The sequence below is a fragment of the Streptomyces sp. NPDC048441 genome (assembly GCF_043200235.1).
Classification (GTDB): domain Bacteria; phylum Actinomycetota; class Actinomycetes; order Streptomycetales; family Streptomycetaceae; genus Streptomyces.
Genome location: NZ_JBICXM010000022.1, coordinates 1 through 54,065, shown reverse-complemented (window position 1 = coordinate 54,065; position 54,065 = coordinate 1). Strand labels below are relative to the sequence as shown.

Genomic DNA, 54,065 nt, shown 5'->3' with positions numbered 1-54,065 from the left:
GCAAGAAGAACGAAGCCGGTCGCTGGATCTTCGACAGTCAGGGCGGCTTCGACAGCCGCGACGCGGCCATCGAATACGGCCTGGACCGCGAGTCGGACATCCGCAACGACCGGTACATCTCTAAGCGCGACGGCGCGGTCCTCATGCGGGACTACTGCCGAACGTGGCCTGACACTCAAGACGTTGGGCACCTTCGCAAGAAGGCCATCCGGTCGATGATCCGCCTGTACGTCGAGCCCCGCTGGGGAGACATCGCAGTCGGCGACATCAAGGCCTCGGCGTACCGGGCCTGGAAGATGTGGGTCGACGAGCAGCCGAACATCGGTGAAGGCTACGGGCGCGAGATCCTCGGCGTCTTCTCGATGATGATGGACGACGCGGTCGAGGACGGCATGCGCCAGGCCTCCCCCGTCCAGAAGAAGCGTCGGCGCGGGAAGTACGTCAAGAAGAAGAAGGAACGCAAGCGCGACATGCGCATCGAGGACGTGCATCAACTCGCGTGCAACGCCCTCACGTTCTGGGGCTTCCCCGGCTACGTCTTCGTCCTCACGATGCGTTCACCGGGATGCGTCCGGCCGAGCTGTACTCGCTACGCCACGAGTACTGCCACCCGAACTGGCCGACCGCCGATCCTCGCGTCGACCCGGACGAGGAGGAGCGGTACGAGGAGGACGTGGAGCGGTACGCGGGCGCGGACCCGATGCCCGCGATCCGGGTGGAGTACCAGCACCAGTGGAAGGACAGCGTGCTGTCGCTGCTGCCGCCGAAGTACGACTCCCACCGCACGCTCGTTGTCCCGGACTTCCTGGCGGAGCTGCTCGAGATGCTGCTCGGCAGCCACGAATCCGAGTGGGAGTGGGTGTTTCCGTCAGTTAATGGCGGCGAACTCGCCAAGGCCAATTTCACGTACTACTACTGGCGGAAGATCGCCGACGGGCAGAAGCCGCGGACACCACGGAGGAAGGGCGGCGGCCGGGGTGGGTCGTGGCGGGTGCTGCCGGGCTGGGAACCGGTGAAGAACTGGGTGGGAAAGCGTCTGTACCTGCTGCGTCATGGTCACAAGGAGTGGATCGACGAGGACGTACGGATCCGTATCGCTGTGGAATCGCGGATGGGGCACGAGGTCGCTGGCGTCGAGGGGCTCTACGCGAACGTGACAGTGCCGATGGAGCGGCTGATGATGGATACGCTCCAGGCTCGGTGGCTGCGCTTCATGGCGGCTCTCCCAGTCGATTGGGAGCCCCGTTCTCCCAGCCCTCTCCCTGTGGATCTTGCAGGGTGGGTGAAATTGCAGGTCAAGGCCGGTAAAGCTCAGGCGTCCTGATCTGGTTCATGAAGTTCGTTACGACCAAGAGCTTCATGCCGTTCGTGTACTACCGGATCCTGCTCGGCATCGTCCTGTTCATCCTCGTGGGCGCGGGCGCGCTCAGCCCGCACGCGGGTGAGTCCGCGGGCTGAGGCGCCGCCGCGACCCGGGCGCCTGTGACCAATGGCATGACAAAAGACCCTCTTCAAGGGGGTTTGGTCGGCCTACCGTGAGGGAATGTCGCCCCTCGCCCGCATCAGCGCCTCGTACACCCCGCGCTTCGCCGAGTTCGCCTTCGAACCCGGGTTCACGGCCGCCGTGGACCAGCATGTCGCGGAGCTGCGTGATCGGCTCGAGATGCGTGGGGCCGGGCTCGTGCCGCCGGCGCCGGACCCGGAGATCCTCGCCGACTACGCCCTGGGGTTCCTCGACGCGCTGACCGAGAACGGCTGGCGGGAGCCGGTCGGCCATGACTACGCGGTGTGCCGCCTCACCGCCATCTCCTGGCTGGTGAGGCGGCACGACCTCGTACCGGAGTCCTCCGGGTCGTGAGACGCCCTGAGGTGTCCTGAGACCCGACCCGGTCAGATGTCGTCGCGCATATCGCGCACGTCCCGCATACCGGTGCCCTCGCGCTCCTGCGCCGGCTGGTTGGTCATCGCGTCCTCACGACCCGCCTGGTAGGCGCTGACGCTGCTACGAGCCTTGGCCGTCTCCTGCTCCGCGGTGTCCAGCCACCGCTCCCAGCGCTGCCGCATCGGGCCGATGAGCCCACCGCCCACGCCGACGATCAGGATTCCGGCACCGGCCGCGAGCGCCGCGTACAGGACGGGCTGGGTGACCGACGTGGCGATGCCCGCCTGACCCAGGGCCGCGATCACACCGAGGGCGACGATGCAGGCCCAGACGATCGTGCCGACGGTCTTCCCGTACGACATCGAGGACAGGGCACTGGTGACGATGTCGCGTACGACGTTGGCCACCGCCATGGCGACGACCGCCAGAACGATGGCGACGACGGCGCGCGGAATCCAGGAGACGATGCCGTCGAGCATGTTGGAGACCGGATTGCTGCCGAAGACGCCGAAGCCGAGCTGGAGGGTGATCAGGAGCAGGGCGTAATACACGACCTTGCAGACGATCGCCGTCAAGTCGTACTTGGAGTTCGCCAGCATCCGGTCCGCGCCCGCCCGTTGGGCGAGCTTCTCGGAGCCGACCTTGCGCAGGACCCGGTCGAGGACCTTGGCGATCAGCTTGGACACGAACCAGCCGATGGCCATGACGACCAGGAAGCCGATCAGCTTCGGCACGAACTGGGCGACCTTCGACCAGGCGTCGTTCAGCCCTTGGGTGAAGTCCACTGACAAGCTGAGGTACTGGGACATGAGTGGTCCTCCACTCGGTGAGCCCGGACGCCGGGGCGTCTGGGCGGTGAACCCCCACTGCACGCGGCTTCAGGCGCGTCGTTCTCCCTGGATATCAGGGGTCCAGGGGCCGGACCGTGCGGGGATGAGCCGTACGGGTGACGGGGCGGGGAGCCGCGAGTCGGCTCCGCGGCGGCTGTGCCGCCCATCACTTGGAGGATCTGCCCAGTAGCGGACAGTTCCGATTGTCGTACCTATCCCCTACGCTTGACTCATGCCCTTAAGCCCTCACTCCCCTGGTTCCGTGCGGCCTTCCGTACGGTCCTCCGTGGAATTGAACGAGCGGATCCGCGGCCTGTGGCTGCGCACCGGTGGCCGCCTCTCGGTCGAACAGCGCCGGGAGTACGAACAGTTGGTGACGGAATGGGCTGCCGCCGTGCGCCAAGAGGTCGTGAAGGCGGCCTAGTTGACGGCCCGGCCAGAGTGTTCGTTCACACCGTTCCTGCACGCCTCTTGGCTGGGCACCCCCGGTGCCCAACACTGAGCCGATGACGCAGCGCGTGGAACTCGCCGCCGTGATGGACCGGTTGGCCATCGACTCCCTCATCACCGAGTACGCGGTGACCGTCGACGACGGTGACTGGAACGCCTACCAGCAATTGTTCACCCCGGACGGGCGCGCCGACTACAGCTCGGCGGGCGGCATCGACGCGAGCGCCCCCGAGGTGGCCCGCTGGCTGGCCGGGACGATGGAGCTCTTCCCGATGCGCCAGCACCTGATCGTCAACAGGAAGCTGCGCTTCGGAACGCTCGACCAGGACATCGGCGACACCGCGCACGTCCAGGCCGACTACGTGAACCCGATGCGCTACACACCGCGCCAGGGAGACAGTGACGGCGGCACGGAATCGACCGCCCCGGACTTCATCTTCGGCGGCCGCTACGCCTTCACGGCGCTCCGCACACACGATGGGTGGCGGCTGCGCCAGGTGACCGTGCGGGAGAAGTGGCGCAGCCTGAGCAAGCCCCGGGAAGCCTGAGGGAGCTGAAGGGGTGGGTACGCCTGTCCCGAGTCGCCGATCCTGAAGTGCCGGTCCTGAAGCGCCGATCCTGAAGTGCCGGTCCCGGAAGGCAAGGCCCACTGTTCTAGATCGTCCGGGGCGCGCACACTGGAGGGCACTACCGGGCGTCGGGGGCCGAGGGAGGCGCTGCATGGAGTCACTCAGCGACGGCCGGGAACGGTGGCGGACACGGCCACGGCTCTCGGCGGACACCGCGGCGGGGCTGCTCGCCTCGGCCCGGTGGCGTGGTGTCCTCGCCGTCGTCCTCGGTGCCCTGCCCGCGCTCGCCTTCCCCGCCCCGTCGCTGTGGTGGTTCGCCTATGTCGCGCTCGTGCCCTGGATCCTGCTCGCGCGCTCGGCACCCACCGGCCGCAGGGCCGCGATCGACGGATGGCTCGGCGGCCTCGGGTTCATGGTGGCCGTGCACCACTGGCTGCTGCCGAGCCTGCATGTCTTCACGCTCCTCATCGCCGCGCTGCTCGGCCTGCTCTGGGCGCCGTGGGGCTGGCTCGTGCGGCACCTCCTGGGCGGGGTCGCGTCACCCTGGCGGACGGCCGCCGCGCTCGTCGTGCTGCCGTCCGGCTGGCTGATGGTCGAACTGGCCAGGTCCTGGGAGGGGTTGGGCGGCCCCTGGGGGCTGCTCGGCTCCAGCCAGTGGGAGGTGGGGCCCGCCCTGCGCCTCGCGTCGGTGGGCGGGGTGTGGCTGATCAGCGCCCTGGTCGTCACCGTCAACACCTGCGTCGCGGTGCTCGTCGTGGCCTGGGCCGCGCGGACACCGGGGACGTCACGATCGGCCGCCGCAAGGACCATCCCGGCCGCCGCGGGACTCGTGGCCGTGGCCACCGTGACGACATCGGCCTGGGCCTGGGCGCCGCACCCCGAACCCGCGGGCAAGATACGCGTCGCCGTCGTCCAGCCCGGCGTCATCGACGGATCAGGCAGCGCCGACAAGCGGTTCGCGCGCGAGGAGGCGCTGACCCGTGACCTGGCGGGCCGGGATCTCGACCTCGTCGTCTGGGGCGAGAGCAGCGTCGGCTACGACCTCGCGGAGCGCCCCGACGTCGCGCGGCGGATAGCCGTCCTTTCCCAGGAGGTCGGTGCCGACATCCTGGTGAACGTGGACGCGCGCCGCTCCGACCAGCAAGGCATCTTCAAGAGCTCCGTCCTCGTGGGCCCAAACGGCCCGACCGGTGACCGCTACGACAAGATGCGCCTCGTGCCCTTCGGCGAGTACGTCCCCGCGCGCTCGCTCCTCGGCTGGGCGACGTCCGTGGGCAAGGCGGCGGGCGAGGACCGCAGGCGCGGTGAGCGTCCCGTGGTGATGGACGTCGGGGACGGCCTGAAGGTCGGGCCTCTGGTGTGCTTCGAATCGGCGTTCCCCGACATGAGCCGTCATCTGACGAACGAGGGTGCCCAGTTGCTGCTCGCGCAGTCGTCCACGTCGTCGTTCCAGTCCAGCTGGGCGCCCGAGCAGCACGCCTCGCTCGCCGCGCTGCGGGCCGCCGAGACCGGCCGCCCCATGGTGCACGCCACGCTCACGGGCGTCTCCGCCGTGTACGGCGCGGACGGCGAGCGGGTCGGCGCCCCGCTCGGCACATCGGCGAGCACCACGGCGACGTACGACATTCCGCTCGCGAAGGGCGTCACACCGTACGTCAGGCTGGGCGACTGGCCCGTGCACGCGGCCCTCGCCGTGCTCGCGGTGCTGTGCGCGGCAGAGGGCGTACGTTCGCTGCGAGGGCCCGCGAAGGGACGGTTCAGGCGGCCTGCTCCTGAGCCGCAAGGACCACACGCTCGCACAGCTCATGGGTCGCAAGCGCATCCCTGGCACTGAGCACCTTGCCCGCGCGGACGGCGTCGAGGAAGGCGAGCACCACCTGCTCGATGCCGCGCTGGCGGGCCACCGGCACCCAGTCGCCGCGCCGCCGCACGCTGGGCTGGCCCTTGTGGTCGATGATCTCGGCGAGGTTGAGCACCTGCCGCTTGGTGTCCTGTCCGGAGACCTCGAGGATCTCCTCGGTGGATCCGCTCATCCGGTTCATCATGCCGATCGCGGTGAACCCGTCCCCGGCGAGCTGCAGCACGATGTGCTCCAGGAGCCCGTCCTGGACGCGGGCGCGCACGCCGACGAGCTCTATGGGCCCCGGCGCCAGGAATCGCAGCGTGTCCACGACGTGGATGAAGTCGTCGAGGACGAGCGTGCGCGCGTCCTCGGGCAGCCCGACGCGGTTCTTCTGCATCAGGATCAGCTCGCGCGGGTGCTCGGCGCACTGCGCGTAGCCCGGCGCGAAACGGCGGTTGAAGCCGACGGCGAGGCTCGTCGCACGCTCCTCGGCGAGGCGCACGAGCCGATCGGAGTCGGCGAGTTCGTACGCGAGGGGCTTGTCCACATAGGTGGCCACACCGGCTTCGAGCAGCCGCGTCACGATCTCCGGGTGGGCGGAGGTCGACGCGTGCACGAAGGCGGCGTCGATGCCCTGGGCGAGGAGCGCGTCCAGGTCCGTGTGGCAGCGCTCTTCGGGGATGTGGTGGACGCCCGCGATGCGGGCGAGGGTCGCGGGCGTGCGCGTCTGCAGGTGCAGCTCGACCCCCGGCAGGGTGGTGAGCACAGGCAGGTACGCCTTCTGTGCGATGTCACCAAGTCCGATACAGCCGACCTTCACCACTGTCCCCTGTCTCCTCTGCCGCTGCTCAACGCTGTCTTACCGCTGTGCGAGTTCTGTTCCCGCAGCATACGGCTGCTGCGGCGGGCGCCAGTCGGCGATCGAGGCGAAGCCGCGCAGGATCAGGTTGGGGCCGAGGCGCGCCGCCCCGGCGATGAGCCTGTTGCGTACGGCGATGAGCGGGGCGCTCGCCAGGTGGTTCAGGCGGGCGGCGCGCGCCGCCTGCCGGACGATGGCCGTGGTGCGCGGCACCCGCACCGCGCTGTAGCCCGCGAGGCCCGCGGCGAGGTCGCCGCCGGGGGCCACGTGGTGGGCCAGGACGACGCCGTCCTCGATCGCCTGGTTGCCGCCCTGGGCCAGGGTGGGCGCCATGGCGTGCGCGGCGTCGCCGATGAGGGCGACCCGGCCCCGGTGGTACCGCGTGAGGGGGGTGCTCATGTGGCGCACGTCGTTGCGCAGGATGTCCTCGGGGCGTGCGGAGGCGATGATCTCGGGGATCGGGTCGTGCCAGTCGGCGAAGCGGCGCACGAGCTCGGCCTTCTCGCCGTCGGGGCTGTGGCCGCCTTCGGGGACGGTGGCGGTGGCGTACGCGTAGATCCTGCCGTCCTTGAGCGGATGGGTGCCCCAGACACCGCCACGCCCCCAGGTCTCGTGCGGTTCGAAGGGGCGGTCGGGGGCAGGGACGATGAGGCGCCAGGCGGTGAATCCGGTGTACGTCGGCTGCGGGTGCCCGGGGAAAAGGGCCGAGCGCACGGCCGAGTTGATGCCGTCGGCACCGACCACGAGGTCCGCCTCGATGTCCGCCTCGATGTCCCCGTCGTCGGTCCTGACGACGGCCTTCCGGTCGGCCGCTCCCGGATCGACGAGCTCGGCCCACACCCCGGTGCGCAGGGCTTCGGCCGGCAGCGCGGAGGCGAGCAGGTCGACCAGGGTCGCGCGGTGCACGAGCACGACGGAGCCGCCGAATTCCGCCGTGGCCGCCGATGCGCTCAGCCGGACGAGCCAGCGTCCGTTCTGCGCGCGCATCCCGCCGTCGCCTTCCCAGGCAGCGAACTCGCGGACCCGGTCGCCGAGGCCCAGGACGTCCAGGGCTCGCTGGGAGTTGGGCGCGAGCCCGATGCCGGAACCGACGGGCTCCAGGGTGGCGGCCCGCTCCAGGACCGTGACGCGCCAGCCCGACTGGTGCAGGGCGATGGCGGCGGTGAGGCCTCCGATACCGCCGCCGATGACGACGGCGTACGGCTTGTGGCCCTCCCTGGTGCGCTGAGGCTGTGCCATGACTCCTCCTCGAATACCGATATCGGCATTACTACCGGGACTACACCCGTAGTGCTCGACGCGCCGACCGTACTACACCTGTAGTGATCGGCGGTAGGGTGCACTCCATGTCCGTACGCAGCACGGGGTCTCCCCGCACCGAACTGATCGCCGACACAGCCCTCGCCCTGCTCACCGAGCGCGGTATGCGCGGGCTCACGCACCGGGCCGTGGACGAGGCGGCGGGGCTCCCGCAGGGCTCGACGTCGAACTACGCGCGCACCCGGCTCGCGCTCCTGGAAGCGGTGGTCCGCAGGCAGGCGGAACGGGAGGCCGCGGTGCTCGCCCCGGGTGAACTGCTCGACCCCACGGGCGACCGCGAGCCGTTCATCGCGTCCCTCGCCCTGGCCCTGCACCGCTACCTCACCGGCGACCACCGCCAGTTGCTCGTCTCCCGCTACGAGCTGGCCCTGGAGGCGACCCGCAGGCCGGAGCTGCGGGCCTACTACGACGCGGCGGGCGCGCAGTTCAGGAAGCCGCTGACGGCCATGCTGCGGGCCGCGGGTTCACCGGACCCCGAGCGGCACACGCTCGCCCTGGTGGCATGGTGTGACGGCCTGATGTTCTCGTGCGTGGCGGGCTCGTACCACTCGACCGTGCCCACAGAGGAAGATCTGCGCTCCGGCTTCCGGGAGCTGCTGCGGGGGATGCTGGGCGAGTGAGGCTGCCGGGCGAGCCAGACTGCTGGGCGAGTCAGGCTGCCGGGCAAGGGACTCAGCCCCGCCACGGCCACGGGGTCCGGAGCCACCAACCCGGCGGACGCGCCCCATCACCCGTGCGGGCCAACTTCCCCCCTTTCGCTCACCGAACGCACTCCCCGCACCCCAGAGTTGCGCGAATGCATCGCACCACGACCGCCGCCACGCTCCTGGTCTCCCTGGCGGTCACCGCCGTCTCCGGATGTATGAGCGTCGAGCGGCATCCCGCGCCAGGCCCGTCCGCCGCGAGTGCACCGCCCCCGGCGCCACGCCCGGACGGCAGCACACGTCCACACGTCGTGGAGGCCCCCGCCCACGAGGCACTGGAGCTCATCGGACCGCCCCGGAGCCCGACCCCCCGCGCCACCGGCACCGCCACGGCCGCCCCCGCCGGATCACCCCGCAGCGCCCGCCCCGAGCAGCGCGAACGCCCCGGCCCGCCCCCGCACCGCCACGGCCGCCGCCCCGAGGCCCTCGACCCGCCCGCCGTCCCCACCGGCGTGCCCACGAACGCGGACATCTGCGCCCTCGGCAAGCAGTACGGCGGCTGGCATCCGGACAGCCCCGAGTCCGCCATCTGCCAGGACACCTACGGGCGTTGACCGCCCACGCCGCAACGCCTTCCTACTCCACCTCGCTCCCCTCCCCCAGCTGCAGCTCCAGCCTGCCGATGGCCGCCCGGATCCCGTCCCCGTACCCGTCGTCCCCCAGCGCACCGACCACGCCCCGCGCCCGCCGGATGTGGTTGCGCGCCGCTTCGGGGCGGCCCAGCTTGGCGTAGTCCGCTGCGAGGTTGAGGTGGAGGGAGGGGTAGAAGCCTCGTACGGCGATGGAGTCGTGGTGTGCGTGCAGGCGCTCGTCCGTGAGCTCGTCGGCCGCCGACAACGCCCGCAGGTCCCAGGCCAGTTCGTCCGTCGCGTCCTCCTGCGTGTCCGCCATGTAGTGCGCGAGTGTGCAGCGGTGCAGTGGGTCGCCCTCCTCCCCGATCTCCGACCACAGACCGAGGAAGCGGCCCTGCGCCTCCTCCCGGTCGCCCCCGTGGTGCAGCATGACCGCCTGCCCGATCCGGGTCATCATGGCGTCTTCCGCCGCCTGCTCCTGCTGCTCCGCCACCGGGTCCTCCACATTCGTACGCCCATCGTGCAAACCGATCACGACGCTAGCCGCACCCACTGACAATCACCGTCAGGCGCGATCAGGGGCGGGGCGCTCACGCATACCGCTGGGCCAGGCCGGTGACCGTCGCCACCAGCTCGGCGCGGAGTTCGGGCGGGCCGAGCACCTCGGCTTCGAGGCCGAGCCTGAGCAGGTCGCTCACGGCGACGGGCAGCGTCTCCACCTCCAGGTCGACCACCCGTCGGCCGTCTCCGTCAGGCGCCTGGGCCGCCTCCACGGCCCGCGCCCCCGCCGCCCCGAACAGCGCGGGCAGCAGCCGAAGCCCCGCCGGGGTGAGCCGCACGCGCGCTGTGCCCCGCAGCACACGTGCCTGCAGATCACGGGAGGCCTCGGCCCAGTAGGCAGCCAGGTCGAACCCGGCGGGGCGCGCGGCGGGCTCGTCGGTCGCCTCCACCTCCAGGAACCGCGAGACCCGATACGTGCGTACGGTGCCTACGGAGCCGGCCCCTTCGGCCGCCGCCACCAGATACCAGTTGCCCGCCTTGAGCACGAGGCCCAAAGCGTGCAGTTCGCGCCGTACCTCACCGCCCCAGCGCCGGTAGTGGGCCCGCAGCACGCGCTGCCGCCAGACCGCGTCCGCCACGACCGGGAGCAGCGGCGCGGGATCGGCCGCGCGGAACCAGCCCTCCGCGTCCAGGTGGAAGCGCTCCTGGATCCGCCGGGACCGCTCACCGAGCCCGGCGGGCATTGCTGCCCCCAACTTGAGCTGGGCGGTGACCAGTTCGGCACCCAGGCCGAGGTCGGCCGCGGCCGCCGGCATCCCCGCCAGGGCGAGGGAGTCGGCCTCGTCGTCCGTGAGACCGGTCAGGCGGGTGCGGTAGCCGTCCATGAGCCGGAAGCCGCCCACCGGTCCACGCTCGGCGTACACGGGCACCCCGGAAGCGGCGAGGGCCTCCGCGTCGCGGTACACGGTCCGTACGGAGACCTCGAGTTCCCCGGCGAGTTCGGGCGCGGTCATGCGCCCGCGGTTCTGGAGCAGCAGGAGGAGGGCGAGAAGCCGGTCGGCACGCATGGAGCAAGTCTGCACCGGTACCTGACAGAAGGTGTCAGGTACCGGTGTGAAGCTCTTCTCAGCAGCCACCGCAGAGCCATCCGAGAAGGGCGACACATGACCACGAACACCACAGGCACCAGCACGGACACCGTCACCGCGACCGGCACCTTCACCTTCTCCCACTGGGACGAGAAGCCCGTCGCGGGGGCGGACGGCGGCGCCCGCATCGCGCACGCCGCCGTCACGAACGACTTCACCGGCGCCATCGAGGCCACCGGCACCTCCTGCGAGTACACGCTCGCGTACATCGACGAGACCACCGGAGCCTTCGTCGGCTACGAGTTCATCGACGGGACCCTCGACGGCCGCAGGGGCTCATTCGTCCTGGAGCAGCGCGGCTCCTTCGGCGCCGACGGCACGATCACCTGCGCCCTCACCGTGCAACCCGGTTCGGGAGCGGGCGAGTTGACGGGCCTCGGCGGCACCGGCGCGTTCACCGCACGGCACGGCGAGACCACTGTGCCGTACACCATCGCGTACGCCATCGGCTGAGCTCAGCCGAGGTCGGGGACGCGCCAGTCGATCGGCTCGTGCCCCTGCGCCGCCACCGCCTCGTCGATCTGTGTGAAGGGGTGCGAGCCGAAGAACTTCTTCGCGGAGAGCGGCGAGGGGTGCGCGCCCTTCACGACCACGTGCCGCTCCTCGTCGATGAGCGGGAGCTTCTTCTGGGCGTAGTTGCCCCACAGGACGAAGACGGCGGGGTCGGGGCGGTCGGCCACCGCGCGGATCACCGCGTCCGTGAACTTCTCCCAGCCCTTGCCCTTGTGGGAGTTGGCCTCGCCCGCGCGGACCGTGAGCACCGCGTTCAGGAGCAGGACGCCCTGCTGGGCCCACGGCATCAGATAGCCGTTGTCCGGGACAGGGTGGCCGAGCTCTTCCTTCATCTCCTTGTAGATGTTCCGCAGCGAGGGCGGGGTCTTCACACCGGGCCGCACCGAGAAACAGAGGCCGTGCCCCTGCCCCTCGCCGTGGTACGGATCCTGACCGAGGACGAGCACCTTGACCCGGTCGTACGGAGTCGCGTCGAGGGCGGCGAACACCTCGTCACGCGGAGGGTAGACGGGGCCCTTCTCCCGCTCCTCTTCGACGAACTCGGTGAGCTCCTTGAAGTAGGGCTTCTGCAGCTCCTCGCCGAGGACTCCGCGCCAGGACGCGGGCAGCATGGCGATGTCGGTCACGTCAACAACCTCCGGTGTGCGGTCACTTCTCACCACAGAACCTACCGGCGACCACTGACAATCGGCCCGAACCCCCCGCTGCCCGCGGGCTCCCGCTGTCCCGCTGTCCCGCTACCAGCTGGTCTTGCGCTGCAGTTCCCACATCATCATGATCGCCGAGGGGTCCAGGGCGCGTTCGCCGCCCGCGATCTCCTCGCTCGCCATGATGTACTGCTTGCCCTGCCAGAGCGGCAGCAGCCGCGCGTCGTCGACGAGCAGCTGCTGGGCCCGCTCGAAATCGTCCGTCAGCGCGCCCCGGTCGGCCTCACGGCGCGAGCGCGGCAGCACCTCGTCGGTGATCTCCTTTGACGGATACGGCGTGTTGAGCACGTTCTTCTCGCCGACGAACGGCGCGATGAAGTTCTCCGCGTCAGGGAAGTCGGGGAACCAGCCACGGCCGAAGACCGGGTATTCGCCCTTCTTGGTGCCCGCGTCGAACTCGGTCCAGGGGCGGCTCTTGAGCGTGATCTTGAAGAGGCCCGACGCCTCGAGCTGCTTCTTGATCTCGGCGAACTCCCCGGCGGTCGCGGAGCCGTAGCGGTCGGTCGTGTACCAGAGGGTGAGCGGCACGGGCTCGTGGATGCCCGCTTCATTAAGGATGTTCGCGGCCTTGGCCTTGCTGGGGTCTCCGTAGTCGTCGAAGAAGCCCGTGCCATGCCCGGTGAGACCCTGGGGAACCATCGAGTACAGCGGCTCGACAGTGTCCTGATAGATCTTGTGGGCGATGGCCCCGCGGTCGATGACCTGGGCGAAGGCCCGGCGGACCGCCTTCTTCCTGGCCCAGGGGTCATCTGGGTTGAACACCAGGTAGCGGATCTCGGTGCCCGCGCCCTCGACGAGCTGGATGCCGTCGGTCTGGTGCTTGCCCTGCATCTCGACGATGTCCTTCGACGCGAGACCACGGAAGGTCACGTCGATCTGCTTGTCCCTCAGGGCATCGACCATGGCCGACGACTTCTTGAAGTAGCGGATCGTCACGGCGTCGTTCTTCCGGTCCGCCGAACCCTTGTAGTTGCCGTTCTTGACCAGCTCGGCCCGCTCACCGGGCTTGTACGACTTCAGGGCGTACGGCCCCGAGCCCGCGATCGAGTCGCCTTCGCGGAGCTTGTCGGCCGGGTACTCACTGGGGTCGACGATCGACATGGCGGGTGTCGAGAGCACGAACGGGAAGGTCGCGTCCGGCTTCTTGAGACGGAACGTGACCGTTCGGTCACCTTCCGTGTCGATCGACTTGAGCGATCCGAGCAGACCCGTCGGCCCGCCCTTCACATCGATGCGGCGCATACGGTCGAAGGTGTACTTGACCGCCTTCGCGTCGAGCTCGTGGCCGTCGGAGAACTTCTGCCCCTCGCGCAGCTCACAGGTGAACACCATGTTGCTCTCGTCGGTGAACTTGCAGGACTGAGCCGCGTCGGGCTCGGGCTCGGCCGCCCCCGTGGGGAAGCTAAGGAGCGTCTGGAAGACGTTTCTGTACAGCTCCCAGGAGCTGTCCCAGGCAGCCGCCGGGTCGAGGGTGCTCGGAGCACTCATCGTGCCGACGGTGATCTGCTGCTCCTCGTCGGACTCGTCCGAGGAGATCACTCCACACCCCGTGAGCAGGGATACGGACACCAGCGCCGCGGCCGGCCGCAGGCCCCGGCGGGACTGCCCGGCCAGGCCACGGAGACCCGCCGCCGCCACCAGGCGAACTTCACTGAACACGCGCACGCTCCTCGATCGGCCATGCCATGGGTCGGCAGACAATATCGCAATGCCCCGCCGGGCCAACTTGCGGCGCCGACAGGGCACTTGATGCGCGTGTACGTCCCTTTTGAGGGGCGTACCTGGTGATTGTGCGGCCTTCGTCAGCTGACGCCCGCATTGAGGAAGATGCCGCCATCGACCACGAGTGTCTGCCCCGTGATCCAGTCGGACTGGCCGGACGTGAGGAACGCGGCGGCGCCCCCGATGTCCTCGGGCACACCGAGCCGCCCAAGGGGGTACGCGGCGGCGGCCTCCTCCTCACGGCCCTCGTACAGCGCCTGGGCGAACTTGGTCTTGACCACGGCGGGCGCGATCGAGTTGACCCGTACCTTCGGCGCGAACTCGTGCGCCAGCTGCAGGGTGAGGTTGACCATCGCGGCCTTGCTCATCCCGTACGCGCCGATGAACGGCGAGGGGGAGACGCCCGCGACGGAGGCGATGTTCACGATCGCGCCGCCGTTCTCGCTCTGCCAGGCCTTCCAGGTCTGCTGGGCGAAGCCGAGCGCCGAGATCACGTTGGTCTCGAAGACCTTGCGCGCCACATTGAGGTCGAGGTCCGCCATCGGCCCGAACACCGGGTTCGTACCGGCGTTGTTGATCAAGAAGTCGACCCGCCCGAAGGCCTCCATGGCGCGCTCGACGGCGACCGCCTGGTGGGCCTCGTCGTGGGCCTTGCCCGCGACGCCGATGACGCGGTCGGCGCCGAGCTTCTCGACGGCCTCCTTGAGCGCGTCCTCATTGCGTCCTGTGATGCACACGCGGTCACCGCGGGCGACGAGCGCCTCCGCGATGCCGTAGCCGATCCCGCGGCTCGCGCCCGTGATGAGCGCTGCCTTTCCGCTGTCCTGCACTGTCATCTCCGCATCCCTCCGGAACAGAACTACCGGGCCAGAACTAGTTGAGCGGCCCGCCGGCCACGTACATGACCTGGCCCGAGACGAAGCCCGCGGCGTCGCCCGTGAAGAAGGCGATGGCGTTGGCGATGTCATCGGGGCGGCCGACGCGCTGTACCGGGATCTGCGTGGCCGCGGCGGCCTGGAAGTCCTCGAAGCCCATGCCCACACGGTCGGCGGTGGACTTGGTCATCTCGGTGACGATGAAGCCGGGGGCGACGGAGTTGGCGGTGACGCCGAACTTGCCGAGCTCCTTGGCGAGGGTCTTGGTGAAGCCCTGGAGGCCGGCCTTGGCCGCCGCGTAGTTCACCTGGCCGCGGTTGCCGAGCGCGGAGGACGAGGAGAGGTTCACGATCCGGCCGAACTTGGCGTCCACCATGTGCTTCTGGATCGCGCGGGACATCAGGAACGCACCGCGCAGGTGCACGTTCATGACCATGTCCCAGTCGTTCGCGCTCATCTTGAAGAGGAGGTTGTCGCGGAGCACACCGGCGTTGTTCACGAGAATCGTGGGCGCGCCGAGCTCATCGGCGATCCGGGCGATGGCCGCCTCGACCTGAGCCTCGTCGGACACGTCGCAGCCGACCGCGATCGCCTTGCCACCGGCAGCGGTGATCTGCGTGACGGTGTCCTTGCAGGCGGCCTCGTCGAGGTCGATCACCGCGACGGCACGGCCTTCGGCGGCCAGACGCACGGCGGTCGCCGCGCCGATGCCTCGCGCTGCTCCGGTCACGACCGCGACGCGCTGCTCAGTGGTGGACATGCTGGTTCTCCTCGCCCTTGGGATGCGGCTCTACGGTACGCCCCGATGGTGAGCGACCGCTTAGTACCTTCAGCTGAACGAGACGCTAGAAGCCCTGGCACCCGGTGTCAACGGCACAAGGGTGCGTGTGATTCTTACTTGACCAGGAGGTCAAGGAGTCGGTCCACCTCTGCGGCAGGATCCGCCGTGAGCCCCGAGTGCACAGGACCCGGCTGTACGACGGTCGAGCGCGGCGCGATCAGCCACCGAAAGCGCCGCCCCGCATCATCGCGCTCGGCCTGACCCGCGGCTTCGCCGCCCTCGCAGATCCGCTCGACGGCACGCAGCGCGGCCCTGATGCCGAGCAGGTCGGCCGCCGGGTCGAGGGCCCGCAGCTTGTTCTCGTCCAGATGCATGCGGGCGGCCACGAAGGACGTGGCGCGGGAGTAGACAACGACGCCCACGTTGAACTGCTCACCGCGCTCCACACGCGGCACGACACGCACCAGCGCGTACTCGAAGACGTTCCGCTGGGTCGACGGCTGCTCGGTCACTGGGTCGCGCCCTTCCGCTGCGGCTCGGGCAGCTTGATCCGTTCGTGAATGGTCCCGGCACGCGGCAGCAGGGCGGCCACGTAGGCGCGGCGTACGGCATCGGGGCTTTCGAAGCCCGGTTCGTCCACCAGCCACGCGTCGGGCACGTCGGCCGCCGCACCGGCGAGCAGCTCCTCGGTGACGAGCGGGGCGAGCTCGGCGGCGGCCCCCGCGACGTCGGGTCCGAACGGGGCGAGGGCGTGGTCGGACGCGTCGTACGGCTTGGCGGCCGCGGCCTCGGCGGCACGCCAGTTGTGGTGCCAGATCATGCTCGCGCCGTGATCGATGAGCCAGAGATCGCCGTGCCAGAGGAGCATGTTCGGGTTGCGCCAGGAGCGGTCCACGTTGTTGATGAGCGCGTCGAACCACACGACGCGGCCCGCCTCCGCGGGATCGATGGCGTACGCGAGCGAGTCGAAGCCGAGCGCGCCCGACAGGAAGTCCATCCCGAGGTTGAGGCCGCCGCTCGACTTGAGCAGCTCCTGCACCTGCTGGTCCGCCTCGCCGAGGCCGATCACCGGGTCGAGCCGGATCTGCGTCAGGCGCGGCACCCGCAGCCCGAGGCCGCGCGCCAGCTGCCCGCAGATCACTTCGGCCACGAGCGTCTTACGGCCCTGTCCGGCCCCGGTGAACTTCATGACGTACGTCGCGTACGTTCCCTGACTGTCGGCGGCCTCGACAAGCCCCGGGAGCGATCCGCCCTCCCGGAGGGGCGTCGCGTAACGGACCGCGGTGACTTCGGTGAGCATTGCCCCAGGTTAATGCCGGTCCGAACTCGGTTCGCGCAATAAATGCTTGAGCGTTTGAACACGGCGAGGTGCGGGCTCGTACCACCGGACATGACTGTTTCCAGGGAACCACTGCCCGCCCTCTCACGCCGCTCCGTCGTCGCCGCGGCCGGCGTCGTCAGCCTGGCCGCCGCGCTCGCCGCCTGCGGCGAAAGTGACGACGGCTACGGCGATGGCGACTCCACGCAGGCCGGGGCGAAGGCGCCGGACGGCGCCCAGAAGTCCACCGGCGCCGCAGGGGCCGTACTCGCCAAGACCTCGGAGATCCCGGTCGGCGGCGGCAAGATCTTCAAGGACGAGGGCGTGGTCGTCACCCAGCCGACGGAGGGCGAGTTCAAGGCGTTCTCGAACCGTTGCACCCACAAGCAGTGCCCGGTGACCAGCGTCGAGGGCGGCACCATCAACTGCCCGTGCCACGGCAGCAAGTTCAGCATCGCGGACGGCAGCGTGAAGGCCACGCCCGCGCCGAAGCCGCTACCGACCGCCGAGATCAGCGTGGACGGGGACGCGATCAAGCTGGCCTAGGAGACCTAGGTGGCCTGGGGGCGGTCCGGACCTGGCCGCTTCCAACTGCCGAGGACGTCCTCGGTGGTGGCGATCGTGGCGACGAGGGCGAGCGTGTTCCGGATCATCGCGGGTGCGTAGTCGGAGGGGACTCCCGCGATGGCGTCCGAGGGCACGACGGCGGTGTAGCCGAGGTTCACGGCGTCGAAGACCGCGTTCGGTATCGCCACGTTCGCCGAGACCCCGGTCACCAGGAGCGTGCGGCACCCCAGATTGCGGAGCAGCGGATCGACGTCCGTGCCCGCGAGCGGCGAGAGGCCGTGCAGCCGCCGTACGACGAAGTCCTCGTCGGCCACCTCGATGGGCGGCGCGACGCGCACGGCCCTCGTCCCCGCGAGCTGCTGCACGGGCAGCCGCCCCGCGGCACGGAAGAGGCGGGCGTTGCGATTGGCGCCCCGCCCGTCCGGGCGGCGTTCGGCGACGGCGTGCAGGACCTGGACCCCGGCCAGGTGAGCGGCGGAGACGAGCCGCGCGACGTTGGCGAGGCAGCCCGACGAGCGTGCTTCGGCGGCGAGTTCGGGCAGCGCGCTCTCCGTGCCCACGACGCCCTGCTGGCATTCGACGGTCATCAGGACGGTGGTGGCGGGGTCGAGGAGTTCCCTGAGCTGTTCGTGCGACGGCATGGCTCCCCCTGTCCGGGACGTTCGGGACTGCCGGGACTGGCCGGGACATCCGGCGCCCGGGATGCGCGGAGGCTAGCGGCCATTGCGTCCGGGCGGAAGAGACCGCATCCTTTTCTGACGCAGCATCAGTTGCAGATCTGAGACGGATCTACGGAGGACGCATGGCCGTCACACAGCGCCGGGGCCGCAAGATCATGATGTCGCCGGGCGAGCTCGACGAGTTCCTCGCCACGGAGCGCACCTGCCGGGTCGCGACGGTGTCCCGCGACGGCGCCCCGCACGTCAGCGCGCTCTGGTTCGCCTGGGACGGCACGTCCTTGTGGCTGTTCTCGCTCACGCGCAGCAAGCGCTGGGCGGACCTGCGGGGCGATCAGCGGGTCGCCGTGGTGATCGACTCGGGCGAGGAGTACGGAGAACTGCGGGGCGCGGAGCTCACCGGGACGGTGGACTTCGTCGCCGAGTCGCCGCGCATGGGCGAGCCGTGCCCCGAACTCGACGCTCCTGAGCGACTGTTCAACCAGAAGTACTTCGGTCTCGACACGATGCCGTACGACGGGAGGCACGCGTGGATCCGCCTCACGCCGGACGCGATCGCCTCCTGGGACTTCCGCAAGTTGGCGGATCTGTAGCCCCCGCCCGCCGCCTGCCCTCCCCCGTCACCGCCGAACGCGCTCAGCAGGTCCGGCGAAGTCCGCTGCGGTTCGGGAGTGCCCTGAAGGGGCGCGGGGAACTGCGCGACCAGCCACGACGGCGCCGCAGATGATCGACAGCACCTCGCGGTACTTCCAGCAGAGCGCTTAGCGCAGCCCCGCCCCCGCCACCTGAAGCGCCTCCACGGCAGCCCTGATCGACGGCCGCCGGTCCGCGTCCGCCCGCCACACCACGTACACATGACGCCGCACCCGATGCCGCACCGGGACCGTCCTGACCCCGGCCGGCATCGGGTCACGCCCCAACTGGGGTGCCACGCACACGCCGAGCCCCGCGGCCACCAGCGCGAGCTGGGTGTGGTGCTCCTCAGCGCGGTGTGCGATCCGCGGCTCGATGCCCTTGGCGCGCAGCGTGAACATCAGCCACTCATGGCAGAACTCCCCCTCGGCCCAGGTGATCCACTCATCGTCCGCGAACTCGTCCAGATCCACTTCGGCGCGGTCGGCGAGGGGGTGCGCCGCGGGCATCGCGACATCGGCGGGATCGTCGAGGAGGGACGCCTTGACCAGGCCTTCGGGCATCGGCAGCGGTTTGTTGTACCAGTCGAGGACGACCGCCATGTCGATGTCGCCGCGCACCACGGTGGCCACTCCCGGCTGCGGCTCCATCTCCTGGGAGCGGACGCGAAGCCCGGGGTGCCCGGCCCGCAGGGCGGCGAGCGTGGCGGGCAGCAGGCCGCGCATCGCCGTGGGGAAAGCGGAGATCCGCAGCTCGCCGACGGCCTTGCCGCGCTGCTCCTCCAGGTCGGCCTTGGCGAGTTCCACCTGGGAGAGGATGCGCGCGGCGTGCTCGGCGAGCAGCCGCCCGGCGTCGGTGAGGCGCACCCCGCGGCCGTTCTTGGCGAGGAGCTGCTGGCCCACCTCGCGCTCCAGCTTGGTCATCTGCTGGGAGACGGCCGACGTCGTGACGTGCAGCCCGGCCGCGGCTCCGCTGACCGAGCCGTGCCGGGCCAGCGCGTCGAGCGTGCGCAGGCGCTCCAGGTTCAACATGTAAGTGATGCTACGTGATACCGGACAATTAATTTCGCTTGTTCTAAGAGGTCAACCCCCTCAGGCTGATGCACATGAGCGTCACCACCACTCCGGTCACCCCCGCCCCCTCCGTCACACCCAAGTCCCGCCGCGCCCTCGGCTGGCACCTCCGCTTCGGCATCCTCTCGCTGATCTGGGGCTTCAGCTTCCTGCTGATCAAGGTCGGCACCGATGGCTACGCGCCGTTCCAAGTCACCCTGGGGAGACTCGCGTTCGGCACCGTCGTCATCGCGGCCGTCCTCGTGGTGAAGCGCGAGCGGCTGCCGCGCGGGGCCCGGACGTGGGGGCATCTCGTGGTCGCCGCGTTCCTGCTCAACGCCCTGCCGTTCTCGCTCTTCGCGTACGCGGAGCTGACGATCCCGTCCACCCTCGCGGGGATCTGCAACGCGGCGTCACCCCTGTGGGGCATGGCGCTCTCGCTGGTCGCGCTCTCCGAGGACCGCCCGACGCGGCGCCGGGTCGCGGGTCTCGGGCTCGGCTTCTTCGGTGTCCTCACGGTGCTCGGCGCCTGGCAGGGCTTCAGCGGCCTTGACTTCGGCGGCACGGCGATGGCCCTGCTCGCCTCACTGAGCTATCCGATCGGCTGGATCTACGTGCGCCGCACACTGGCCGGATCCGGGCACTCCAACCTCTCGCTCTCCGGCGCGCAGCTGCTTGTCGCGACTGTCGAACTGGCCGTGGTGACACCACTGTTCACGTCCTTCCCCACGCACTTCCCCGTCGTGCCGCTCCTCGCGATCGTGGCACTGGGTGCCCTCGGCACCGGACTCGCCTTCCTGATCCAGTACGGCCTGGTGGCCGAGGTCGGCCCCACGACGGCTCAGATGGTCACGTACTTCGTCCCGGTCATCGCCACCGCAGCGGGTGTCGCCGTCCTCGGTGAGTCCCTGAGCTGGTCGACACCGGTCGGCGCGGTGATCATCCTGGCGGGCGCGGCGCTCACCCAGTCCAAGCCGCGCACCGCGTCCCGGGCCGTCCGCTCGTCATCCCGAGCCGTCCGCTCGTCATCCCGAGCCGTCCGTTCGTCAACCCGGGCCGTCCGTTCGTCAACCCGCCCGCCCCGCACCGATCACTCGTAACGCCGCGCGGGAGCGGGCCCGGTGGCGGAGGCGACCGCGTCCGCCACCGGCTCGATGTCCTCGTCCCCGAGCGTCGACACCGTGATCCGCACGCCGGGCCGTGCGTTCATCCGGAACCGCGCCCCCGGAGCGACGGCCCACCCCGCGTGCAGCAGCCTGGCGACCGCGCCGGTCTCGTCGGGCACCGGCACCCATACGTTCATGCCGCTGCGCCCATAGGCGGCGACGCCCCGCTCGGCGAGCGCTGCGACCAGGGCGTCACGGCGCTTCCCGTAGGACGCCGCCACCTCGGCCGCGTCCACCGCTCCGTCCGCCCACAGGTGCAGCACGGCACGCTGCGACACATGGCTCACCCACCCCGGTCCGAGCCGCTGCCGCCCTTGTACGCGATCGACGGTGACGGCGTCCCCGGTGAGCAGGGCGAGACGCAGGTCCGGTCCGTACGCCTTGGCGGTCGAGCGGACGAAGGCCCAGCTGCGGGTCACACCGGCCAGCGGGTGCAGCGGCAGGTCGACGATGCTGTGGCCGTGATCGTCCTCGATGAGCAGCACCTCCTTGTGCGCGGCGAGCACTTTTCGTAGCGCACGCGCGCGTGGAGCGCTGATCGCGGCACCGGTCGGATTCTGGGCGCGGTCGGTGACGATGAGCGCCCGGACGCCGCCGCGCAGCGCCTCTTCCACGTCGGCGGGCAGCGGTCCGTCGTCGTCGACGCCCACGGGGACCGTACGCAGCCCGAGCACCGGCATCAGATCGAGCAGGCTGCCCCAGCCGGGGTCCTCGACCGCCACCGCGTCACCGGGCTTGAGATGGGCTGCGAGCACGCGCTCGATGGCGTCGAGGGATCCCGAGGTGACGGCGACGGGGCCGTCGGGCATGCCGTCCTTGTCGAGGGCCACGCGCGCGTGGCGGGTCATTTCGGGGTCCACGGCCGCCTCCCCGTACAGCACGGGACGCCGGTCGCCCTCGGCCGCGGCAGCCGCGAAGGCGGGAGCGAGCGGGGGAAGCAGCGCCGTGTCCGGATTGCCGTTGGACACGTCCCGCACACCGGGCGGCACGTCCACGCGGATCAGCTCGCGCACCGTCGTCGCGGGCTTGGGACGTACGCGACTGCCGCGCCGCCCCGCCGTCTCGATGACGCCGCGTTCGCGCAGCGTGCGGTAGGCGGCGGCCACCGTATTGGGATTCACCCCGAGCCGCTCCGCCAACTCCCGCATCGGCGGCAGAAGTTGACCTGGCTCCAGGCCTCCCCCACCCACCGCACGCTCCACGCTGGCAGCGATCTCAGCTGCGCGTCGGCCTTCGATCCGATACTCTCCTAGCACAAACCACATTATGCACTAGTGCAATGGAGAAGGCAATGAGCGTCGCATCCGAGTCCGGCATCGAGACCGCCACCGACACCGCCTCGTACGCGCCGACCGAGCTCACCGTGCCCACGCGCGGCCGGGACCGCGCCGCGTACGACAAGGAGTTGGTGCACTCGATACTCGACGAGGCCTATGTCTGCCACCTCGGTTTCGTGCGCGACGGCGCCCCCGTCGTCCTGCCGACGCTGTACGGCCGGGTGGGCGAACGGCTGTACGTCCACGGTTCGACGGGTTCCCGCCCCCTGCGGATGGCGACCGACAGCCGGCAGGAGCCGGACCCCGGCCTCGCGGTGTGCCTGACCGTCACCCACGTCGACGGCCTCGTCCTCGCCCGGTCGGCCTTCCACCACTCGATCAACTACCGCTCCGTGGTGATCCACGGCACCGCCCACCAGGTCACGGACCCCGAAGAGAAGCGCTCCGCGCTCGACTCCCTCGTCGACCACGTCGTGCCGAACCGCTCCGCCGACTCCCGCCCCGCCAACGCGAAGGAGCTCGCGGCGACGGCCGTGCTCAGCCTCGACCTCGCCACGGTCTCCGCCAAGGTGCGCACGGGCGGCCCGAACGACGACCCCGAGGACCTCGACCTCCCGTACTGGGCAGGCGTAGTCCCGCTGAGCAAGGGCCACGGCCCCCTGATCCCTTCGGCGGACCTGGCCCCCGGCATCGAAGCCCCCGACTACCTGATCGCCCCGTAAGGGGCGCGGGGAGCTGCGCGCCAAGACTTCACGGGCCCGCGGGCTTGGAACCAACGCTCGCGGGGTGCGGCCACCCCCGGCCGCACCGCGCGAGCCCCCTCACACCAGCACCGCCCCCCGCCGCGCGGCAACCGCCCCGCGCGTCTCCGCCACAGCAAGCCCCGTCACAGCAGCCAGCATCAGCAACATGCCGACCACCGTCGAAACAGTCAGCTCCTCACCGAGCAGCACAACCGCGATGACCGCCGCGCTCAACGGCTCAAGGAGCGTGATGACCGAGACGGTGGCGGACCGGATGACGGCGGCACCCGCGAAGTACAGGGCGTAGGCGACCGCGGTCGGGATCACGACGATGTACAGCAGATAGAGCCCCATGCGTGCAGGGTCGGCCGAGTGCGGAACCAACCCCTCCACCGCGGCGAGCGGCAGCAGGCAGACCGACACCACGGCGAACGACCAGACCGTCGTGTCGGAGGCGTCGGCGCCCCCGTCGCGCCCCCACCACCGCGTGAGCAGCGTCATCGCGGCGTACGCGGCCGCCGAGAGCAGCCCCCACATCACGCCGAGCGGCCGCACACTCGCCCCGCCACCACCGAGCACGAGCACCACGAGACCCGCCAGCGCCCCGACCACGGCGACGGCCCCGCCGCGCCCCAGCCGCTCACCCATCGTGAGCCGCGCCCCCAGCGCGATGAGCACGGGCCCCGACCCCATCGTGACCACCGTGCCGACCGCGAGCCCCGTCGACTCGACGGAGGCGAAGTAGGCGGTCTGGAACACGGCGAGGGCCACGCCGGTCGCCACGATCCGCGGCAGCCTGCGGCGCAGCGGCACGCTCACGGCGGCGTACGAGGAGGAACGTCGGCACGACCCCAACGACCGCACCAGACGCACGGCGAACAGCAGCACGAAGCCGCCCGCGCAGCGCCAGAAGGACAGGCTGACCGGTCCCATGTCACTGGCGCCGAAGACCAGCGCGGCGGCGGCACCCGCGGTGCCCCAGGCCGTACCGGCGACGATCAGATAGAAGAGGCCTCGCCCGACGGACAGGCCGGAGGCAGCAGTCGACACATTCGACGCATTCAACACGTGAGTTCTCCGCAGAAAGGAAAAGAAGGTCCCTGGCTCCGTCTGCGGGCAGCGTCGCTCCACCCGGCCACCGGCCGGGTGTGATCCTGAAGGCGCCCGCGCCTAAGCGGCCGGGGGCGGAAGAACGAGCGCGCGTGAATGCATGATCAACACCCTAAGCCGTGCTACTGGTCGACGACAACTGCTCTTTCGGCTCTGGCAAGCCACCGGCGACAGGCCCTTCCGGGGGCTTCGCGGGCGCGGACGACTGCGCGATGAACGCCCCCGCGAGCACGACCGCGCCACCGATGATCTGCGGCGCCGAAAGGTGCTCGCCCAGCAGGATCCAGGCGAGGACGGTCGCGATGACCGCTTCCAGGCAGGCCACGACACCCGCCACCTGCGGGGAGAGCCTGCGCACCGAGAGCACGCCGGTGACGTAGGCGACGACGGTCGCGATGAGCACGAACCAGCCGATGAGGACCCACGCGGGAACGGTCGTGCCGTTCATGTCCGCGCTGCCCGCGAGCACCGACCAGTCCATGCCCCAGGGGCGTGCCACGACCGTCAGCACGACGGCACCGATCAGCAGTCCGTACGCGATGACGCCGAGCGGATCGGGAGCGTCGTCCCCGGCGTCGCTGCCCTGGTCGGACAGGACGAAGTAGCCGACCTGGCAACAGGCGGCGCCCAGCGCGAGCAGCAGACCCACGACGTCGAAGCTGAGACCGGACCACACCTCGACCACGCAGGCGAGCCCGCCGACGGCGAGCACCACGCCCACCGCCGCCGCGCGCGTCACGGGCCGCCGCTGTACGAAACGCACCCAGCCGAGGACGAGCGCGGGCGCGAGGTATTCGACAAGGAGCGCGACGCCGACGGGGATGCGGGATATCGCCGCGAAATAGAAGGCCTGGACCCCGGCCACGGCGAGGAGGCCGAAGCCGATGAGGAGCGCGGGCCTGCGGAGCAGAAGCCCGCGGTGGCGCCAGGCGACCGGCAGCATCACCAGGGCGGCACCCGCCACCCTTAGCCAGACGACGTGCAGCGGGTCGAGGCCCGCCTCGATCAGCGGCTTAGCCGCGACGCCCGATCCGCCGAAGGCGACCGCCGATCCCAGAGCGAGCCCCAGGCCGACGCCTCTCCCCCGGCTCAGCCGTGAGGCTGTCTGATTCCCCTGAGACGCTTGCACCGGCACATCATGACAGGGCGCGTCATGAGCGTCACCCCCGATAGAACCTGTCTCAATCGGCGGACGTCTCGGCGTACGGAGTCAGCGGGTCCTCCTCGATCCGCCGGAGTATCGCCCCGGCGTCCGCCCCGGCCCGCCCCAGGACCTCGACCGCGCGGCAGTCGGCGTCGGCGACGAGTGCCGCCAGGAGGTCGATGCCGAGGGCCCGTGGTTCGCCGCGCAGTTCGGCCCGCTCGAGAGCCGCCTTCATGGCGACGGTCGCGGACGGCGACCAGCCCGTCTCCTTCGTGGCGGTGGACCTGGGGGCGGGTATGGGAGCGGAGTCGCCGGAGCGCACCATCGGCACCGCTCCGGAGTCCTCGACCGTCCCCTGCCACTGAAGGCCGTAGCCGATGCTGCGCTGGACGAGATAGCCGAACAGCCGCACCACCTGCGTCTCGTCGTCGAGGGCGGCTCGCACGTCGGGGTCGGTCTCCAGGAGGGAGTGCAGCAGATGCGCGGTATCGATCTGCCGGTCCCCGTCGCGCACGGCACGCCTGCGCGCGCCGGCCAGCACCGACGCGAGCGCGGCGCTGAGTCGGGGGTCGGTCTCTGCTCGGGTCGGGCCGGGCTCGGCGCCCCGCGGAGTACGGCTTTGCACATCTCCCACCCCATCAGCCCCCAGAGGCGGAGTCATCGGCGCCGGGAAGCATCTTTGCGTCCGACACAGGTTGGGTACTCGTGCGTGGGTTCTCCTCCTTACGGATGAGATCTCACCGTTCTTCCCCGAGGGGCGCGCGCCGCCTTGATTCACGCCCGGCACGCAACCACGGCCCACCGGCCACTCGTCTTTCAGGCATGGAGCGCGGGTGATGGAGCGCAGGTGCTGGATGGTCGCGCTTTCGGCCATCGACGGCAGGCAGTACGTGTATCGGGTGTACGCACCCGATGACGCACTGCCCGCCGACCTGTTCTGGGACGCCTGGCACTGCCACGACGAGGGCCCCTTCCCCCGGGCCTGCGACCTGTTCGACGCGGCGGAGATAAGCAGGGTCGGCTGACTCCCGGCTCCTCGGCCCCCGTACGGGACCTACGCGGGCCGTGTCCCGATGACGATCGTCGCGTACATCTCCTCGTCGCTCACCGACCGCGGCACGAGGCCGCCGTCCACGACCGCTTCCAGCGCGTACGGCACCTGCCGCTCGCTCGTCTCGAACAGCAGCCGTCCGCCGGGTGCCAGCCAGCGTGCCGCGTCCGCGGTCACGCGCCGCAGGACGTCGAGGCCGTCCGCGCCGCCGTCGAGTGCCACCCGCGCCTCATGGATGCGGGCTTCCGGCGGCAGGAGGCCGACCTCTTCGGTGGGTACGTAGGGGACGTTCGCAAGGAGTACGTCGACGCGGCCATGGAGTGTGGAAGGCAGCGGTTCGTAGAGATCACCCTCGTACACCCGCCCTCCCACGTCGGCGACGTTGCGCCGTGCGCACGTCACCGCGGCCGGGTCGATGTCGGCGGCGTGCAGTTCGACCCGGTCGACGGCGGCGCCGAGAGCCGCCCCCAGCGCACCTGAGCCGCAGCACAGATCGACGACGACCGCGCCGGGTCCTGCCAGGGCTGCGGCCTCCTGAACGAGGAACTCGGTGCGCCGCCGCGGCACGAAGACCCCGGCGTCCACGGCGATCCGCAGACCGCGGAACTCCGCCCAGCCCAGGACGTGTTCGAGCGGATGGCCGATGACGCGCCGCTCCACCATGGCGGCGAGTTCGGCGGGGTCACGTGCGGTGGAGACGAGCAACTCCGCCTCGTCCTCGGCGAAGACACAGCCGGCGGTGCGCAGTCCGACGACGATGTCAGCAAACCGAAGGGAATCTATCGAGGATGACGCGGGTGAGGAAGATGAGACCGACATGAGGAGAAGAGGAACCTTTCGGGATGCCGATGGGGCTCCCTCGGTCACCTATGCCGGGTGAACCGTGCGGTCGCGAGAAGGGAGCGCCCGACTTACTGCTGCGGTAATCGGTCTCACCTCCCTGCTCCGTCTCCCCGCGTCCGTCGCAGGGGAGGGCAACAGTACCTGACCTGGCGCTGGGCGGCGCCGTGGAAGTGTCCACAACATCTGACGGTTCATCAGTATTGAATGTTCCGGGCCCTGCGGCTACGTTCCGCGACACCGCAGCTGCGCCCCGCCGCAGCGCCCAACGAAGAGGGGTCGTCGCATGGCCGAAGTCAGCGCGGAAGCACGGATCGAGGCGCCCGCCGAGAAGGTCTGGGCCCAACTCACCGACTTCTCCTCGTACGGCGAGTGGAACTCCACGCACACGAGCTTCCCGAAGGGCGGCCCCACCACCCTGGAGGTGGGCGGCACGTTCGTCGAGAACATGAAGCTGATGGGTTTCCCCGCCGAGGTCAACTGGACGATCGAGGATCTGCAGAGCGCGCGCACCCTGGCGATCAGGGGCAAGGGCCCGATGGGCGTGACGGTCGGCACCCGCTACACACTCGCCCCCGAAGGGGAGGCGACGAACGTACGCATAGACGGGGAGTTCACCGGCGCGGCGGTCTCCTTGATGGCGGGCAAGCTGAAGGATTCGGCGACGGCGGCGCTGAATGAGTCGCTGCGCAAACTGGCGGGCCTGGTGGCTTAGGAACCGCCCCCGACACAGAGAGGCGCCCCACACATCACACGTGCGGGGCGCCTCACTTGCACTGGGGGTCATCGACCCCGAGCACCTCAGTCCTCATCGGCGAGGATCAGGTACAGCTTCTTACGGGCGTCGTTGATGACCGTGAGCGCCTTCTCGCGCTGGTCCTTGCTGCCGGTCTTCCAGACCTGGCCGAACGCCTCCATCAGACCGAAACCGGCCTGCCGGATCTCGTTCAGCGTCTCCCAGTCGACCCCGCGCCCGGCCTCTTCCCAAGGCGCGTCGGGACCTTCACCGGCCGCGGTGACGCCGGCCTCGGTGAGCGAGAAGAGCTTCTTGCCGCCCTCGCTCGCGCTGCTGATCAGGCCCTCGTCCTCCAGGAGCTGGAGGGTCGGGTAGACCGAACCGGGGCTGGGCTTCCACGCCCCGCCGCTGCGCTCGGCGATCTCCTGGATCATTTCGTAGCCGTGCATGGGCCGGTCCTTCAGGAGGGCCAGGATCGACGCGCGTACGTCACCGCGCCTCGCCCTGCCTCGCGGACCGCCTCGGCCACCGCGCCCGCCGCCCCAAGGGCCGCCGGGTCCACCGGGACCGCCGAAGCCGGGCCCGAAGGGACCGAACGCAGCGCGCCGCCCTTCGAAACCGCCCCGGCCTTCATGACCGGGGCCACACTTTCCACGTCCGTGCTCGTGTTCATAACCGTGGGAACGCATAGCAATCACTCCTTCTGGTGCTTCATCTTGCAGGTGATCTATCGCGCCATCGTTGATCTGTCGCGATGCGTCAACGATATATCGCTACTGTTCACCTGGCAAGCCCCCTCCGAGAAGAAGCCCGTGTGTCCTGTGACAGCGATCCTTGATCGATTGCCCCGTCTTGACTGATCCGGTTCGAAGTCGGACCGCTGACGTGCGGCGACCAGTTCAGCTGAGACGCACAACCCCTGGAAATCTCAGGTGATGTGGCCCCGGGCGGGTGAATGTAGGCCGCTGTCTCAGCTGATCTGGCCCGCCGTCGCTGTTTCGATGTTCGAACCCTTCGGCAGATCGGAACGTCTGCGAACGTCGCGCGCCAGCCGTGTAACCGGCTACCTGGCAGTGGCGATCGTGTAGGCGCCGAGCACGGAGGCTCCGGTCGTTCCGAGAACCACAACAAGGCGGGCAGTCCAGTTGTCCTTCTCGATTGCCAGCTGGACCGTCCGCCAGAACTCGCTTCCCATACCGTCTCCTTGGCATCGCACGGGTACTGACGGTCGACCAGTCGGCCCACTAAGCACTGCTTCAGGGCAGCCGAAAGCGTCACACCCCGAAGCGGAAACATCACACCCGATGAGTCACGGCTACTGAGACGAAGGAGGCGCCGACAGCTGGTGTGACCGCGAGCAGTTAGGGCTCCCCGCGCGGTACACAGTACGGAAGTCGGTCTCGCCCTCGTCCTGCGTCGCACGCACCGCGGCTGTCAGTTCCGGCGCGTGAAGGTAGGTCCTGGCGGAGGGGCATCACCGGTCCGGGTCTTTTCAAGCGCGTCGATGAACCAGATCACCTGAGACCACAAGGGAAGCGGACCAGATCACCTGAGACGGGGACCAGATCCTTGGAGACGGGACATCGATTGCCAGTCAGCGAAGGTTGACCACCGGGTCCCTTGTGTCCGTGAAGGTTGACCGCCCAGCGCCGCAAACGCTCTATCGAGACTGAGACGCCTTGCGTTGGCGGAGCCGGTAGGAGGTCTGTCGGCAGACTGACGAACAGGTGGTGCGGCGTTGTCCGGACCGAAGCTCCATCAGCGCGCCGCAGACGCGGCAAGGCACCGGCTCCGGTGGGCGACGACGCGGAATGCGTCTGCGGCGGGCCCTTTCCTTGCAGGCTGGGGAGCAGAAGCTCCGCGGGACACCTCGAACCGCATCCGCGTGAAACGGAGTGCGGCACTCCGCGCATAGCCCTGTGGTGAGCGTGCGCTGTAGCCCATCGGGGTCACGGCCAGTGACAGCCGCGACGCGGGGCCAGCTGGGAGCCCCGCGGTGCAGTGGTGGCTCGCAGAGGAATTTTCGCAAGTAGGCGGGCGGGAGATGGTTGGCATGGGCCGGCCGCCTGATGAAGGGTCGCACCCCTTCCCCGGCTCTTGGGCGAACCTGAAAGGGAAGTCGGGCGATCGACGTCTCTCCCTGGAGGGTGAGGTTCACTGATCTTCGCGCGGCGCCGAAGAGCTGCCGGGTCGCTTGCGGCGGAAGGCGATGTCTAGGTCGACGGCCAGCAGGCCCGCTTTTGCGATCTTTTCGTTGCCGGTGAGGATCACCAGGAAGAGCCTCCAGGCCATCCCGCTCGACCACACCGCCCACACCACGACGTCGCTGGCCTCGAAAGCCGCGACGTCCCGATGAACAGCGAACTACCGCCCCGGTTCGCCCCACTACCGGTCCGACTCCGCCCCTGCCTCGGAGAATCCGCCAACTCCTACATCCGGCGCCTGGCTCGCGCCAACCATCTCAAGCCCAGCTTCCTGCACTGCTATCTCTGCGGCCCACCGCAGTGGTTTGCCAAGCCGCTCCTCGAGACCTCGCCATGGTCGCAGGTCACTCGCCCGAAGCACTCGAACGTGCCCTCGCTGACGCCAACGCCCTGGGCGGCACGAACAGACCACGCCGACGCCTCCCCAAGAAGAACCCCTTCGCCTGGCGCCAGAGCCTGGCCCACGGCATCACCCAAGAGGCCCTCAAAGGCACACAAATCCGCACGCTCGCAAAGCGCTACAACCTCCGCTGCTGGGACGTCCGCCTCGCCCTGAAGACCCCGCGCCTGACCACTGCCGAGACGGGACCGCTGACCGACCCCATCACCGGCGATCTCGCCGACCTGATCGAAAGCATGATCAGTAGAAAGCTCTGCGGAGGCAGATCTGGACAGAACTCCTTGACCACCACGACTACTTGGTCACCTACCACAGCATCCGCCATTACATGAGATACACACGACCCCGAACGGCGTCAGCACGTGTTTGAGATCCGCACAGGTCCAGGTCGCGGCGACGCTGCGAGGGGCGGAACGCGGGTATCCGTCGCTGCTCGGTGGGCGTGTCACGGTGCCAGTTGGTGTCGTGATCTCGCACACCGAAGGTCGAGCGTTCTCACCAACCTTGGTGGACGGGCTCCCCGTCACCGAAGGTTGAGCGCGCTGGCCGGAGCGAGGTCCTCGGATGGGTGCAGTGGCCAGCGCGTGCAGAGCAAACATGTCGCTGATCTCCGAGGCAGCCGCATCCCGCATGCGGAGCGCTCAACCTTCGGTGACCGCTTGCACACGGCGGCCCGGAACGCTTGCCGACTTGTTCAGCTGTGTTCGGGTTCCACCGGGAGCCACAGTTCGGCGTCAGCCTCGGCCTTCTCCGGCGACAGGCGGGTACGCAGGATCTCAGGGCCGGTGCGGGTTCGGTACGGGTTCGACGGGAACCACTCGGTGAACACGGCCCGCCACAGCTCCTGGATGGCCTGCGGCGCAGGACCGGAGGTGGTGAAAACCGCCCACGTGCCGGCCGGAACGGACAACGTGGTTGTGCCCTCCGGAGCGGCCGCGGAGGTGATCACGCCGTGGTGGTAGTCGAGTTCGGTGCCCTCGGCTCGGCTGGGGTCCAGGTCGTCGCAGACCGCGACGACGCCGTGCGGCTCCTGGTCCGACAGCTTATCCAGGGCCTCCAGGGTCTGCGGGTCGATCCCGCGGACGAAGCCCATGATCGCCGGGTTCGGCCCCGCATGCACCAGCGGTACCCGGGCCCTGAGCCCGACGACGGTGAAGCCCGCCTTGTCCACAACGCGATATCGCATAGTGCTGCTGCCTTCGACGGTGAGGTGGAAAGTCATCCGCGACTGGGAGCTGAGCGCGGCACCGGTGCGCCGGGCCTCGCCTGGTCCGATGCCGTGCATGGCACGGAACGCCCGCGCGAAGCCCTCGCCTGAGCTGTAGCCATAGCGCACCGCGATCTCCAGCAGCGTCCCCCGTCCCGCGAGCACTTCGGCTCCCGCGAGGGTGAGCCGACGGCGCCGGATGTACTCCGACAGCGGTATGCCCGCGAGCGCGGAGAACATCCGACGCAGATGGTATTCCGAGGTCGCCGCGATGCGTGCCAGCTCCTCCACCTCGACGGCCTGGTCGAGATGGCGCTCGACGTGCCCCATAGCCTGGTTCAGCCGCTCCAGCACGCCCGGTCTCCTTCCTCTTAACGACCACCACGCCAGGCAACGTCCATGTCTACCCGGCGCTGCAGTCAGTGCCTTCCCTGTCCGGACCGGGCGTGTCCTGTCCCAGGCCCCGACGGATCGCGATCTCCACAGGAGAGTACGCACCGTCGGCCCGCTCCAGTTCATACGGTGCGGCCGACATCAGCGGCGGCTGGGCCATGAAGCGCGGCCGCGCCCCATGGTGTGGTTGCGCCGCGTGCACCAGGAACGGATGACACAGGAAGACGTCGCCCGGGGACCCGGTGGCAAGGGCGAGTGGCCGGTGGTCGGACGCCGCCACCAGATCGGGCGCAAGGGCAAGCCCACTCGCCCCGTCCTCCCCGTACTTCTCCAACACCTTCGGCACGTCGAGGTGTGAACCGACCCGGATCCGGGTCGGGGCGTCCTGTTCACCGACCTCGCTGAATAGGAACAGCATCAGCAACGCCCGGCCCCGGGAGCGCAGATTCGTGAAGTACCAGCTCTCGCCCTCGGGCAGATAGCTCCCCTCGATGTGCCAGCCCGCGTCGTCCGGCTCCTCCGCGTGTGGGAAGCGCAACGGGAACGTGCCCAGCGAGTAGCGCGGCTCCCAGCATCCCGCGCCGACAAGAAGGTCGTAGGCGTGCTGCAGAGACGGCGAGTTGGGTGCGGCGGCGAACGGCCCCTGCGCCATGCCGGCCACCCAGTGCACGGGCTGCGTCCATGTCGCTGGGTCCTCCGGGTCGAAGCCCGTTTCTCGCCACAGCAGCCGCGCGCAGTCCGCGGCCACGCGTGGCGCGACGGCGCCCTCCAACTTCACGAAGCCGTCGCGGAGGAAGCGGGATACCAAGATCGTGTCATCCATGCCCCCATCGTGCGGCGACACCAGCCCCGATCACCCGACATTTTCCGCACCACCTTTGTTGGGTGATCATCGAGCACTTCGACTCTGGCATGGACTACAGCCGGTCCGAGCCGCTCGGCCCCACTTCGGCCAATGCCCCCGGACCACTCAGCGCGAGCACACTCGTTGACATCCAACCTAGTCGGCCCAGGTCAGCTGACTGCACACGACTAACTTGGCTGTCGAAGGACACCCACACGGCACACGGCACAGGGCCGCCCGGACGCCGACATCGGCGGCTTGCCCCACCGGCCCCACTGGCCCTACCGGCCCCACCTCACGAAATGCGGCTCGCACCGCCAGCCTGGTGCAGGGCGGTCAAAACGCGCCGCAGATGCCGCTCTGCGCGACCTCGGGCCACCCACCCCCGATTGGCCTTGGCCAGCCCCCGCGTCGGCCCGCTAGCGTCGTCGACATGCCGCCTTCCCACCGCATCCGCATCGTCGACGCCTTCACCGACCGCCCCTTCTCGGGCAACCCCGCAGGCGTACTCCTCCTCGACGCCTTCCCGGAGGACACCTGGCTCCGGCACGTGGCCGCGGAGGTCAACCACGCCGAGACCGCCTTCGCCCACCGCCTCCCCGAGGGCGGCGAAGCCGACTGGGCGCTGCGATGGTTCACGCCGACCACCGAGGTCGAACTCTGCGGCCACGCCACCCTCGCCACCGCCCACGTCCTGAAGACCACCGGCGCCGCCGAAGGGCCCGTGCGGTTCACCACCCGCAGCGGCATCCTCACCACGACCGCGCACACCGACGGCACCATCACCATGGACTTCCCGACCGCCCCGCTCACCCCGGCCGAGGTCCCCGCGGGCGTCGCGGAAGCACTCGGCGCCGAGCCGCTCGTGGCGTACGACACCGGGGCGAACCTCGGCGACCTGCTGGTCGAGCTCGCGGACGAGAAGACGGTGCGCGCGCTCACCCCGGACCACAGGGCCCTCATCCAGCACTCCGAGCGCGGCATCATCGCCACCGCACGCGCCGAGGACCCCACCCGCGGGTACGACTTCGTCTCCCGGGGCTTCTTCCCGCGCGTCGGCATCGACGAGGACCCGGTGACCGGCAGCGCCCACACGGCGCTCGCCCCCTTCTGGTCCCAGCGCCTTGGCCGCAAGGAGCTGACCGGCCTCCAGGGCTCGGCCCGCACCGGCTTCGTCCACACGGAACTGCGCGGCGACCGCACCCTGCTGACGGGCCGCGCGGTCACGGTCATCGAGGGCGACCTGTACGCCTGACATCACTGTGGGGACGTACGACCGCGTCGTACGTCCCCGCAGAACCCAGAACCCAGAACCCCAAACCCCAAAGACCCGCCCCGCCCGCCGCTCAAGGCGTAGGCAGCCACCCCACCTTCCCCGCAAGCAGCGCGTACCCCACGAACGCCCCGATATCCAGCAGCGAATGGGCCACCACCAGCGGCCCGACCCGCCCCCACCTGCGGTAGAGCAGCACGAAGACCACGCCCATCGCCATGTTTCCGATGAACCCGCCGATGCCCTGGTAGAGGTGGTACGAGCCGCGCAGCACCGAGCTGCCGATCAGCGCGGCCATCGGCGTCCACCCCAACTGCCCCATCCTGCGCAGCAGATAGCCGACGACGATCACTTCCTCGAGCACCGCGTTCTGCACCGCGGACAGCACGAGGACCGGGTACTTCCACCACACGCCCGGCAGATCCTCAGGCACCACCGTCAGGTTGAACCCGAGCCCGCGAGCCGCCAGATAGAAGGCGATCCCGGTGCTGCCGATCACCGCGGCGATCGCCGCCCCGCGCCCCAGGTCCGGCCACGGACGGCTGCGGTCGAAGCCGATCGAGCGCAGTCCCGCGCCCTCCCGGATCAGGAAGTGCGCGACCAGCGCCACCGGCACCAACGCCGTCGTAATTCCGAACAATTGCCACGCGAGATCAAGCCATGGCCGCCCCGGAGCGGCCGACGCGTTCATGGTCGCCGCCTGATCCTTCAGACCACCCGGTTTGGTGACTGATCCGACAAAGCTGATCAGCGCGGACACACCGCTCGCGCCGAGCGAGAGCGCCAGGACCAGCAGTGTCTCGTTCCGGAAAATTCGTCGCGAGGGCCCCTCCGCCCGAAAAGAACCGGCCAACGGCTCGGGCTCCGCTTGCACTCCGCCTCCAGTTGAGTAATCCCGCCTCATCCACATCTCCGCCCCGCTAGGGTCTCGAAAGAAGGTACGAAGATCCTGCGCGACAGGCCGAGGGGGACGGGCGCCGATTGCGGGCGTGCACCCCCTCTTTCCTTGCTACATCACTCAAGGAGGGGCACCACCGCCATGGGACGTCACAGCTTGCCCGATGAGGACGGAGCGGTCGCACTCGACCCACGGCCGCGCACACGCGGTCGCGCCGTGGCCATCGCGACGGCCCTCGTCCTGGCGGTCGCGGGAGGCACGGCGTACGCCGTCCGCAGCGACCTGCTCTCCTTCGGCGGTTCATGCCGCGACGACTCGGTACGCCTCGATGTCGTCGCCGCCCCCGACATCACACCCGCCCTGCGTGCGGCCGCCGACGACGCGCGCGAGAAGGAAGTCACGTCCGACGGATCGTGCATCGACGTCCGGGTCACCGCCCGCGACTCGTACAAGGTCGCCGACGAACTACGGTCCGGCAAGGGCGGTCACGACTACCAGGTGTGGGTGCCGGACTCCGACCTGTGGGTCCAGCGCGTCGGCCTCGGCGGCAAGCAGACCAAGGTGACGGCCGCAGGCAACATAGCCTCGTCGCCGGTCGGGATGGCCATGGTGCCCACCGCCGCCGAATCCCTCGGCTGGCCCAAGAAGACGTACAAATGGCCGGAGTTGACCGGCGCGGCGATGAAGGGGGACAAGCTGCGGCTCGGCGCCGCCGATCCCGCGCGCAGCGCGACCGGCCTGCTCGCCCTGGCCAAGCTGAGCGCGTCGGCGAAGGAGTCGGGCGGCAAGGACGGCGACACCCAGGCCGCTGGAGTGGCCAAGGCGCTGTCCGCGCGCACCTCCGACAGCGACGGCCAGCTCCTGGAAACCCTGGCCAGGGACTCCTCCGGCACAGAACAGGGCAACCCGCGCCGCAATCAGGCACTGATCCTCTCCGAGCAGGCGGCGTTCGAGCACAACGCGTCGGCGGGCGAGGAGAACAGCCTCGACATGTTCTATCCGAAGGACGGCTCACCGCGCCTCGACTACCCGTACACGCTGGTCGACGAGGACAAGCTGTCCACGGACCAGAGCCGGGCCGCCCTGCGCTTCATGACCCTGTTCAGCGATGACGCCGGGCACGGCATCCTGGAGAAGCACGGCTTCAGGACCGGCGCCGACGACAGCCCTTCGGAGCAGGTCGTCACGGCTGCCGGCGGCCGTACGCCGCAGCCCTACGAGGACGAGGCGAGCGAGCCCCCTTCCGACAAGGAGCTCCAGGAGACGCTCGGCATGTGGACGATCACCGTCCAGAGCGCCCGGATCAGCACGGTCGTCGACGTCTCGGACTCCATGGGCGAGTTCGTCCCCGACCGGGGCCAGACCCGGATGGAAGTCACCAAGTCCTCGCTCCTGCAAGCCCTCGCGGGCTTCACCGACGAGGACGAGATCGGCCTCTGGGAGTTCGCCACCCTCCTGGACGGCAAGCGCGACTACCGCAAGCTCGTGCCGACGGAACGGCTCGGCGACCGCAAGGGCGGCGGAACCCAGCGGGACAAGGTCTCGGAGGCCTTCAGCGGCCTTTCGCCCATTCCGGGCGGCGCGACCGGTCTGTACGACACCACGCTCGCGGCGTACAAGGAAGCCACGTCCAGCTACGCGAGCGGCAAGTTCAACGCGCTCGTCGTCCTCACCGACGGCGCCAACCAGGACCCCGGCTCCCTCTCCCGCAGCAATCTCATCTCACAGCTGGAGGATCTCTCCGATCCCAAGCGCCCGGTGCCGCTCATCGCGATCGCGGTCGGCCCGAACGCGGACAAGGAGGAGGTCGAGCAGATCGCGGAGGCGACCGGCGGCTCTGGTCACCAGGTCGACGACCCGGCGCAGATCCACGCGGTCATCCTCAAGGCCATCATGGAGGCGGGCAGCAGCCAGGGCTGAGCCGCCACCGCGAACCGTTCAGCTCGGCACCGCCGGTTCAGCTCAGCACCGCCGGTTCGGGCAGACCCACCGGCCAGGTGTGCACCGGCTCCCCCGCGTGCATCAGCTCGGCGTAGCGCCGGGTGGTCGCGGCGAGCGCCTCCTCGCGTTCGAGGCCGGTCTCCAGGGCCTGGTGGTAGGTCGCCGCCTGCCAGGACGCCCCGTTCACCCGCCGCCTGCACCGCTCCTCGATGATGCCGAGATAGAAGTCCCTGTCGGCGGGCTCGACACCCCACGCGTCGAGCCCGGCCGCCGCGAGCGGCAACAGTTCGTCGCGTACGAGGGATACCGCGGGCACCTCGACGATCCCGCCGTACCTGCCGCGCCGAGGCCATTGCAGGCGGGCCTCGATACCGTCGCGGCACGCGGTGTCGAAGTTGCGGGCCGCGGCGTCGAAGGGCAGCCGGGTCCACACGGGCCGCGGCTCCTCGGCGAGTGCGCGTACGACTCCGTAGTAGAAGGCGGCGTTGGCGATGACGTCGGTGACGGTGGGGCCGGCGGGCAGCACACGGTTCTCCACGCGCAGGTGCGGGACGCCGTCGGCGATGCCGTACACGGGACGGTTCCAGCGGTACACGGTGCCGTTGTGCAGGACGAGTTCGCCGAGCTGCGGCACGCGGCCCTCGTCGAGCGCCTCCAGCGGATTCTCGTCGTCCATGAGGGGAAGCAGCGCGGGAAAGTAGCGCAGATTCTCCTCGAAGAGCTCGTACGCATCGCTGATCCAGCGCTCCCCGAACCAGGTCCGCGGCCGCACGCCCTGCGCCTGGAGCTCTGGCGGGCGGGTGTCGGTGGACTGGAGGAACAGGGGTGGCCGCGACTCGCGCCACAGCTCACGCCCGAACAGGAACGGCGCGTTGGCACCGACGGCGATCTGCGCCGCCGCGACGGCCTGCGCCGCGTTCCACACGTCGGCGAACCTGCCCGGCGTGACCTGGAGGTGCAACTGCACTGATGTGCACGCCGCTTCGGGCGCGATCGACGCGGAGGTGCAGGTCAGCCGCTCCACACCCTGGATGTCCAAGACGAAGTCCTCGCCGCGCGCCGCCACGATCTGGTCGTTGAGCAGCACATAGCGGTCGACGTCGGAAAGGTTCCCGGATACGAGATCGTGGTGCGCGAGGGTCGGCAGAATGCCGATCATCACGATGCCCGCGTTCACCTCGTTCGCTTTCCGATGGGCGTAGGCGAGGCCGGTGCGCAGTTCCTCGGCGAGGCGGTCGAGAACGCGTCCGCCCAATCGGTGCGGGGCGATATTCACTTCGAGATTGAACATTCCGAGTTCCGTCTGGAAGTCGCGGCTAGCGATGCGCTCGAGAACTTGCGCATTCAGCATTCTCGGCATTCCGTCGGGCCCCGCGAGATTCAACTCGATCTCCATGCCCATCAGATTTTTGGGCCGGTCGAACCGCTCCTCGTCCAACAGCCTCCGCAGCCCCGCGAGACACTCCCTGAGCTTGCTCCGGTACTGGTGCCGCTCAGCCAGGTCAAACGTTCCTGCTACGACCTTCTCTCCCATCGAAGCGTCCCCTCCTCTGATGGGCAGCCAATGATCCGGCCGCTGTGTCTCGGAGGATGATGCCCGGCAATGTGATCGATAACGCCCCGCACATGCCCCCGGCCCAGTACGCTCGATGCGGTGCTCGTACGGCACATTCACCGGGCATGACGCACGCCGGAAAATCACCACGCGGCCGCTGGTGAAAAACACCGACGAGAATCGGCCGTCCGCTCCCGCGAAGGGAGTCGAGGTCAAGACACCGGGCCCAACCGAAATCGGGGTAAAGCCCACAAAATTGCGACCGGATAATGCCTTGCGGGCAATATCCGGTGCCGTTAGACGAAACACTGCCTGAACACGTGTCGTATAAACTCCGCGAACGAGGCAGAGAGTTGGCGCTCGCGGTCCCCTGCCCCCGCCCCTCTGGCCCAGAGCAGACAGCGTCGTCCGCACCTGACCTCGTTCCACCGTGCCTGTCGAATGAGAGAGGCGACCCACCATGCCGCTGCAAGTCCCCCCGGCCCCCGCGCCCGCCCTGCGCAGCGTCCTCACGGCACTCGGTTCCCCGACCGCCGTACGCGAGGCCCGCACCCCGTCCCTGCGCGCCATCCAGGGACCCCTGAGCCCCGAACTCCCGCTGCCCGTCCACGTCATCGACCGGATCACCCCGTCGGGCACCTCACCCACCCGGCTTGCCGGCTGGCGCTTCCTGATCCGCTGCGGGGAGCGAGCCGTGGCCGCGGCGGACACGATGCTGACGCCGGACGGATGGGCCTTCTCGCACTTCTTCGAAGGCCCCTACATCGCGGCCACCGAGCGCGCCCTGCGTCACGCGGAGGCGATGCCGATGCCGTACCAGCCACGGCTGTTGTCCGTGCCTGAGCTCTACATGCTGACACTGTGGCTGCACGGCGACTGCACGGCGGACGGCGCGAGCGGTCAACTCGCGCCGTCCGACATCCTCGTGCCCCTGGCGCCCGCGCCCCTGGGCATCGCCGCCCACCGCCCGCACAGCGCCTCTGAACTCCTCAAGGTCATCACTCACCGCATGACCCCCGCGCCGCTGCTCGGCTCACCCGCCTGACCTCGCCGAACGTCCCGAGCCCCGCCGCCGTCCCGGCCGCGGGGCTCGGCGCCGTCCTGCGCCCATGCGGTTGCCCATACGGACTAGCCCGGTATGACCACACCGAACCACCCGAAGAGACAGTCCAGTTGAGCTGAACCGTCCGGGCGGGTGATACGTCATTAAGCAGTAAGGAGCGCTGCCGCTAAATCCCTGCGGATTGACTCCCGTAGGGCAACACTGGGACCGACCGACTAAACGGGGGGCGGCCATGAACACCGCATCAAGCCGCAGTACTGACGTCACAGCCATCACAACGCAGCGAAAGAACCCTTCCATGTGCCAGCACCAACCACCGTGCCCGACAGCCGACTCCGCCGACCGGGAAGCCGCGCTCCTCATGGCGAGCCACCCGGAGCAGGGCTGGAGCCTGCTGTGCAACGGCGTCCTCCTCTTCGAGGACACCGGTGAGCTGCTGCCGGACGGCCAGATCATCGCCCCGCACCGACCGCTGGGCACCGACGAGATCATGACGGCCGCTTGACCCGGCGCCGCATCAGCACGGACTGCATCAGCAAGGACAAAGGGGCCGACCCGGAGAGCATTCCTCCGGACCGGCCCCGACGCATGTCCCGGGCCGCGTATCAGTCCTCGTACGCATCCAGTGGCGGGCAGGAGCAGACCAGATTCCGGTCGCCGTACGCCTGATCGATGCGGCGCACCGGCGGCCAGTACTTGTCCGCTACGACGACACCGGCCGGGAAGACGGCCTCCTCGCGGCTGTAGCCGTGGTCCCACTCACCGCTCAGCGCGGCGGCGGTGTGCGGCGCGTTCCGCAGCGGGTTGTCGTCGGCGGCCCACTCGCCGCCGCCGACCTTCTCGATCTCCCCGCGTATGGCGATCATCGCCTCGCAGAACCGGTCGATCTCGACCAGGTCCTCGCTCTCCGTCGGCTCGATCATCAGCGTCCCCGCGACCGGGAACGACATGGTCGGCGCGTGGAAGCCGTAGTCGATGAGCCGCTTGGCGATGTCGTCGACGCTGACGCCCGTCGCCTTGCTGAGCGGCCGCAGATCGATGATGCACTCGTGCGCGACGAGACCGCCGGGGCCGGTGTAGAGCACCGGGTAGTGCGGCTCGAGACGCTTGGCGATGTAGTTCGCGGAGAGCACGGCGACCTGGGTGGCGCGCTTGAGGCCCTCGCCGCCCATGAGGCGTACGTACGCCCAGGAGATCGGCAGGATTCCGGCGGAGCCCCACGGCGCGGCGGAGATCGGTCCGACGCCCGTCTCGGGACCCGCGGCGGGCTGCAGCGGGTGGTTGGGCAGGTACGGAGCGAGGTGCTCGCGCACACCGACCGGGCCGACGCCGGGGCCACCGCCGCCGTGCGGGATGCAGAAGGTCTTGTGCAGGTTCAGGTGCGAGACGTCGCCGCCGAACTTGCCCGGCTGGGCGAGGCCCACCAGGGCGTTGAGATTCGCCCCGTCGACGTACACCTGGCCGCCCGCCTCGTGCACCTGGGCACAGATGTCGGCGACGTGCTCCTCGAACACACCGTGCGTGGACGGGTAGGTGATCATGAGCACGGACAGCTCGTCGCGGTGCTTCTCGATCTTGGCGCGCAGGTCGTCGACGTCGATCTCGCCGTCGTGGCTCGTCTTCACGACGACGACCTTCATGCCGGCCATCACAGCGCTCGCGGCGTTCGTGCCGTGCGCGGAGGACGGGATGAGGCAGACGGTGCGCTGCTCGTCACCGTTGGCACGGTGGTAGCCGCGAACGGCGAGCAGTCCGGCCAGTTCACCCTGCGAACCGGCATTGGGCTGCAGCGACACCTTGTCGTACCCGGTGACCTCGGCGAGCCGCTCCTCCAGCTCACGGATGAGCGTCAGATAGCCCTGCGCCTGCTGGGCCGGGGCGAAGGGGTGCAGCTGGCCGAACTCGGGCCAGGTGACCGGCTCCATCTCCGTGGTGGCGTTGAGCTTCATGGTGCAGGAGCCCAGCGGGATCATGCCGCGGTCGAGCGCGTAGTCGCGGTCGGCCAGCTTGCGCAGGTAGCGCAGCATCGCGGTCTCGGAGCGGTACTGGTGGAAGACGGGGTGCGTCAGGTACTCGTCGGTGCGAAGGAGGCCGCCGGGGAGCGTGTCCTGGGTCTCCACGTCGAGCGCCTCGACGTCGGCCTCGACCCCGAACGCGGTCCAGATCGCGGTCAGTTGCGTACGCGTGGTGGTCTCGTCGCAGGCGAGGGACACCTGGTCGGCATCGATCTGGTGGATGTTGACGCCACCCTCGCGGGCGGCGGCGACCAGCTCCTCGGCCTTGCCGGGCACCCGCACGGTCAGCGTGTCGAAGTACGCGCCGTGCACGACCTCGACGCCACCGGCGGTGAGGCCCGCGGCGAGCAGCGTGGCGTAGCGATGGGTGCGCCGCGCAATGGACTTGAGCCCCTCCGGGCCGTGGTAGACGGCGTACATTCCGGCCATGACGGCGAGCAGCACCTGAGCCGTACAGATGTTGCTGGTGGCCTTCTCGCGGCGGATGTGCTGCTCACGGGTCTGCAGCGCGAGCCGGTAGGCCTTGTTGCCGTCGGCGTCGACGGAGACGCCCACGAGCCGCCCCGGCAGGCTGCGCGCGAACGACTCACGCACCGCCATGTAACCGGCGTGCGGCCCGCCGAAGCCCATCGGCACACCGAAGCGCTGCGTGGTCCCGACCGCGATGTCCGCGCCGAGCTCACCGGGCGAGGTGAGCAGCGTAAGGGCGAGCAGGTCGGCGGCGACGGAGACGATGGCACCGAGCTCGTGCGCCTGCTCGATGAGGGGCTTGATGTCGCGTACGGCACCGGAGGCACCCGGGTACTGGATCAGTACGCCGACGACACCGCGCTCCGCGACATCGGCCGGGATGCCGTCGCTCAGATCGGCGACGACGACCTCGACACCGGTCGGCTCGGCGCGCGTCTGAATGACGGCGATGGTCTGCGGGAGCGCATCGGCATCGACAAGGAAGACACCGTTCTTGACCTTGCCCATGCGCCGCGAAAGCGCCATGGCCTCGGCGGCGGCGGTGCCCTCGTCGAGCAGCGAGGCACCGGAGGTGGGCAGTCCGGTCAGCTCGGCGACGACGGTCTGGAAGTTGAGCAGCGCTTCGAGGCGGCCCTGTGAAATCTCCGGCTGATACGGCGTGTATGCGGTGTACCAGGCCGGGTTCTCCATGACGTTCCGCAGAATGACGGGCGGAGTGAAGGTCCCGTAGTAGCCGAGCCCGATCATGGAATCAAGTACTTCGTTACGGTCCGCGAGGGAGCGCAGCTCGGCGAGGACCTCGGCCTCGGTACGGGCTCCGGGGAGATTCAGCGCCTCGGCGTTCTTGATCACATCCGGCACCGCGGCGGCGGTCAGCTCGTCGAGCGAGCCGTATCCCACCTGCGCGAGCATCTTTGCCCGTGCTTCCACATCGGGACCGATATGCCGCTGCTCGAAGGGAATGCCCTGCTCGAGCTGGGAGAGCGGAATACGAGGGGTGGCGGTCATTGCGGAGGCCTCCTGGTCTGACGCGACCTGCGAGGGGCACCACGGCACGGGTGCCCGGACGGCCTCCCCCTCTGTCATGTCAACCTGAGAGCTTCACCGGGCCGCGCCCCGCGAGAGGCGCCGTCCCGGCTTTCACCGTCGGTGAGGATGGGTTCCGGACGTGCCCGCCCGACGCCCGCCCTACTTTCCAGAGTGACCTCGTCCGTGCGGTACAGGGGCCTGAGAGATTCCGGGGAGGAGTTGCTCCTTCGGCGCCTCCGATGTCACCACCGGAGAGCTCTCCCGCACGGGGTCAGCAGCCATGTGCCAGCCTACCAGCGAGGACCGCGCCCGATCCCTCGAGTGGCCGCTTGCCCCGATGTGCTCTTTCGTAGTGAATACGAACGAATAATGATGAGTTACGCCTCACTTCGATGAGTTACGCCTCACTTCGACAAGCCGCGACCAGTTGGAGGGCACCGTGCAGACCGACATCGATCCGCGCAACTTGATCGGCCGCAAGGCGTTCGACCGGGACGGGGCCAGGATCGGCACGATCGACGAGGTGTATCTCGACGACGCCACCGGCACCCCGGAGTGGGCGGCCATACGCACGGGCCTGTTCAGCCGGGACGCGTTCGTCCCCCTGGAGCCCAGCGAGCTCACGAGCGAGGGCACCCTGCGCATCCCCTTCGAGCGCGCCCTGATCAAGGACGCCCCCGACTTCGGCGTGGGCCGCCACCTCTCCCCCGAACAGGAACTCCAGCTCTACCACCACTACGGCCTCGACATCACACCCCCACAACCCACCACGCCCCCGGACCAGGACTTCGGCAAGATCGCGGGCCAGGAAGACACCTGACCCCACACCGCCGGGCGCCACCGTCCCAAAGGGGCTCCCAAGGAGGCACCGCTAACCCGACGGACACCGCTCCGCACTCTCCGCACCAGGGCCCGCAAGACCCTCCTCCGTGGGCTCCACCAGCGGCAACGGCTCCGCGGGAACAAGCTCGGCGTCGTCCACCCGGAAGGTCCGCACCCGCCCGGGAGGCGACACAGGCGTCTCGAACCGCACCGTCACCCGCCCTAGCCCACTCCCCTGCACCCAACCGTGCCCGTAGGCGGCATGGCGCACATCGTGCCCCGCGACCCACCGCCGCGCGGCAAGCGGCACCTCATCGACGGACGACTCCTCCACCGCCTGCGCAGTCTCCTGGGCCGCCTCCCCCACAGCCTCGCCCTCCCCCTGCTCAGAGCCCTCGGCCAGAGCCCGCGCCTGCGCGAAGAGATCCTCCTGCGTGTAGTCGGCAAGCCCCGTGACACCCACCCCCAGGAGCCGCACCCCTCCCGTGGTGTCCACGGACTCGAGGAGCCGCGCGGCAGCCTCCCGCACCACCCCGGCGTCGTCGGTGGGCCCACGGAGCGTCTCGGACCGTGTCAGCGTCGAGAAGTCGAACCGCCGCACCTTGAGCACGATGGTCCGCCCCGAGTGCCCCGCCGCCCGCAGCCGCTCCACACACCGGTCGGCGAGCCGCGCCACCTCGCCCCTGACCCGTACCCGGTCATGAATGTCCACGTCGTATGTGTCCTCGACGCTGACCGACTTGGTGTCCCGCTCGGCCACCACAGGCCGCTCGTCCCGTGCGAGCGCCATCGCGTACAGCGCGCTCCCGTGCGACTTCCCCACGAGCCGTACGAGCTCGTCCTCGCCCGCCCCGGCGATCTCCTCCACTGTCGTGATGCCGCCCCGCCGCAGATGGTCCCCGGTGGCGGGCCCGACACCGGGGAGTGTCCGCACCGACATCGGCCCGAGCAGGTCCCGCTCGGTTCCCGGCACTATCAGCCGCAGACCATCCGGCTTGGCCTCCTCCGAGGCGATCTTCGCCAGCATCTTGGAAGCGGCAAGCCCCACCGAACCCGTAAGCCCGGTCACCGTCTTGATGTCGACCCGCAGCCGCTCACCGACCACCCGCGCCGACGCCGCGTCGTCAGCGACACCCCCCGCCTCCAGGTCGACGAAGGCCTCATCCAGGCTGAGCGGCTCCACCAGTGGCGACAGCTCCCGCAGCAGCGCCATCACCTGCTCGCTGATCTCCCGGTAGAGCCCGAAGCGCGGCACCAGATAGGCGGCGTTCGGCGCAAGGCGTCGCGCCTGACCCATGGGCATCGCCGAGTGCACCCCGAACTTGCGCGCCTCGTACGAAGCCGTGGCCACCACGCCACGCGGCCCGAGTCCGCCCACCACCACGGCCTTCCCGCGCAGGCTCGGCTTCGCGGCCTGCTCGGCAGACGCGTAGAAGGCATCCATGTCGAGATGCAGAATCGTCGGCGCGGTTCTCACACCACTGATGCTGCCCTACGCCACTGACAACGCCCCGAAAACGCCGCCCGCACGGCCCGCGCCGCCCCGCTCGCTCACACGGCCCGGTTGCGCCGCCGCGCGAGCTCGTCGGCAGGGTTCTGCCTCAGAAGTGTCTCCCCGGTGTCGATCCGCTCCCCGTGCAGCTGCGAGAGCGCCGCTTCCACATCCCGCCACACGACACCCACAGCGATCCCGAAGACCCCCTGGCCGCCCTGGAGCAGATCGTGCACCTCGTCCGGCGATGTGCACTCGTAGACCGTCGCGCCGTCGCACATGAGCGTCATCCGCTCCAGATCCTGGAACCCCCGGTCGCGCAGATGCTGGACCGTGGTCCGGATGTTCTGCAGCGCCACCCCCGTGTCGAGGAAACGCTTCACGACCTTCAGGACCACGACGTCACGGAAGCTGTAGAGCCGCTGGGTCCCCGACCCGCCGGCGGACCGCACACTGGGCTCGACGAGGCCCGTACGGGCCCAGTAGTCGAGCTGTCGATACGTGATACCGGCGGCCGCACACGCGGTGGGCCCCCGATATCCGATCTGTTCCTGTTCGGACTGTCCGGACGTGGCGTCCCCGCTCCCCTGAACCGCCATCGGCCTCTTCGGAGAGGGACCGGCCACGCTGCTGTGAAGCGGATACGGCCCGCCCATCGCCGTACCGTCGCCGCTGCTTCTCACGCCGACCTCCGTCATTGACCTGCCTTCTCGACGGTAGGCAGTCACCAGGGGCTCGTCAACGATCGCCACACTAGGCACGCCGAGTGATAATCACCCTGAGGGTGGTTTGCCGTATCGCACCGCCGGGAACGGCTAGCCGAATGGTCCGCCGGGACCCTCCGGAAGCGACGGTCGGCGACGGCCTACTGGCTGTTCGTACCGAAGTCCTCGGGCGAGATCTGGTCGAGGAACTCGCGGAACTTCTCCACCTCGTCCTCCTGCTCGTCCGGGATGGCGATACCGGCATCGTCAAGGACACCGTCGCTGCCGTAGATCGGCGTTCCGGTGCGCAGTGCGAGCGCTATGGCGTCGGACGGTCTGGCACTCACCTCGACTCCACTGGCGAAGACCAGCTCCGCGTAGAAGACCCCTTCTCGGAGGTCCGTGATGCGCACCTCGGTGAGCTCCTGCCCCACCGCCTCCAGCACGTCCTTGAACAGGTCGTGGGTCAGCGGTCGTGCGGGCGCCATCCCCTGCTGTGCGAAGGCGATCGCGGTCGCCTCCCCTGGTCCGATCCAGATGGGGAGGTACCGATCGCCTCCCACTTCACGCAGGAGCACGATCGGTTGGTTGGAGGGCATTTCCACCCGGACACCTACGACGTCGAGCTCGTTCACACAGCAACCCTAGGACGTGCCCGGCAGGTTTGGGTAGTCGGGCACCCCCAGAGTCAGGGCAACCGCACTCCGAGCGCGGTCTGCACGAGTGCAGAGTGCAGCTTTCCGGTGAGCCCGGCGAGCTCCTTCGTACGGGCTTCCGCATGTGCCCTGGTCTGCGGATTACGGTGCCTCCGCAGCGGCGCCACGACCTGGTCGACCAGACCCGCTTCGCGCTCGGCCGCCGCCTTCATGACGCGCAGATGCCGAGGTTCGATACCGAAGCGTCCGAGTTCGACGACGAGCGCGGCCACCGTCACCGCCTCCGCGTCGTAACCGCCATCGGGCAAGGGCACGATGAGCCCGTACGTCTCCCACTCGGCGAGCTGCTCCGCGTCGATCTCGGCAGCGGCAAGCAGCTCCGTACGGCCCACACGGGCCGCAGTGGGCTCTTCGGCGTCACTCAGGCCCCAGGCGTCACCAGGCTCGCGCTGTTGCCCCAGAGAGGGCAGTGGAGCCCTCTCACCGCGCTCCAGGGCGTCCAGGTGCTCCCTGATCACCTTGAGCGGCAGATAGTGGTCACGCTGCATCCTCAGGACATGGCCGAGCCGCTCGACGTCCTCCGGACTGAACTTCCGGTAGCCGGAAGGCGTGCGCTCGGGCTCGATGAGCCCTTCCGACTCCAGAAAGCGGATCTTGGAGATGGTGACTTCGGGAAATTCGTCACGCAGCGCGTTCAGCACAGCGCCGATGCTCATCAGCCGATGATCCTCGGCGGCGGTGCCGTTCCCGGCACCGCCCCTCGATGTTTGAAGCATGGACCTTCCTGAAGGTCAGATACCGACGCCCCGCTGGCTCGCGTAGAAGACCAGCCGGTACTTACCGATCTGCACCTCGTCGCCGTTCGACAGCGCGACCGAGTCGATGCGCTCCCGATTCACGTACGTGCCGTTGAGGCTGCCCACATCGGCGACGGTGAAGGACCCGTCCCCGAGGCGACGGAACTCCACATGACGGCGCGAGACGGTCACATCGTCAAGGAAGATGTCGCTCTGCGGGTGACGCCCCGCCGTGGTCAGCTCGCCGTCCAGAAGGAAGCGGCTGCCCGAGTTCGGACCCCGGCGCACCACGAGGAGCGCGGAGCCGAGCGGAAGTGCGTCAACGGCGGCCTGGGCCTCCGGCGAGAGGGCGGGCGAGGCGGTCTGCCCCGTCACCTCCGCGTCGTAGGCCTCGAGACCCGAGATGGAGATGGTCGAGGTCGTCTCGGACGGACGCTCCGGCGCGGCCCCGGCCCGCAGCGGCGCGCCGCAGTTGGAGCAGAAGCGGCTCGCATCCGCGTTGCGGTTCCCGCACCTCGTACACACCAGAGCCATGGACGGATCCTCCTGCCGCGGCTGCCCCGCGGGGGCATTCGATGCGTACGGATCGGGGGTAAACCCTCCACCCGTACTTGAGGTTGACGGTTCTCCGAAACCTATGCGGCCCGGACCGGCAGGGTCAACAGACGACGCGCCCTGAGCGCCCGAAATGTCACCGCCTGGCCCACCGACCTGGTCACGGAACATCGGGCGGTCGTCGCCCTGTCCCTCAGCATCTCCATGACGCGGGGCACGGTGCCGGGCGGTGGCAGGATTACCACTGTCCTCACGTGCACTCTTGCCGAACAACTTCGCAAACAACTTCACGGGCGATTCCCCTTGACCGAAACAGACCCGCCCGTGGGGCAGGACGAACCCTGATTGCACACACCGGCGTACATCGGCAGCACAGACATCCTCACAACGTCCGCACCCACCAAACAGTTTCCACCACGCACCACGGTTACAGTGCGCCGACCCCCCGCAACCTCATGCCCTCGACCGGCGGCCCCCATGCGCCCCCGCCTCACTGGGACGACGACCGAGCGTAGTCAGGCCGCTTCGCGGGTCGCAAGGCGTCCACCACGATCTTCTGCGCCCCCGCCACCGTGACGGTGGCCTGCTCCTTCTCCAGAGTCTGCACCACACCACCTGGGATGTTCAGCGCCGGCTCGAGGTCCTGCGGCTTGCCGATCACCTTGAAACGGTAGGGCTTGCCGACCTTGTGGCCGTCCACCCGGACACCGCCACCGTCCGTATCCGACAGATGGGTATTGGCCACGACGCGTACGTCATTGATCTGGATGGCCTCGGCACCCGCGGCGCGCAACTCCTGAATGGCGTCGAGCAGCATGTCCGCCTCAACCGACCCCTTCTTGTCATCGACGGTCAGCGTGATGCCAGGACCTTGCGCTGCCACGGTGCCCGCGAGAATGCCGAGTTGACGTTCTTTCTCGACAGTCTGCTTGCGGGCCTCCTCGGCCTGGTCCGAGCTGTTCTCCAACCCGGTGCGCTGGTCCTCGAGACGCTGCTTCTCATCTTCCAGACGCTGTGTACGGTCATCCAGTTCATCGAGGATGCGTACGAGATCTTCCTGACGTGCTCCCCGCAGCGCGCTGCTGTCGTTGTTGGAGCGCACCTGGATGGCGAGGCCGAGCCCCAGTACGAACAGCAACAGGGCGACGATGAGTTGGGGACGCGTGACACGGGGCGGCCACAGCGCCTCCGTCAGTCGCTTACGACCGGCGTGCGACGCCTGCTCATCCCGCTCGTCCCGCTCGTCCTGCTTGGGCGCCGCGCCGTGCTCCTCACCCTGCCCGTCGTCATGCACCTCGGCGGGAAGCTCCTTGCGCCGGTTGTCACTTCCGGGTGTTTCGTCCGTACCCATCCGCGTCACGCCCTGAAGACGTGTCGGCGAATGGCGGCGGCGTTGGAGAAGATCCGGATGCCGAGCACCACCACGACACCGGTGGAGAGCTGAGCGCCGACACCCAACTTGTCGCCCAGGAAGACGATCAGGGCGGCCACCACGACGTTCGAGAGGAACGAGACGACGAAGACCTTGTCGTCGAAGATCCCGTCGAGCATCGCGCGCAGACCCCCGAACACCGCGTCGAGTGCCGCCACCACGGCGATCGGAAGGTACGGCTCGACCACCGCCGGAACCTCGGGCCGGACCAACAATCCGGCCACGACTCCCACGACCAGGCCCAGTACGGCGATCACGATGTGCCCTTTCCTGCCTTCGGCTCTGCTGTACGTACGGTCACACTCGGTGCTGCCGGGAGTCGGACGTCCTCCTGGACGGAAATACTGGTCCTGACCCCGAAGTTCTCCTGCAGAGCATGCAGATACTGACCGTCGCGACTGTTCTGGAATCTGGTGCTCAAGTGCTGTCCGTCCCCTACGGCAAGCACCGTATACGGAGGCACCAGCGGCTTGTTGTCGACCAGTATCGCGTCTCCCGCGGCCCGGATCGCCGACAGCGCCGTCAGCCGCTGGTCGTTGATGGCGATCGCCTCCGCACCCGACTGCCACAGGCCGTTGACGACCCGCTGCATATCGCGGTCGCGGACCCGCCCGGTGTCGGAGAACCCCGCGCTCTCCCGCGGCCCGCCGCCGCCCTGATCGGCTTCCTTGGCGTCGTCCACCACGAGCTTCACACCGGGCCCGTGGACCGCGGTGTCTCCGGAGAGCAGGGACACCAACTCGCCCTGGCTGCCCCCGTGCTTCTTCAGTGCCTCGCGCTGTCGTTCGCCCACGTCGTCCCGGAGCGTCTCGACATCCTCTTCGAGGGTGTCGGCGTCCGAGGTCGCCGACTCGATCCGGTCGATGAGCTCAGCGCGTTCCTTGGCGACGACCGGAGCCGCTATCCGCGCCTCCGCGGCCCCCACCGTCACCACGAGCGCCGCGAGTACGAGCCCGAGGGCAAGGCCGAGCTTCGCCCGCAGCGGACGCGGAACACCGCCGTCACCCTTCGCCTTCTTACGGGCCGCCGCCTCGGCGTACCCCTCGTCCAGGCTGTGGTCCATGACGGTGGTCAGCAGCGACATGGAGGCATCCGGGCGCCGGGGGCGCGAGGGGGTGCTCCGAACGGGGGACTGCTGCGACATGCCGCACATCGTCGCACGTCACGGGCCCTACCTCCGAATGGCCCCACCGGCGTGCCGGACCGCACCTCTTGCGGGTGCGGTCCGGCCTCCGCGACCGGTCAGCGGCCCGCGCTGTCCACCACCGCGGACCACTCGTCGAGCAACGCCTGAGCGGATGCGTCATCGGGCCCCTCGGCCCACAGATGAGTGACGGCTTCGGCAGGGTCGGGAAGGACGAGCACCCAGCGCCCGTCGGTCTCGACGACCCGTACGCCATCGGTGGTGTCCACCGACCGCTCCCCTGCCGCCTCCACCACGCTCCGCATCACAAGCCCCTTGACCGCCCACGGAGTAGCGAGATCACGCCGCAGCACATGGGCGCGCGGGATACGTGCGTCGATCTGGCTCAGCGTGAGCTGCGTCCGCGCCACCAGGCCGATGAGCCGCACGAAGGCGGCCGTACCGTCGAAGACACTGCTGAACTCGGGGATGATGAATCCGCCACGGCCGTCCCCACCGAAGATGGTCAGCTCATGGCGCCCCACACGCGTCAGATCGTCCGGCGATGTGGTCGTCCAGTCGACCTGTGTCCCGTGGTACGCCGCCACCTGCTCGCCGATGCGCGTCGTCGTCACCGGCAGCGCGACCCGCCCACTGCGGCGCTCCGCGGCGACCAGGTCGAGCATGACGAGGAGAGCTCGGTCGTCCTCGATGATCCGGCCCTTCTCGTCGACGAGCGAGAGCCGCTCACCCACAGGATCGAAGCGCACACCGAAGTCGGCCCGCGCCGAAGCCACGATCTCACCGAGCCGCACAAGCCCCGACCTGCGTGCGTCAAAGGTCTCGGTCGGACGGGACTCGTCGAGCCCGGGGTTGATGGTCAGCGCGTCGACCCCGAGCCGCCCGAGCAGGCTGGGCAGCACAAGGCCCGCACTGCCGTTGGACGCGTCGACTACGACCTTCAGAGTCGACTCGGCCACACCTGTGGTGTCGATGTTGCGCAGGAGCGAACCGGTGTAGGCGTCGAAGACACTGGACGGGAAGTACAGATCCCCGATCTCTCCGGGGAAAGCACGCCGGTACTCCTGACGCGCGTACACCCGGTCCAGCTTCCGCTGACTCCCCTGTGACAGGTCGGCCCCACGGGCGTCGAAGAACATGATGTCGACGGAGTCCGGCACTCCGGGCGTCGTCCGGATCATGATCCCGCCGGCACTGCCCCGAGCCGTCTGCTGCCGCGCCACCGGCAGCGGTACGTTCTCCAGATCTCGTACGTCGATGGCGCTGGCCTGCAAGGCCGAGATCACCGCTCGCTTCAGCGCACGCGCGCCTCGCGAGTGGTCACGTGCCGTGGTGACGGTCGAGCCCTTCTTCAGGGTCGTCGCGTACGCCCCCGCGAGCCGCACCGCGAGCTCCGGTGTGATCTCCACGTTCAGGATTCCGGACACTCCACGCGCACCGAAGAGATGCGCCTGACCCCGGGACTCCCAGATGACCGACGTATTGACGAACGCGCCGGCCTCGATGGTCTTGAACGGATAGACCCGGACGTTGCCCTGGATAATCGATTCCTCGCCGACGAGGCACTCGTCGCCGATAACAGCACCGTCCTCGATGCGGGCGGCCCGCATGATGTCGGTGTTCCTGCCGATGACGCAGCCACGCAGGTTGCAGTGCTGACCGATGTAGACGTTGTCGTGCACCACAGCCTTGTGCAGGAACGCGCCGGTCTTGACCACCACGTTCGAGCCCACCACGGTGTGCTCGCGAATCTCGGCACCGGCTTCGACCTTGGCGTAGTCCCCGATGTACAGCGGCCCGCGCAGCACAGCGTCGGGGTGCACCTCAGCGCCCTCGGCGACCCACACACCGGGCGAGATCTCGAAGCCGTCGAGCTCGACGTCCACCTTGCGCTCGAGCACATCGGCCTGGGCCTTGACGTAGCTCTCGTGCGTGCCGACGTCCTCCCAGTAGCCCTCGGCGATGTAGCCGTAGATGGGCTTGCCTTCCTTCATGAGCTGGGGGAAGACATCGCCGGACCAGTCCACCGACACATCGGCGTCGACGTAGTCGAAGACTTCGGGCTCCATGACATAGATGCCCGTATTCACCGTGTCGGAGAAGACCTGTCCCCAGGTCGGCTTCTCAAGGAAGCGCTCGACCTTTCCTTCTTCGTCCACGATGGTGATGCCGAATTCCAGCGGATTGGGCACGCGCGTCAGGCATACGGTGACAAGAGCGCCCTTTTCCTTATGGAAGTTGATGAGCTCAGTGAGGTCGAAGTCAGTCAGAGCATCGCCGGAGATCACGACGAATGCATCGTCCTTCAATGCTTCCTCTGCGTTCTTCACACTCCCGGCAGTGCCGAGTGGCTTCTCCTCATTGGCATAGGTGAGCTCCATCCCGAGCTCTTCACCGTCGCCGAAGTAATTCTTGACCAAGGAGGCCAGGAACTGGACTGTCACTACGGTCTCGGTGAGCCCATGCCTCTTCAGCAGCCGCAGCACGTGCTCCATGATGGGCCTGTTGGCCACAGGCAGGAGCGGCTTGGGCATACTCGAGGTCATAGGGCGAAGGCGAGTGCCTTCGCCTCCGGCCATTACGACGGCCTTCATGTCGGAAGCGTCCTCCTCAATAGACGACGATCTAGCCGACTTAGCCCGCCAAAAATGGCCCGCATTTGTCAGTCACAGGCCTGCAAGCCTCTACAGCTGCCGAATCGGCAAGCTCAATCGGCCGTGGTGTCCGCAGTGTCCGCACGGACAAGTCGGCGGACCTGGACCACGTAGAGGATCCCTGCCCACCAGTACAGCGTTGTACCCCATCCTGCGAACGCCCATCCGAAAATAGCAGCGAGAGTGCTGATCCAGCCACTTCCATCGCTGAGAAGCAGTAGTGGAAAGGCGTACATCAGGTTGAAGGTGGCAGCCTTGCCCAGGAAGTTCACCTGGGGCGGCGGGTAGCCGTGCCGCCTGAGGATCCCGACCATCACCAGCAGAACCAACTCGCGCAGGAGCAGCACCGCGGTCACCCAGAGCGGCAGGATCTCCCGCCACGTGAGTCCGACCAATGTCGACAAGATATAGAGCCGGTCGGCGGCAGGGTCGAGGAACCGTCCCAGCTTGCTGATCTGGTTCCAGCGGCGTGCCAACTTGCCGTCGAGATAGTCACTGATGCCGCTCAGCATCAGCACCAGCAGCGCCCACTGGTCACTCTTGGGGCCGCCGAACTCCGGCCTGAGGATCAACCACAGGAAGAGGGGTACGCCAAGGAGACGCGCCATGCTGAGGATGTTCGGGATGGTGAGGACTCGGTCCGTCTGGACGCGAGTCTCCTGGACCTCCACCCGGGGGCCTCCTGTGGGAAACGAGCCGATGATGCCCCTGACCTTACCCTCAGTTGTCAGCCGGCAGTGCAGAGGGGTGGGCAAGGTGCAGAAAGCCGGCAGGAAACACAAAAAGCCGTGGTCCCTGGACAATAAGTCCAGGGACCACGGCTATAAAAGAAGTTCGGCGGCGTCCTACTCTCCCACAGGGTCCCCCCTGCAGTACCATCGGCGCTATGAGGCTTAGCTTCCGGGTTCGGAATGTAACCGGGCGTT

The 54,065-nt window shown here is 69.0% G+C and carries 56 protein-coding genes, 1 rRNA gene, 1 pseudogene and 1 riboswitch (1 of these 59 running past the window's edge); of the genes and pseudogenes, 21 read left to right on the top strand and 37 right to left on the bottom strand.

Translation table 11 applies throughout. The annotated features are described in order from the left end of the window. A protein-coding gene (locus tag ACGFSB_RS36110) for a hypothetical protein (protein ID WP_393408441.1) crosses the window boundary here: on the bottom strand, positions 1-491 show its 5' portion. Its footprint begins 85 nt before the window's first position; 491 of the gene's 576 nt are visible here — the first part of the coding sequence; it begins with the start codon at positions 489-491; the stop codon falls past the left edge of the window. Positions 492-565: 74 nt separating this feature from the next. On the opposite strand from ACGFSB_RS36110, the gene ACGFSB_RS36105 reads away from it, so the two are divergent. From ACGFSB_RS36105 to ACGFSB_RS36095, 3 genes and pseudogenes are all read left to right on the top strand, one after another. Continuing rightward, positions 566-1,324: a hypothetical protein gene (locus tag ACGFSB_RS36105; RefSeq protein WP_393408438.1), complete on the top strand. Its 759-nt coding sequence runs from the start codon at positions 566-568 to the stop codon at positions 1,322-1,324. After that, a pseudogene (locus tag ACGFSB_RS36100) lies at positions 1,318-1,458 on the top strand (undecaprenyl-diphosphatase); the annotation flags it as partial. The gene ACGFSB_RS36105 and the pseudogene ACGFSB_RS36100, both read left to right, overlap by 7 nt. A gap of 85 nt (positions 1,459-1,543) precedes the next feature. After that, the gene (locus ACGFSB_RS36095) at positions 1,544-1,858 is read left to right on the top strand and encodes a DUF6401 family natural product biosynthesis protein (protein ID WP_393408436.1); all 315 of its coding nucleotides are present in this window, start codon (positions 1,544-1,546) and stop codon (positions 1,856-1,858) included. 32 nt (positions 1,859-1,890) lie between these two features. Here the strand turns inward: ACGFSB_RS36095 and ACGFSB_RS36090 are convergent, their stop codons facing one another. Beyond that, on the bottom strand, positions 1,891-2,691 hold the full coding sequence (locus ACGFSB_RS36090) for a hypothetical protein (protein WP_393408433.1): 801 nt from the start codon (positions 2,689-2,691) through the stop codon (positions 1,891-1,893). Positions 2,692-2,998: 307 nt separating this feature from the next. Between ACGFSB_RS36090 and ACGFSB_RS36085 the strand changes: the two genes are divergently transcribed. The 3 genes from ACGFSB_RS36085 (at position 2,999) to lnt (ending at position 5,565) form a co-directional block, all read left to right on the top strand. Beyond that, the gene (locus tag ACGFSB_RS36085) at positions 2,999-3,136 is read left to right on the top strand and encodes a hypothetical protein (protein ID WP_393408431.1); all 138 of its coding nucleotides are present in this window, start codon (positions 2,999-3,001) and stop codon (positions 3,134-3,136) included. 82 nt (positions 3,137-3,218) lie between these two features. After that, on the top strand, positions 3,219-3,710 hold the full coding sequence (locus ACGFSB_RS36080) for a nuclear transport factor 2 family protein (RefSeq protein WP_393408428.1): 492 nt from the start codon (positions 3,219-3,221) through the stop codon (positions 3,708-3,710). A gap of 172 nt (positions 3,711-3,882) precedes the next feature. Then, positions 3,883-5,565, top strand: coding sequence for an apolipoprotein N-acyltransferase (lnt, locus tag ACGFSB_RS36075; protein WP_393408425.1), 1,683 nt, complete (start codon positions 3,883-3,885; stop codon positions 5,563-5,565). Here lnt and ACGFSB_RS36070 read toward each other — a convergent pair. Then, complete coding sequence (locus tag ACGFSB_RS36070) at positions 5,489-6,394, bottom strand: Gfo/Idh/MocA family protein (protein WP_393408600.1); 906 nt, start codon at positions 6,392-6,394, stop codon at positions 5,489-5,491. The two genes, lnt and ACGFSB_RS36070, sit on opposite strands and share 77 nt — an antisense overlap. Before the next feature lie 39 nt (positions 6,395-6,433). Further along, the gene (locus ACGFSB_RS36065; RefSeq protein ID WP_393408422.1) at positions 6,434-7,672 is read right to left on the bottom strand and encodes an FAD-dependent monooxygenase; all 1,239 of its coding nucleotides are present in this window, start codon (positions 7,670-7,672) and stop codon (positions 6,434-6,436) included. A gap of 107 nt (positions 7,673-7,779) precedes the next feature. On the opposite strand from ACGFSB_RS36065, the gene ACGFSB_RS36060 reads away from it, so the two are divergent. After that, on the top strand, positions 7,780-8,373 hold the full coding sequence (locus ACGFSB_RS36060) for a TetR/AcrR family transcriptional regulator (RefSeq protein ID WP_393408420.1): 594 nt from the start codon (positions 7,780-7,782) through the stop codon (positions 8,371-8,373). A 176-nt stretch (positions 8,374-8,549) separates the two neighbouring features. Next, entirely contained in the window at positions 8,550-9,011 is a 462-nt protein-coding gene (locus ACGFSB_RS36055; protein ID WP_393408417.1) for a hypothetical protein, read from the top strand. Between the two features lie 22 nt (positions 9,012-9,033). Here ACGFSB_RS36055 and ACGFSB_RS36050 read toward each other — a convergent pair whose 3' ends face one another. Beyond that, the gene (locus tag ACGFSB_RS36050) at positions 9,034-9,522 is read right to left on the bottom strand and encodes a hypothetical protein (RefSeq protein ID WP_393408415.1); all 489 of its coding nucleotides are present in this window, start codon (positions 9,520-9,522) and stop codon (positions 9,034-9,036) included. Between the two features lie 97 nt (positions 9,523-9,619). Beyond that, complete coding sequence (locus ACGFSB_RS36045) at positions 9,620-10,597, bottom strand: helix-turn-helix transcriptional regulator (protein WP_393408413.1); 978 nt, start codon at positions 10,595-10,597, stop codon at positions 9,620-9,622. 96 nt (positions 10,598-10,693) lie between these two features. On the opposite strand from ACGFSB_RS36045, the gene ACGFSB_RS36040 reads away from it, so the two are divergent. Beyond that, positions 10,694-11,131 (top strand): DUF3224 domain-containing protein, encoded by a 438-nt coding sequence (locus tag ACGFSB_RS36040; protein WP_393408410.1) that lies wholly within the window; start codon positions 10,694-10,696, stop codon positions 11,129-11,131. Positions 11,132-11,133: 2 nt separating this feature from the next. Here the strand turns inward: ACGFSB_RS36040 and ung are convergent, their stop codons facing one another. From ung to ACGFSB_RS36010, 6 genes are all read right to left on the bottom strand, one after another. Next, positions 11,134-11,817: a uracil-DNA glycosylase gene (gene ung / locus ACGFSB_RS36035; RefSeq protein WP_393408409.1), complete on the bottom strand. Its 684-nt coding sequence runs from the start codon at positions 11,815-11,817 to the stop codon at positions 11,134-11,136. 111 nt (positions 11,818-11,928) lie between these two features. Further along, positions 11,929-13,512 carry an ABC transporter substrate-binding protein gene (locus ACGFSB_RS36030; RefSeq protein ID WP_393408597.1) on the bottom strand — a complete coding sequence of 528 codons (1,584 nt, stop codon included), beginning with the start codon at positions 13,510-13,512 and terminating at the stop codon, positions 11,929-11,931. 188 nt (positions 13,513-13,700) lie between these two features. Next, positions 13,701-14,456, bottom strand: a complete 756-nt coding sequence (locus tag ACGFSB_RS36025; protein ID WP_393408407.1) for an SDR family oxidoreductase — start codon at positions 14,454-14,456, stop codon at positions 13,701-13,703. A 37-nt stretch (positions 14,457-14,493) separates the two neighbouring features. Further along, complete coding sequence (gene fabG / locus ACGFSB_RS36020; protein ID WP_393408404.1) at positions 14,494-15,255, bottom strand: 3-oxoacyl-ACP reductase FabG; 762 nt, start codon at positions 15,253-15,255, stop codon at positions 14,494-14,496. Between the two features lie 134 nt (positions 15,256-15,389). Then, positions 15,390-15,788 carry a DUF3037 domain-containing protein gene (locus ACGFSB_RS36015; protein ID WP_393408402.1) on the bottom strand — a complete coding sequence of 133 codons (399 nt, stop codon included), beginning with the start codon at positions 15,786-15,788 and terminating at the stop codon, positions 15,390-15,392. Further along, on the bottom strand, positions 15,785-16,576 hold the full coding sequence (locus ACGFSB_RS36010) for a HipA family kinase (RefSeq protein ID WP_393408400.1): 792 nt from the start codon (positions 16,574-16,576) through the stop codon (positions 15,785-15,787). The genes ACGFSB_RS36015 and ACGFSB_RS36010 overlap by 4 nt, the downstream gene beginning before the upstream one ends. A gap of 90 nt (positions 16,577-16,666) precedes the next feature. Here ACGFSB_RS36010 and ACGFSB_RS36005 point away from each other — a divergent pair, with 90 nt between their 5' ends. Then, positions 16,667-17,140, top strand: coding sequence for a Rieske (2Fe-2S) protein (locus tag ACGFSB_RS36005; RefSeq protein WP_393408398.1), 474 nt, complete (start codon positions 16,667-16,669; stop codon positions 17,138-17,140). 5 nt (positions 17,141-17,145) lie between these two features. Here ACGFSB_RS36005 and ACGFSB_RS36000 read toward each other — a convergent pair whose 3' ends face one another. Beyond that, complete coding sequence (locus tag ACGFSB_RS36000; protein ID WP_393408395.1) at positions 17,146-17,802, bottom strand: cysteine hydrolase; 657 nt, start codon at positions 17,800-17,802, stop codon at positions 17,146-17,148. 161 nt (positions 17,803-17,963) lie between these two features. Between ACGFSB_RS36000 and ACGFSB_RS35995 the strand changes: the two genes are divergently transcribed. Next, positions 17,964-18,431, top strand: coding sequence for a pyridoxamine 5'-phosphate oxidase family protein (locus ACGFSB_RS35995; protein ID WP_393408393.1), 468 nt, complete (start codon positions 17,964-17,966; stop codon positions 18,429-18,431). Positions 18,432-18,599: 168 nt separating this feature from the next. Here ACGFSB_RS35995 and ACGFSB_RS35990 read toward each other — a convergent pair whose 3' ends face one another. Beyond that, the gene (locus ACGFSB_RS35990) at positions 18,600-19,502 is read right to left on the bottom strand and encodes a LysR family transcriptional regulator (RefSeq protein WP_393408390.1); all 903 of its coding nucleotides are present in this window, start codon (positions 19,500-19,502) and stop codon (positions 18,600-18,602) included. 74 nt (positions 19,503-19,576) lie between these two features. Here ACGFSB_RS35990 and ACGFSB_RS35985 point away from each other — a divergent pair, with 74 nt between their 5' ends. Continuing rightward, positions 19,577-20,623: a DMT family transporter gene (locus tag ACGFSB_RS35985; RefSeq protein ID WP_393408388.1), complete on the top strand. Its 1,047-nt coding sequence runs from the start codon at positions 19,577-19,579 to the stop codon at positions 20,621-20,623. On the opposite strand, the gene ACGFSB_RS35980 is transcribed toward ACGFSB_RS35985, so the two are convergent. Next, the gene (locus ACGFSB_RS35980) at positions 20,614-21,945 is read right to left on the bottom strand and encodes an aminotransferase class I/II-fold pyridoxal phosphate-dependent enzyme (protein ID WP_393408386.1); all 1,332 of its coding nucleotides are present in this window, start codon (positions 21,943-21,945) and stop codon (positions 20,614-20,616) included. The two genes, ACGFSB_RS35985 and ACGFSB_RS35980, sit on opposite strands and share 10 nt — an antisense overlap. Positions 21,946-21,980: 35 nt before the next feature. Between ACGFSB_RS35980 and ACGFSB_RS35975 the strand changes: the two genes are divergently transcribed. Then, positions 21,981-22,688 (top strand): pyridoxamine 5'-phosphate oxidase family protein, encoded by a 708-nt coding sequence (locus tag ACGFSB_RS35975; protein ID WP_393408384.1) that lies wholly within the window; start codon positions 21,981-21,983, stop codon positions 22,686-22,688. Between the two features lie 99 nt (positions 22,689-22,787). On the opposite strand, the gene ACGFSB_RS35970 is transcribed toward ACGFSB_RS35975, so the two are convergent. From ACGFSB_RS35970 to ACGFSB_RS35960, 3 genes are all read right to left on the bottom strand, one after another. Beyond that, positions 22,788-23,759, bottom strand: coding sequence for a DMT family transporter (locus tag ACGFSB_RS35970; RefSeq protein ID WP_393408595.1), 972 nt, complete (start codon positions 23,757-23,759; stop codon positions 22,788-22,790). A 172-nt stretch (positions 23,760-23,931) separates the two neighbouring features. Continuing rightward, positions 23,932-24,948 carry a DMT family transporter gene (locus tag ACGFSB_RS35965; RefSeq protein WP_393408381.1) on the bottom strand — a complete coding sequence of 339 codons (1,017 nt, stop codon included), beginning with the start codon at positions 24,946-24,948 and terminating at the stop codon, positions 23,932-23,934. A gap of 52 nt (positions 24,949-25,000) precedes the next feature. Further along, positions 25,001-25,588 (bottom strand): Clp protease N-terminal domain-containing protein, encoded by a 588-nt coding sequence (locus tag ACGFSB_RS35960; RefSeq protein WP_393408378.1) that lies wholly within the window; start codon positions 25,586-25,588, stop codon positions 25,001-25,003. A 211-nt stretch (positions 25,589-25,799) separates the two neighbouring features. Between ACGFSB_RS35960 and ACGFSB_RS35955 the strand changes: the two genes are divergently transcribed. Beyond that, positions 25,800-25,988 (top strand): hypothetical protein, encoded by a 189-nt coding sequence (locus ACGFSB_RS35955; protein WP_393408592.1) that lies wholly within the window; start codon positions 25,800-25,802, stop codon positions 25,986-25,988. Between the two features lie 29 nt (positions 25,989-26,017). Here the strand turns inward: ACGFSB_RS35955 and ACGFSB_RS35950 are convergent, their stop codons facing one another. Continuing rightward, complete coding sequence (locus ACGFSB_RS35950) at positions 26,018-26,833, bottom strand: putative protein N(5)-glutamine methyltransferase (RefSeq protein WP_393408376.1); 816 nt, start codon at positions 26,831-26,833, stop codon at positions 26,018-26,020. A gap of 307 nt (positions 26,834-27,140) precedes the next feature. Between ACGFSB_RS35950 and ACGFSB_RS35945 the strand changes: the two genes are divergently transcribed. Next, the gene (locus ACGFSB_RS35945; protein WP_393408373.1) at positions 27,141-27,569 is read left to right on the top strand and encodes an SRPBCC family protein; all 429 of its coding nucleotides are present in this window, start codon (positions 27,141-27,143) and stop codon (positions 27,567-27,569) included. 86 nt (positions 27,570-27,655) lie between these two features. Here ACGFSB_RS35945 and ACGFSB_RS35940 read toward each other — a convergent pair whose 3' ends face one another. Beyond that, complete coding sequence (locus tag ACGFSB_RS35940; protein WP_393408371.1) at positions 27,656-28,279, bottom strand: PadR family transcriptional regulator; 624 nt, start codon at positions 28,277-28,279, stop codon at positions 27,656-27,658. Positions 28,280-28,653: 374 nt separating this feature from the next. Next, complete coding sequence (locus ACGFSB_RS35935) at positions 28,654-28,785, bottom strand: hypothetical protein (RefSeq protein WP_393408368.1); 132 nt, start codon at positions 28,783-28,785, stop codon at positions 28,654-28,656. 1,342 nt (positions 28,786-30,127) lie between these two features. On the opposite strand from ACGFSB_RS35935, the gene ACGFSB_RS35930 reads away from it, so the two are divergent. Further along, positions 30,128-30,526, top strand: coding sequence for a hypothetical protein (locus tag ACGFSB_RS35930; protein WP_393408366.1), 399 nt, complete (start codon positions 30,128-30,130; stop codon positions 30,524-30,526). A 362-nt stretch (positions 30,527-30,888) separates the two neighbouring features. Here the strand turns inward: ACGFSB_RS35930 and ACGFSB_RS35925 are convergent, their stop codons facing one another. Both ACGFSB_RS35925 and ACGFSB_RS35920 read right to left on the bottom strand, forming a co-directional pair. Then, positions 30,889-31,755, bottom strand: a complete 867-nt coding sequence (locus tag ACGFSB_RS35925; RefSeq protein WP_393408363.1) for a GyrI-like domain-containing protein — start codon at positions 31,753-31,755, stop codon at positions 30,889-30,891. 49 nt (positions 31,756-31,804) lie between these two features. Continuing rightward, positions 31,805-32,617 carry a phytanoyl-CoA dioxygenase family protein gene (locus tag ACGFSB_RS35920; protein ID WP_393408360.1) on the bottom strand — a complete coding sequence of 271 codons (813 nt, stop codon included), beginning with the start codon at positions 32,615-32,617 and terminating at the stop codon, positions 31,805-31,807. Positions 32,618-33,071: 454 nt separating this feature from the next. On the opposite strand from ACGFSB_RS35920, the gene ACGFSB_RS35915 reads away from it, so the two are divergent. Continuing rightward, entirely contained in the window at positions 33,072-33,893 is an 822-nt protein-coding gene (locus ACGFSB_RS35915) for a PhzF family phenazine biosynthesis protein (RefSeq protein ID WP_393408358.1), read from the top strand. Positions 33,894-33,984: 91 nt separating this feature from the next. Here ACGFSB_RS35915 and ACGFSB_RS35910 read toward each other — a convergent pair whose 3' ends face one another. Further along, positions 33,985-34,785, bottom strand: coding sequence for a CPBP family intramembrane glutamic endopeptidase (locus ACGFSB_RS35910; protein WP_393408355.1), 801 nt, complete (start codon positions 34,783-34,785; stop codon positions 33,985-33,987). Positions 34,786-34,950: 165 nt separating this feature from the next. Between ACGFSB_RS35910 and ACGFSB_RS35905 the strand changes: the two genes are divergently transcribed. After that, positions 34,951-36,729: a substrate-binding and VWA domain-containing protein gene (locus tag ACGFSB_RS35905; RefSeq protein WP_393408353.1), complete on the top strand. Its 1,779-nt coding sequence runs from the start codon at positions 34,951-34,953 to the stop codon at positions 36,727-36,729. Between the two features lie 37 nt (positions 36,730-36,766). Here ACGFSB_RS35905 and ACGFSB_RS35900 read toward each other — a convergent pair whose 3' ends face one another. Beyond that, entirely contained in the window at positions 36,767-38,284 is a 1,518-nt protein-coding gene (locus ACGFSB_RS35900) for a glutamate--cysteine ligase (protein ID WP_393408351.1), read from the bottom strand. Between the two features lie 481 nt (positions 38,285-38,765). Here ACGFSB_RS35900 and ACGFSB_RS35895 point away from each other — a divergent pair, with 481 nt between their 5' ends. Continuing rightward, a complete protein-coding gene (locus ACGFSB_RS35895) occupies positions 38,766-39,350 on the top strand; it encodes a hypothetical protein (protein ID WP_393408349.1) in 585 nt (194 codons plus the stop codon). Positions 39,351-39,666: 316 nt separating this feature from the next. After that, positions 39,667-39,873: a DUF5999 family protein gene (locus ACGFSB_RS35890; protein WP_280922834.1), complete on the top strand. Its 207-nt coding sequence runs from the start codon at positions 39,667-39,669 to the stop codon at positions 39,871-39,873. Positions 39,874-39,973: 100 nt separating this feature from the next. Here ACGFSB_RS35890 and gcvP read toward each other — a convergent pair whose 3' ends face one another. Next, the gene (gcvP, locus tag ACGFSB_RS35885; protein ID WP_393408346.1) at positions 39,974-42,862 is read right to left on the bottom strand and encodes an aminomethyl-transferring glycine dehydrogenase; all 2,889 of its coding nucleotides are present in this window, start codon (positions 42,860-42,862) and stop codon (positions 39,974-39,976) included. Positions 42,863-43,059: 197 nt separating this feature from the next. Then, positions 43,060-43,157: riboswitch (glycine riboswitch) on the bottom strand. Between the two features lie 165 nt (positions 43,158-43,322). Between gcvP and ACGFSB_RS35880 the strand changes: the two genes are divergently transcribed. Continuing rightward, a complete protein-coding gene (locus ACGFSB_RS35880; RefSeq protein WP_393408344.1) occupies positions 43,323-43,703 on the top strand; it encodes a PRC-barrel domain-containing protein in 381 nt (126 codons plus the stop codon). Positions 43,704-43,754: 51 nt separating this feature from the next. Here the strand turns inward: ACGFSB_RS35880 and ACGFSB_RS35875 are convergent, their stop codons facing one another. The 11 genes from ACGFSB_RS35875 to rrf all read right to left on the bottom strand — a co-directional run. Beyond that, positions 43,755-45,182, bottom strand: a complete 1,428-nt coding sequence (locus ACGFSB_RS35875; protein ID WP_393408341.1) for a DNA polymerase IV — start codon at positions 45,180-45,182, stop codon at positions 43,755-43,757. A 74-nt stretch (positions 45,183-45,256) separates the two neighbouring features. Beyond that, positions 45,257-45,880: a MerR family transcriptional regulator gene (locus ACGFSB_RS35870; protein WP_393408338.1), complete on the bottom strand. Its 624-nt coding sequence runs from the start codon at positions 45,878-45,880 to the stop codon at positions 45,257-45,259. 182 nt (positions 45,881-46,062) lie between these two features. Then, positions 46,063-46,536, bottom strand: a complete 474-nt coding sequence (locus ACGFSB_RS35865) for a bifunctional nuclease family protein (RefSeq protein ID WP_006123076.1) — start codon at positions 46,534-46,536, stop codon at positions 46,063-46,065. Between the two features lie 53 nt (positions 46,537-46,589). Next, positions 46,590-47,333 (bottom strand): MerR family transcriptional regulator, encoded by a 744-nt coding sequence (locus ACGFSB_RS35860; RefSeq protein WP_393408335.1) that lies wholly within the window; start codon positions 47,331-47,333, stop codon positions 46,590-46,592. Positions 47,334-47,348: 15 nt separating this feature from the next. Next, entirely contained in the window at positions 47,349-48,317 is a 969-nt protein-coding gene (locus tag ACGFSB_RS35855; RefSeq protein WP_393408590.1) for an FHA domain-containing protein, read from the bottom strand. A gap of 82 nt (positions 48,318-48,399) precedes the next feature. Then, the gene (locus ACGFSB_RS35850; RefSeq protein ID WP_393408333.1) at positions 48,400-49,260 is read right to left on the bottom strand and encodes a DUF881 domain-containing protein; all 861 of its coding nucleotides are present in this window, start codon (positions 49,258-49,260) and stop codon (positions 48,400-48,402) included. A 5-nt stretch (positions 49,261-49,265) separates the two neighbouring features. After that, on the bottom strand, positions 49,266-49,598 hold the full coding sequence (locus tag ACGFSB_RS35845) for a small basic family protein (protein WP_003988855.1): 333 nt from the start codon (positions 49,596-49,598) through the stop codon (positions 49,266-49,268). Further along, entirely contained in the window at positions 49,595-50,494 is a 900-nt protein-coding gene (locus ACGFSB_RS35840; protein WP_393408330.1) for a DUF881 domain-containing protein, read from the bottom strand. The genes ACGFSB_RS35845 and ACGFSB_RS35840 overlap by 4 nt, the downstream gene beginning before the upstream one ends. A gap of 89 nt (positions 50,495-50,583) precedes the next feature. Next, complete coding sequence (locus tag ACGFSB_RS35835) at positions 50,584-53,079, bottom strand: sugar phosphate nucleotidyltransferase (RefSeq protein WP_393408327.1); 2,496 nt, start codon at positions 53,077-53,079, stop codon at positions 50,584-50,586. Between the two features lie 113 nt (positions 53,080-53,192). Continuing rightward, positions 53,193-53,810, bottom strand: a complete 618-nt coding sequence (locus ACGFSB_RS35830; protein ID WP_393408324.1) for a CDP-alcohol phosphatidyltransferase family protein — start codon at positions 53,808-53,810, stop codon at positions 53,193-53,195. A 161-nt stretch (positions 53,811-53,971) separates the two neighbouring features. Next, a 5S ribosomal RNA gene (gene rrf / locus ACGFSB_RS35825) occupies positions 53,972-54,065 on the bottom strand; the annotation flags it as partial.

What these genes read in the sequence shown, in the direction of transcription:
- ACGFSB_RS36105 (WP_393408438.1), top strand. Translation starts at nt 566, where the DNA reads ATGCGTCCGGCCGAGCTGTACTCGCTACGCCACGAGTACTGCCACCCG.
- ACGFSB_RS36095 (WP_393408436.1), top strand. Translation starts at nt 1,544, where the DNA reads ATGTCGCCCCTCGCCCGCATCAGCGCCTCGTACACCCCGCGCTTCGCC.
- ACGFSB_RS36090 (WP_393408433.1), bottom strand. Translation starts at nt 2,691, where the DNA reads ATGTCCCAGTACCTCAGCTTGTCAGTGGACTTCACCCAAGGGCTGAAC.
- ACGFSB_RS36080 (WP_393408428.1), top strand. Translation starts at nt 3,219, where the DNA reads ATGACGCAGCGCGTGGAACTCGCCGCCGTGATGGACCGGTTGGCCATC.
- lnt (WP_393408425.1), top strand. Translation starts at nt 3,883, where the DNA reads ATGGAGTCACTCAGCGACGGCCGGGAACGGTGGCGGACACGGCCACGG.
- ACGFSB_RS36065 (WP_393408422.1), bottom strand. Translation starts at nt 7,672, where the DNA reads ATGGCACAGCCTCAGCGCACCAGGGAGGGCCACAAGCCGTACGCCGTC.
- ACGFSB_RS36060 (WP_393408420.1), top strand. Translation starts at nt 7,780, where the DNA reads ATGTCCGTACGCAGCACGGGGTCTCCCCGCACCGAACTGATCGCCGAC.
- ACGFSB_RS36055 (WP_393408417.1), top strand. Translation starts at nt 8,550, where the DNA reads ATGCATCGCACCACGACCGCCGCCACGCTCCTGGTCTCCCTGGCGGTC.
- ACGFSB_RS36045 (WP_393408413.1), bottom strand. Translation starts at nt 10,597, where the DNA reads ATGCGTGCCGACCGGCTTCTCGCCCTCCTCCTGCTGCTCCAGAACCGC.
- ACGFSB_RS36040 (WP_393408410.1), top strand. Translation starts at nt 10,694, where the DNA reads ATGACCACGAACACCACAGGCACCAGCACGGACACCGTCACCGCGACC.
- ACGFSB_RS36025 (WP_393408407.1), bottom strand. Translation starts at nt 14,456, where the DNA reads ATGACAGTGCAGGACAGCGGAAAGGCAGCGCTCATCACGGGCGCGAGC.
- fabG (WP_393408404.1), bottom strand. Translation starts at nt 15,255, where the DNA reads ATGTCCACCACTGAGCAGCGCGTCGCGGTCGTGACCGGAGCAGCGCGA.
- ACGFSB_RS36010 (WP_393408400.1), bottom strand. Translation starts at nt 16,576, where the DNA reads ATGCTCACCGAAGTCACCGCGGTCCGTTACGCGACGCCCCTCCGGGAG.
- ACGFSB_RS36005 (WP_393408398.1), top strand. Translation starts at nt 16,667, where the DNA reads ATGACTGTTTCCAGGGAACCACTGCCCGCCCTCTCACGCCGCTCCGTC.
- ACGFSB_RS36000 (WP_393408395.1), bottom strand. Translation starts at nt 17,802, where the DNA reads ATGCCGTCGCACGAACAGCTCAGGGAACTCCTCGACCCCGCCACCACC.
- ACGFSB_RS35995 (WP_393408393.1), top strand. Translation starts at nt 17,964, where the DNA reads ATGGCCGTCACACAGCGCCGGGGCCGCAAGATCATGATGTCGCCGGGC.
- ACGFSB_RS35990 (WP_393408390.1), bottom strand. Translation starts at nt 19,502, where the DNA reads ATGTTGAACCTGGAGCGCCTGCGCACGCTCGACGCGCTGGCCCGGCAC.
- ACGFSB_RS35985 (WP_393408388.1), top strand. Translation starts at nt 19,577, where the DNA reads ATGAGCGTCACCACCACTCCGGTCACCCCCGCCCCCTCCGTCACACCC.
- ACGFSB_RS35975 (WP_393408384.1), top strand. Translation starts at nt 21,981, where the DNA reads ATGAGCGTCGCATCCGAGTCCGGCATCGAGACCGCCACCGACACCGCC.
- ACGFSB_RS35955 (WP_393408592.1), top strand. Translation starts at nt 25,800, where the DNA reads ATGGAGCGCAGGTGCTGGATGGTCGCGCTTTCGGCCATCGACGGCAGG.
- ACGFSB_RS35950 (WP_393408376.1), bottom strand. Translation starts at nt 26,833, where the DNA reads ATGTCGGTCTCATCTTCCTCACCCGCGTCATCCTCGATAGATTCCCTT.
- ACGFSB_RS35945 (WP_393408373.1), top strand. Translation starts at nt 27,141, where the DNA reads ATGGCCGAAGTCAGCGCGGAAGCACGGATCGAGGCGCCCGCCGAGAAG.
- ACGFSB_RS35940 (WP_393408371.1), bottom strand. Translation starts at nt 28,279, where the DNA reads ATGCGTTCCCACGGTTATGAACACGAGCACGGACGTGGAAAGTGTGGC.
- ACGFSB_RS35935 (WP_393408368.1), bottom strand. Translation starts at nt 28,785, where the DNA reads ATGGGAAGCGAGTTCTGGCGGACGGTCCAGCTGGCAATCGAGAAGGAC.
- ACGFSB_RS35930 (WP_393408366.1), top strand. Translation starts at nt 30,128, where the DNA reads ATGGTCGCAGGTCACTCGCCCGAAGCACTCGAACGTGCCCTCGCTGAC.
- ACGFSB_RS35920 (WP_393408360.1), bottom strand. Translation starts at nt 32,617, where the DNA reads ATGGATGACACGATCTTGGTATCCCGCTTCCTCCGCGACGGCTTCGTG.
- ACGFSB_RS35915 (WP_393408358.1), top strand. Translation starts at nt 33,072, where the DNA reads ATGCCGCCTTCCCACCGCATCCGCATCGTCGACGCCTTCACCGACCGC.
- ACGFSB_RS35905 (WP_393408353.1), top strand. Translation starts at nt 34,951, where the DNA reads ATGGGACGTCACAGCTTGCCCGATGAGGACGGAGCGGTCGCACTCGAC.
- ACGFSB_RS35900 (WP_393408351.1), bottom strand. Translation starts at nt 38,284, where the DNA reads ATGGGAGAGAAGGTCGTAGCAGGAACGTTTGACCTGGCTGAGCGGCAC.
- ACGFSB_RS35895 (WP_393408349.1), top strand. Translation starts at nt 38,766, where the DNA reads ATGCCGCTGCAAGTCCCCCCGGCCCCCGCGCCCGCCCTGCGCAGCGTC.
- ACGFSB_RS35890 (WP_280922834.1), top strand. Translation starts at nt 39,667, where the DNA reads ATGTGCCAGCACCAACCACCGTGCCCGACAGCCGACTCCGCCGACCGG.
- gcvP (WP_393408346.1), bottom strand. Translation starts at nt 42,862, where the DNA reads ATGACCGCCACCCCTCGTATTCCGCTCTCCCAGCTCGAGCAGGGCATT.
- ACGFSB_RS35860 (WP_393408335.1), bottom strand. Translation starts at nt 47,333, where the DNA reads ATGCTTCAAACATCGAGGGGCGGTGCCGGGAACGGCACCGCCGCCGAG.
- ACGFSB_RS35850 (WP_393408333.1), bottom strand. Translation starts at nt 49,260, where the DNA reads ATGGGTACGGACGAAACACCCGGAAGTGACAACCGGCGCAAGGAGCTT.
- ACGFSB_RS35840 (WP_393408330.1), bottom strand. Translation starts at nt 50,494, where the DNA reads ATGTGCGGCATGTCGCAGCAGTCCCCCGTTCGGAGCACCCCCTCGCGC.
- ACGFSB_RS35835 (WP_393408327.1), bottom strand. Translation starts at nt 53,079, where the DNA reads ATGAAGGCCGTCGTAATGGCCGGAGGCGAAGGCACTCGCCTTCGCCCT.